Origin of the sequence: Streptosporangium sp. NPDC001681, from assembly GCF_040298085.1 — a bacterium.
In the GTDB taxonomy this organism is placed as follows: Bacteria; Actinomycetota; Actinomycetes; order Streptosporangiales; family Streptosporangiaceae; genus Streptosporangium.
In genome coordinates this window covers 1-56,771 of sequence record NZ_JBEOZN010000019.1, presented here as the reverse complement: position 1 = coordinate 56,771, position 56,771 = coordinate 1, and the positions used below count along the sequence as shown (strand labels likewise).

Sequence of the window (56,771 nt, the reverse complement as noted above, 5' to 3'; positions counted from 1 at the left end):
CGGTCGCGTCGATCACTTTGGCTGCCATGGCTGCTCCTCGAATGTCATGGAATTTTTCATACTATCCCTACCTCTTATATGGGTTTATGTCCAGTGCCCATCTCCAGGCGACCGACACGCACCCGCCACCGGATCACCACCGATCCACCCGACCCCTCGGCGCGCCGTGGCCCCCACCGGGCCGCATGCCCGAACGCCTTGGAGCGGATCGCATCTCAACGATATTTTCCTTCATTGTCATTGATTTGAAAGTAAGTTTCTGCCAATGTCACGCTCGGCGCCTTCTTCTTCAGCCCCCCGGAGGTCCGCATGAGCGCACCCACCCGACGTTCCGTCCTGCGCGGCCTGGCCCTGGCCGCGGGCGCGACGACTCTCCCCCTGTCGGCCCTCACCTCGACGCCCGCCTTCGCCGCCGGCAACGCCGACGGTCATGTCCCGCCGCTGCGGCAGATGCGCGGGATGTGGATCGCCTCGGTGCTCAACATCAACTGGCCGTCGAAGCCCGGCCTGACCGTCGAGGCGCAGCAGGCCGAGTACCTGGCCTGGCTGGACCTCGCGCGGACCCGTCGGCTCAACTCGGTCTTCGTCCAGATCCGGCCGACCGCCGACGCCTTCTGGCCCTCGCCGCACGAACCGTGGTCGGAGTACCTGACCGGCGTTCAGGGCCAGGACCCGGGCTACGACCCGCTGGCCTTCCTGGTCGAGGAGACGCACCGGCGCGGCCTGGCCTTCCATGCCTGGTTCAATCCGTACCGCGTGTCGATGCAGCCGGACCCGGCCAAACTGCACCCCGAGCACCCGGGCCGCAGGAATCCGGACTGGATCGTCTCCTACGGCGGCAAGCTGTACTACAACCCGGGCATCCCCGCGGTGCGGGCGTTCGTGCAGGACGCGATGATGGACGCGGTCACCAGGTACGACATCGACGGCCTGCACTTCGACGACTACTTCTACCCGGTCAACACCACGGCCTTCGACGACGCCGCGGCCTTCGCGCGCTACGGCGCGGGCTTCCCCGATCTCGCCTCCTGGCGGCGCGACAACGTGGACCTGCTCGTCCGGGAGATGCAGCAGCGGGTACGGCAGGCCAAGCCGGAGGTCGCCTGGGGCATCAGCCCCTCGGGCATCTGGCGGAACAGGTCCACCGACTCCCTCGGCTCGGACACCGCCGGCAGCCAGTCGTACGACAACCTGCACGCCGACACCCGGGGCTGGGTCAGGAAGGGCTGGCTGGACTACATCGCACCGCAGATCTACTGGTACATCGGCCAGTCGAACGCCGACTACGCCAAGCTGATCCCCTGGTGGTCCGGCGTGGCGGCGGGCACCGACGTCCAGCTCTGGATCGGCCAGGCCGCCTACAAGGCCGGTGCCGCCGGGCAGCCCGCCCAGTGGTTCCAGCCGGACGAGCTTTCCCGGCACCTCACTCTCAACCGGGACAACCCCCAGGTCGGCGGCGACATCTGGTACAACTCCGGCGATGTACGTGAGGACCGGCTGGGCAGCGTCAGCACCGCCGTGACCGACCACTACACCCGCCCGGCCCTCGCCCCGCTGCTGCCGCGCCTCGCGGGCGGCCGGCCGCCGCGCCGCCCGGTCCTGGCCACCGCGCACAAGGTGGCCGGTGGCGCCGAGTTGCACATCGTCGCCCCCGGAAGGGACGTCCCGTTCCAGTTCGCGGTCTTCAGGTTCGACCGGCAGGCCGGTCCCGGTGACTTCGCCGACGCCCGCAACCTGGTCGCGGTCATCCCCGCGGGCCGCGACGTGCGCTGGGTGGACCCCGAGGGAGCCGGCGGCGCGCACTACCACGTGACGGCCGTGGACCGGGCGAACCGCCAGAGCGAGCCCAGCCACGGCCGCCGGGTCCGCTGACCCGGCTCACCGAGGATTCAAAAGAAGAAAGCCCAGATCGGCGATGCCGATCTGGGCTTTCCCGCAAGTGCGCCGCCAGGGACTCGAACCCCGGACCCGCTGATTAAGAGTCAGCTGCTCTAACCAACTGAGCTAGCGGCGCTTGAAGCTCTTGAAGGATAGCGCACATCGGGCAGGGCTTCGAAATCCGCGACGATCAACGGCTAAGCTAGAACAACATTCGGTCCTGTACTGGGAGCACACATGTGGTTCGCCTCGCCCGCCGACGCCAGCGAGCGGCTCAGCGCCGTCGACTACCTCTCCGACGACTCCATCGCGACCTCGGTCTTCCTGGCGGGAGCGCTCGGCAAACCACTCCTCGCCGAGGGGCCGGCCGGTGTGGGCAAGACCCAGCTCGCCAAGGCCGTGGCGGCGGCGACCGGGGCGGAACTGGTCAGGTTGCAGTGCTACGAGGGGCTGGACGAGGCCAGGGCGCTGTACGAGTGGAACTACAAGAAGCAGCTCCTGCGCATCCAGGCCGGACAGGACGAGAGCTGGGACGCCACCCACGACGACATCTTCACCGAGGAGTTCCTGCTGGAGCGGCCACTGCTCGCGGCGATCCGCTCCCGGACGCCCACGGTCCTGCTGATCGACGAGACCGACAAGGCGGACGTCGAGGTGGAGGGGCTGCTGCTGGAGATCCTGTCCGACTACCAGGTCACCATCCCCGAGCTCGGCACGATCACCGCCGTACGCAGGCCCTACGTGGTGCTGACCTCCAACGCGACCCGCGAGCTCTCCGAGGCGCTGAAGCGGCGCTGCCTCTACCTGCACCTGGAGTACCCGACGCCGGAGCGCGAGCGCGACATCGTGCTGGCCCAGGTGCCCACGATCACGACCGCCCTGGCCGAGCAACTCGCCCGTACGGTGGCCACCATGCGCGCCCTGGAGCTGAAGAAGGCGCCCTCGATCGCCGAGACGATCGACTGGGCCAACACCCTGATCGCGCTGGGCAGGACCGAGCTGGACGAGGCGGCGATCGGGGCCACCCTCGGCGTCGTGCTCAAGCACGCCTCCGACCAGACCCGGGCACGCAAGGAACTGGCCCTGTGACCGGCGCGGAGCGCTCGGCCCACGGGGCGGGAGGCGGAAGGTGAGCCTGCTCGACCGGCACGTGGGGTTCGTGCACGCGCTACGCGAGGCGGGGCTGCCGGTGTCGCTGGCCGAGGGGCTGGACGCGGCCAGGGCACTGGAGGTGATCGACCTGACCGAGCGGGAGTCGCTGCGGGCCGCGTACGCCGCGACGCTGGTCAAGCGGCCCTCGCACCGGCCGGGCTTCGACACGCTGTTCGACCTGTGGTTCCCCGCCTCCACGACCGGCCTGCGGCCCTCGCACGAGGCCGAACCGGACCTGGAGACCGCCGAACTCCCCGAGCTGCGCGACAGGCTGGCCGAGCTGTTGCTGGGCGCCGAGGGGATGAACGAGTTCGCGCGGGCGATGGTGGAGCGCTTCGGCCGCCAGGTGGCGAGTCCCGGCAGGCAGAACTGGTTCTCCTACTCGGTGATGCGGGCGCTCTCCCCCGAGACGCTCATGGCGCGCCTGCTCGCCGAGGTCCTCGCCGGCCAGGAGCGCGGCGGGCTGGCCGAGAAGGTCGCCCGGCAGCGGATCGGCGAGAACACCAGGCGCTTCGAGGACGCCGTCTCCCGCGACGTGCGCCGCCGGATCGCCGAGGACTCCGGAATCGAGCGGATCGCCCGATCCTCGGTACGCCCGCCGCTGGAGCAGCTCGACTTCCTGCGGATCACCAAGGCCGACCTGGCCAGGCTCCGCAGGGAGGTGCACCCGCTCGCCCGGCGCCTCGCCGCCAGGCTGACCGTCAAGCACCGGCTCGGCCACCGCGGCCGCCTCGACTTCCGCAGGACCGTACGGGCCTCGTTGTCCAGCGGCGGGGTGCCACTGACCACCTTCAACAGGCCGCGCCGCCCGCACAAGCCCGAACTGGTCGTGCTCTGCGACACCAGCGACTCGGTCGCCGCCTTCGCCCACTTCACCCTGCTGCTGACCTACGCGCTGCGCGAGCAGTTCACCAAGGTCCGCGCGTTCGGGTTCGTGGACACGGTGGACGAGATCACCCGGTTCTTCGTGCCCGGCGCCGACGTGGCGGAGGCGATGACCCGGCTGGTGAGGGAGGCCGACATGGTGCGGTTCGGCCGGACCAACTACGGCCACGCGCTGGAGACGTTCGCCGAGCGGTACGGCGACGCCATCGGACCGAAGACGTCACTGCTGATCCTGGGCGACGCCCGGTCCAACTACCAGCCGCCCGCGCTGGAGACGCTGAGGCGGCTGACCAAGGACGCCCGGCACAGCTACTGGCTCAACCCGGAGCCGACCGCCCAGTGGGACACCGGCGACTCGGTGGCGACGGCGTACGGGGGGATCGTGCCCATGTACGAGTGCCGGAACGTCGCGCAGCTGGCGGCCTTCATCGAGGAACTCGCCTGAGCGGATTCCACCCGGCGACGGCGTTCGCGTTCACCGGTTCTCCGGGCGCGGTCGCTCGTACGGTCAGCTCATCCGGCGCAGCACCCGGGCTGCGGTCCTGGCGAGCACCTCCACCTGGGCGTCGTCGAAGTCCGCCCGCGGACCGTCCTTGATCCAGCGCGCGACCAGGCGGGGCTTGAGGAGGGTGAGCCCCTCCGCGGTGACCGACCGCCTGAGCTGCCCGCCGTGCACGGCGAGCAACGGCTCGATGGTGACCGGGATGCCCGTCTCGCGGGAGAGCACCTCGGCCAGTGACTCGGAGACCTCGACGAGCGCCTTCGCCGTTTTCGTGCCGTACTTCTCGCCGAGGAACAGCCGGTCGCCGTACCGGGCGATCTCGGTCTCCGGGTGCCAGGCCTCGTTGTCGACCACCCAGATGCCGCCGGGACCGATGACGAGGTGGTCGATCGAGGCCTTGCCCGGGATGGCCCGGCCGTCGAGGATGTGGTAGCCGGCCCTGCGCAGCCTGCGGCGGAGCAGCCTGCCGGTGATGGTCTCGCCCCTGCGCTTGCCTCGCCAGACGGCGGTGGCGTCGTACTCGCGCCAGGTCCAGAACGCGTCCGCGGCACCGATGAGCAGGCCGCACAGCAGCCCGAGGATCGGCGGGGACAGGTTGAACCGGTAGGCCAGCGCGACGCCCACCACCAGGCCGACCGCCGCCTTGACCCCGCGCATCTTCCTGCGATGGGCGACCTCCTTGAGCCAGAACTGCTCGTACATGACCTGGGGCGACAGGCCGTGAACCTGGTCGACGGGCGTCACGTAGATAGATCCGCCGGGCATGACGAACCCCCATGGCTCGATGCGGTCGTGAAAGAAAGTGGGGGGACCTGCCACACTGAAGATCCTTGGACTATGAAATACCCAATTTGGGGCTCCAGCTATCGTCCAATCGCGAAGGTGACGCAAGTAACACGTCTCCGTCAATCGGCCGCCTGCTTGACCAACCAGTCGGTACGCTTTCCCTCACCACACCATGGGGGACGCGCATGACTCAGGACCAGGAGCCGGTACGGCAGCGCCTGCTCAGCGAGGCCACCCGCCTCTTCGCCGAGCGGGGCTTCGAGGGCACGTCGGTGCAGGGAATCGTCTCGGCGGCCGGTGTCACCAAGGGCGCCATGTACCACTACTTCGATTCCAAGGACGACCTGCTCCGCGAGATCTACGGCCGGGTGCTGCGCATGCAGATGGAGCGGTTGACCCACTTCGCCGAGAGCTCGGGGCCGGTGGCCGAGCGCCTGCACACCGCCGCCGCGGACGTCGTGGCGACCACCGTGGAGAACCTGGACGACTCCAAGATCTTCTTCCGGTCGATGCACCTGCTCACGCCCGACATCCGCAAGGTCGTCCGCGCCGAGCGGCGCCGCTACCACGAGCGCTTCCGCGACCTGGTCATCGAGGGCCAGCAGGAGGGCACCTTCAGGAAGGACGTGCCCGCCGACATCGTCGTCGACTTCTTCTTCGGCTCCGTGCACCACCTGGGCACCTGGTACAACGCGGAGGGCCCGCTCTCGGGCGCGGAACTGGGGGCGCACTTCGCCGACCTGCTCCTCACCTCGCTTCGCCCGGAGCAGGCCCCCTTTACCAAGTAAGCCTTCCAGTTCACACCCGCTCGCGGGCCGGGCGGGGCAGGCCCGCGAGCGGGGAGAAGGTCAGATGGGGGCGGGCAGGTCCGCGAGAGCCGCCACGGCCTCCCGGTGGGCGCCGGGGGTGCCGAGTGCGATCTCGGTCGCCTTGGCGCGCTTGAGATACAGGTGCACCGGGTGCTCCCAGGTCATCCCGATCCCGCCGTGCAGCTGGACGCTCTCCTCGGCGACGTGCAGCGCCACCTCGGAACACCACGACTTGGCCACCGCCGCCGCCAGCTCGCGCTCACCGGCCGCCTCCACACCATCGGGAGGCGAGAGCGGGTGCGAGGCCGTGGCCAGCAGGTCCGCGGCGTTCCTCGCAGCGGCGCGGGCGCGCACCACGTCCAGCCAGAGATCGGCCATCCGGTGCTTGATCGCCTGGAAGGACCCCACCGGGCGGGCGAACTGGTGACGCTCCTTGATGTAGGCGAGCGTCGTGCCCAGGCACCACTCGGCGACACCCAGCTGCTCGGAGGCGAGCAGCCCCGCGCCGAAGTTCAGCACGCTCCGCACGTCGAGCCTGCCGAGTGCCAGCCCGGGGGTGTCCGAGAACGTGACGGTGGCGATCGGCCGGGTCAGGTCCAGCGAGGGCAGCACGTCGATCCGGACGTTCTCCGCCTCCACCTGGTAGAGCGCCGTTCCGACGGGCACCAGCAGCACGTCCGCCACGTCCGCGCCGGCCACCGCCCTGACCTCCCCGTTCAGGAGCCCCTCGTCCGTGACGGTGACGGTCTCCGGCAGCGGCCGGTACGGCGAGGCCGCCAGCGACACCGCCAGTGCCGCCGTCGTCTCACCCGAGGCGAGCTCCTGAATCAGGTCCTCCTCGCCGACGTTCAGCAGGGCCTTCGTGGCGAGCACCGAGCTGGTGAAGAACGGCAGCGGCGCCACCGCCCGTCCCAGCTCCTCCAGCACCACCGCGACCTCGCGCGCCGACGCCCCCGCCCCGCCGTAGTTCTCCGGCACGAGCAGGCCCGCCACCCCGATCTCCCGCGACAGCGTCTTCCACAGGTCCATGTCGTACGGCGCCTCGGACTCGGCCCGCTTCAGCACGGCGTCGGCCGGGCAGCGGTCCGCGAGGAGGCCCCGTACGGAGGCGCGGAGCTCCTCCTCGACCTCGGTGTAAAGCAGTGTCACCGGTCGCTCACCACTTTCGCGTCGTACGTCATCGGGGCAGGTCCTTCCAGGGCACGTCCTTGTCGACGCGGGGTTCCGAGGGCAGGCCGAGCACGCGCTCGGCGACGATGTTGCGCAGGATCTCCGAGGTGCCGCCCTCGATGGAGTTTCCCTTGGCGCGCAGGTAGCGGTATCCGGAACCCCGGCCGACGAAGTCGACGCCTTCGGAGCGGCGGAAGGTCCAGTCGTCGTAGGCCAGGCCCTCCTCGCCGCGCAGCTCGACCTCCAGCCCGGACAGGGCCTGGTTGAGCGAGGCGAAGGCGAGCTTCATACCGGAACCCTCGGGGCCCGGCTGCCCGGCGGACAGCTGCTCGCGCAGCCGCGTCCCGGCCAGGCGGGTCACCTCCGCCTCCACCCACAGGCGCAGCAGCCGCTGGTGCAGGTCGTGGGTGCGCAGCTCGGGCCGGGTGCGCCAGGTTTCGGCGACCAGGCCGACCATGCCGCCGCCCCGTTTGACCGGCGCGCCGCCGATGGCGACCCGCTCGTTCATGAGCGTGGTCTGCGCGACCCGCCAGCCGTCGCCGATCTCTCCCAGCCGCAGGTCGTCGCCGAGCCGTACCCCGGTGAGGAAGACCTCGTTGAACTCGGCCTCGCCGGTGATCTGCCGCAGCGGCCTGACCTCGACCCCGGGAGCGTGCATGTCGCACACGAAGTAGGTGAGCCCCCGGTGCTTGGGCAGGTCCACGTCGGTCCTGGCGACCAGGATCGCCCACCGGGAGTGGTGGGCACCGGAGGTCCACACCTTCTGCCCGTCGACGACCCACTCGTCCCCGTCCCTGACCGCGCGGGTGCCGAGCGTGGCCAGGTCGGAGCCGGCGCCGGGCTCGCTGAAGAGCTGGCACCAGATCTCCTCGCCCGTCCACAGCGGGCGCAGGAACCGGCTGCGCTGCTCGTCGGTGCCGAACGCCAGGATCGTGGGCGCGGCCATCCCCAGCCCGATCGTCTGCAGCCCGAGGTTGATCTGCGGCGTCCCCGCGAGCTCGTGCTCCACCACGTGCTGCAGCTCGCGGGCGGCCCCGAGCCCGCCGAGCCCCTCGGGGAAGTGCACCCAGGCCAGCCCGGCGTCGAACCTGGCCCGCAGGAACTCCAGCCGATCCCCCGCGGGGTCGTGCGCGGCCAGGAACGCGACAGCGCGCTCCCTGACCGCCTCTTCGTCCAGCGCCACGAACGCTCCCTTCGTCGATCTTCATCGATTCGGGTGCCCGGTGACCCCGGGCCCCCTGGCACCGCCCGCAGTCCCGGCACGCGGGAGGGAGAACGGCGAGGTCAGGTCATGTGCTTCTCAAAAGATCCTCAGCGCCCGGCGATCCGGGCCGCGAGCACCGGATGGGCGAACTCGTCCATGACGTCGAGCGGCCGCCCCCGCGACTGCTCGGTCCCGGCGTGGAACGCGAAATCCATGGGATCTCCTCACGGTCTCCCGAGAGTGTACCGACCAGACGGTACGCCTGTCGACACGCCCGGCAATGCCGAAATTCACGGGATCCTCGTTCCGCGACGGGACGCGGCGGGACGTGGCGGGACCCCCGAGTGGTCCCCGGGAAGAGCCGCCGAGTGGACCTTCGGACAGGTCCACCCGGAGCCCTAAAGTCCCTTCCATGACCGCGCAGATGCCCGCTCCCCTCACCCTCGAAGACGACACCGTACGGCTGGAACCGCTGACCGGCGACCACATCCCCGACCTGTTCCTGGCCGGTGGCGGCGACGACGAGGTGTGGCGCTGGATGCCCGCCCCCACCCCGCGCACCGAGGCCGAGCTGGCCCGGATCGCGGCGCGGCTGGTCGAAGCACCGAACTACGTGCCGTTCGCGGTGGTGCCGAGGGAGACCGGCCGGGCGGTCGGCTGGACCACCTACATCGACACGCCCGGGTACGCCGACAGCATCGAGATCGGCTGGACCTGGTACGGCAGAACCGTGTGGCGCTCCGCGGTGAACACCGCGTGCAAGATCCTGCTGATCGACCACGCCTTCGACAAGCTGGGCGTGAACCGAGTGCAGCTCAAGACCGACAACCTGAACATCCGCTCGCAGAACGCGATCAGGCGCATCGGCGGCGTTCCCGAGGGCACCCTGCGCCGCCAGCGCCGGCGCCCCGACGGCACCTGGCGCGACACCGTCTATTTCAGCATCCTGGACGACGAGTGGCCCGCCCACCGCGCCCGCCTCACCGGCCCGGCCCGCTGAACGCCTCTCGAACCGGCCCATCCGGCCTTCCGAATTTCCCCTGACCCTCGAACCTTTCGGGCCCCGGACCTCTCCGGTTTCCGCGACGCTTCGGCCGAGCCCTACGAGCCTTCCCGGCCGAGCATGCCGCGCAGCAGTTCCCCGATCCCCAGGCGGAGGTCGTCCAGGGTCGGTTCGGCTCCGGCGCCGACGATGGCGTCGAACATGACGCCCTCGCCGAAGGCGACGAGCTGGCGCCCATGCCGTACCGGGTCGGGCGACCCCGCGGCGGCGAGGATCGCGACGGCGGGGTCACGGAAGCGCTCGCCCGCCCTGTCATAGATGGTGCGCAGCTCGGGACGGCGGGTGGCCTCAAGGGCCAGCTCGTAGCGGGCGACCGTCCGGCGGCGGCCGACGGTCAACTGCGACCAGAGCAGCTGTGCCGTCATCTCGGTGAGCACGTCGACCGCGTCCAGCCCCGGTTCGCCGAGGATCGGCGCGAACATGGCGGACTCCAGCCGGGTGAGCCGGTCAAGGGCCAGCTCCAGCAGCGCGGACCGGGTGCGGGCCAGGTTGGAGGTGGACCCCGGCGGTAGCCCCGCCGCCTCGTCCACGGCCCGGTGGGTCAGGCCGCGCATCCCCCGCTCCACGAGCAGGTCGATGGCGGTGTCGGCGATGAGCTCGGCTCGCTGGGACTTCACCCTCGAATACTACATTTGTAGTTTAACTACGGGCGTAGTAACTTCCACTACATCCGTAGTAAAGGAGAGGGTCATGGCACACGCGGCGGTCATCGGAGCGGGCATCGGCGGGCTGACGGCGGCGGTGGCGTTACAGCGGCGGGGCTGGCAGGTCACGGTCTTCGAGCGGGCCGCGTCCCTGGAGCCGGTCGGCTCCGGCCTGGCCGTGGCCGCCAACGCGCTCAGGGCGCTCGACACGATCGGGGCCGGCGACGAGATTCGCCGGCTGTCGGCGATCCAGGGCACGGGCGGCCTCCGGCGCTCCGACGGCAGGTGGATGGTGAGGACCAGCGCGGAGGCCGCCTCCGCGCGCAACGGCGGCGACTCCGTGGTGCTGCTGCGCCGCGCGGATCTGGTCGACGCGCTCTCCTCGCGCCTCGAAACCGGTACGGTCCGGCTGAACACCGAGGTCACCCGGATCGACCCGGACAGCGGCCTGGTGACCTTCGCCGGCGGGCGGACGGAGGCGGACCTGGTGGTCGGAGCCGACGGCATCCACTCCCCCGTCAGGTCCACGCTGTTTCCGGCCCACCCCGCCCCGAGCTACTCGGGCGTCACCGCCTGGCGGCTGCTCGTCCCCGCCGCGGGCGTACCCGGCCAGGCCTACGAGAGCTGGGGGCGCGGAAAGGTCTTCGGGGTCATGCCGCTGGCCGGGGACACGGCCTACTGCTACGCCACCGACACCGTCCCCGCGGGCGGTGGCGGCGGGGACCAGCCAGCCGAGCTGCGCCGGTTGTTCGGAGACTGGCACTCCCCGATCCCGGAGCTGCTCGCCGCCGCCACGCCGGAGCGGGTGCTGCGGAACGACGTCCACCACCTCACCACCCCGCTGCCCGCCATGCACCGCGGCAGGGTCGCACTGCTGGGCGACGCCGCGCACGCCATGACCCCCAACCTGGGCCAGGGTGCCTGCCAGGCGATCGAGGACGCGGTGGTGCTGGCCCACGTGGTCGGCGACGGCACGGGCGCCGTGTCCTTTGACGGGGACGACGTGCTGGCCGGTTACACCGCCGCCCGGCTGGAGCGCACCTCCGGGATCGTGGCCCGGTCCGCCGCGATCTGCCGCGTCACCCGGATGCGCAACCCGCTGGCCGTGCGGCTGCGCGACACGATGACGGCGCTCAGCTGGCGGCTCGCCCCCTCGCGCGTGAACGGCGCGATGGACGAGGTGCTCGGCTGGACACCGCCCTCCGGGTGACCCGGCGCGGGACGGCTACGGCGAGACCGTCGCCTGCTCGCGCACCGAGGCCGGAACCCCTTGGTCCGGGGAGAGTTTCCCCAGGACGATCGTCCCCCAGACGACCAGCGCACCCGCGAAGAGCGCGGGGACCACGTTCAGCCAGCCGGTGGGCACCGCCTCGTCGAGCAGGAGCACACCGGCGAGGATCGAGGTGATCGGGTCGACCACCTGCACCGCCGCGTAGGAGATGCCGAAGTAACCCACCTCGTAGGTCTTCTGCAGCAACACGACCGCGCAGACGAGCAGCACCGGGATGGCGACCGTGAACCAGCTGAGCAGCGTGCCGAAGTCGCCGCCGAAGTTGCCGCCCACCACCCGGACGAAGGTGGAGACGCTGGCGGTCATCGCTCCGGCGGCGACCGACAGCATGAGCGCCTTGGCCGAGCCGCCCATCTTCCGCCCCAGCAGATGGGTCGCCAGGATGACCAGTCCGACGCAGCCGAGGAAGCCCAGCGCCTCCTGGTTCGTCATGTGCGGTTTCACCGGGTGCACGGGAACCAGCAGCAGCAGGCCGAGCAGCCCGACGGCCACCGCGATCGAACCACTGATCTCCGCCCGGTGCGGGCGTCTGCCGTGCAGTATCGCCGCCAGCGGCACCGCGAACACCAGTGTCGCCACGCTGATCGGCTGCACCGCTATCAGCGGCGCGAAGCTGAGGGCGACGGCGTGCAGGGACGCCCCGGTGAACCCGATGACACCGCCGATCCACCAGCGGGGCCGCCTCATCAGCTTCAGCGAGGCGCCCTCGGAGACCGCCTCGAACTGCTGGAGCGCGGCCCCCAGGGCGTAGCCCAGCGCGCCGACCAACGCGATCGATATCCCGACCCAGGTCATCGCCACCCCGCGGAGCGAACAGGGCATCTGGGAGGAAGCGCTTCTTGGGTCACCCCGCAAGCTTAGAGCGCGAGACGAACGGGTAGAGACTTGCGCCGCCTCTCATCCCACCCGGCGACGGGCCGCCCGGTGCGATGACCGTCCACGCTCGCCGGGTTCGACAGCGAAGGGCTTCAGGGACGACCTACTGGTCGCCCATCGGGCAGACACAGAACAGGTGGCCCTCGGGGTCGGCGAGCACCACCCACTTTCCCTCGCCCGGCTGGAAGGCGGGCCTGGTGGCCCCGAGCTCCAGGTAGTCCCGGACCGCCGTCTCCACGTCGGCGACGCGGACGTCCAGGTGGAACTGCTTGTCGGGGCCAGGCCAGGCGGCGGGCTTGCGGTCCAGGTTCTGCTGGAAGTAGATGGTCATCGTGCCGTCGCCGATACCGGCGTAGGTGTCCTCCGCGTACTGCACCTGGTAGCCGAAGACGGCCGCGTAGAACTCGGCCAGTCGCCTGGGCTCGGCGCAGTCTATGTTCACGGCGAGGAATTTCGCTGTCATGGTCATGGCACGATCGTCCCGCCCATACCTGTCAGCTGCTGTCACGTTTACCGACCGGTTCCCGGCGAAAACCCGTGGGCCCTCGTTCTCCGTGCCCCACGATGAGCGTTTCCGGCCCGGCTCACCGCGCGGCCCGCGAGGTCACACCGGGCGCCTCGTCCGGCGAGGGCACCGCGACGTCGAGCGCCCAGCAGCAGAAGCTCAGCTCGTCGACGTCCTGTTCGACGAGCGCCGTCAGCGTGGTGCCGCCGCCGTGTCCCGAGGCCCGGAGCGGCAGCAGGAGATAGGGGCCGCCTTCCTTGCCCTCGGACTGGAGCATGGCGACCATCTTGAGCGGATCGTGCGGCGGTGCGACCCGGTCGTTCAACGCCGGCACGAACGCCATCACGGGATAGCGGCGATCGGCTCGGACGTTGTGATACGGCGAGTACCCGGCGAGATAGGCGCCCTCGACGGGATCGTCGGGCGAGCCGTATTCGACGGTCGCCGAGCTCAGGTGGCCGAATCTCGGAAAGTTCAGCATGTCGAGGACGGGCGCGCGGCAGTAGACGGCTCCGAATGCCTCGGGTGCCTGCATGGCGGTGACGGCGACGAGCAGACCGCCGTTGCTGTTGCCGCGCGAGAGGAGCCTGGAGGGTGTCGTGTAGCCCGCCGACTCCAATCGGCGGGCCGCCGCGATGTAGTCGTCAAAGGCGTTCTGCCGCCGCGTCTTGACCGCCCCCTCGTGCCAGGCGCGGCCGTACTCGCCACCGCCTCGCACGTTGGCGAAGGCGAGCACGCCGCCCAGTTTCAGCCAGGCGGCGTTCAGCGCGGAGAAGCGCGGCTCCAGCGGGATGTTGAAGCCGCCGTAGCCGCTCAGCCGCACGGGCCGGCGACCGTCGCGAGGCAGATCCCGGTGATGAACGACGAACATCGACACCCGGGTACCGTCCGGCGACTCGTACCAGTCCTGGTCCGTCACGTACGCGGAGGCGTCCAACCCCACGTCGGGTACGTGGTACGGCGACAGGTGGTCGGCCGCGTAGTCGTACCGGTAGACCGACGGCGGCTGCACGTACGAGGTGAAGTTCACCCACACCTCGTCGCCGCTCCAGGAGCCGCTGACACCGCTGACGATGCCCTCGCCCTCGTTGCGATTCACCGAGCCGAGCCCCGGCAGTGCCAGGTCGCGCAGATAGGCGCCGTCTTCGGCGTGGATGCGCACGCGGTGCGACGCCGCGTGCGAGTAGACGGCGTAGAGCCGGCCACCGATGCCCGTGACCGTCTGCAGCGTGTCCGAGTTCTCCGGGATGAGCGTCCGCCACTCCGTCGGGGCGGTGAGCGGCGCGACACAGAGGCGGCCACGCGGCGCGTCGAGGTCGGTGTGGACGAGCAGGGAGTCGCCGACCACCTGCACCTGGTTGAGAGAGCGCATGACGGGAGCGACCGGCAGGAACGCGTCGTCGGCGAGGCGCAGCAGGTAGACGACGTTGGCGTGCACGTAGTCCCACTTGTACAGCACGGCGAAGCGTCCGCACTCACTGATCCTGACAGAGCACCAGTACTCCTTCTCCTGGTCGTCACCGAAGATCCGGCGGGCCGGCTCGTCCGACCCGAGCCGGTGCTCGTAGACGGCGTTCCAGTGCGCCTCGTCGCCCGCGGGCACCTCGCCCGGCTCGGGACAGGCCGCGTAGAAGAACCCCGACCCGTCGGGTCGCCAGGCCGGTGCCGTGTGGCCCGTGCCGCGAGGCCGGTCGGGAAGGAGCCGCCCCGTCTCGACGTCGAGCACCTGGATCACCGCGTCGTGGGTACCGCCGACGGCCTTCCCGAACGCGACCAGCGCGCCGTCGGGCGACGGCACGGCGAACACCAGCGCCTCGTCGCTCGGCCAGGTGTTGGGGTCGAGCACCGCCTCCAGCGGTGCGCCCCTGCGGCGCCGGAGCATGAGGGAGAGCTTCTCGTCGCCGGCGTCCGCCCGCCAGACGAACTCGCGTCCGAGCGGCCCGGCGGAAATCGGCGGCGACAGCCGCGCGTGACGCGCCGATCGGGACACCGCCGCCCGCAGCCAGTCGCGTCCGGGCTCCGCGCGCAGCACGGAGTGCGTGACGGCCTCCTGCGCCGCGATCCACGCCTGGGTCTCCGCGTCGTCGAGCCGCTCCAGCCAGGCGTAGGGGTCGGCGAACCACCTGCCGTGCAACGTGCGGCCACTGTCCGGATCACGTCGCGTCCCGGGAACCGCCAAGGCCCGGTCCGGCTTCCTTGTCATCTGATCCTCCGCTGGTGCGACCAGCCTGTCGTCGGGAGCTTCGGTGAGCCTGGTTTCCGGGGGCATGCGAATTGAGAATCTACAGAACACCTGGCTAGGGTGGGGCCGTGTTTCTGATCACTGCCCCGCCGACCGCCCGCTAGCGGGCGGCCTCTCTCCTGACGACCGGACCCGAGCGGTCCGGTGGGTGCTTGCCGTCCGCATACGTGCGACCTGACGACGATCACCTCATCTGGAGAGACCTTCATGACGCATGTCTCCGTGCGGCGGGGCCTGCTGTACGTGTCCATCGCGGCGACCGCCTGGGGCACCGGCGGTGCCGCGGGCGCGCTGCTCTACCAGGCGGGCGGGCTCGGCCCCGTCGCCGTCTCCTTCTGGCGGTTCGCCGCCGGAGCCGCCATGCTCCTGCTGGCCGGCCGTCTCCTCGGCCTCGGGGAAACCCGGCCCGCCGGAGACGACCCGGCCCTCGGCGGAACCCGGTCCGCCGGACCACTCACCATCCGAAGGCCCCGGCGCGGGGCCGCCCTCGGGCGGATCCTGGTCACGGGCGTGGCGATGGCCGTCTACCAGACCGCCTACTTCGCGGCGATCGCCGGATCGGGACTGGCCGTGGCGACGGTGGTCACCATAGGCGCCACTCCCGTCCTCGTCGCCGCGGGCGGGCGGCTGCTCCTGGGGGAGCGGCTGGGCGCGGCCGGGCTGGGCGCGGTCACGATCGCCCTGACCGGTCTGGCGATGCTGACCCTCGACGACGGCTCCGCGACCTTCTCCGCGGCCGGCATCGGGTGGGCGCTGCTGTCGGCGGCCGGGTACGCGGGCGTGACCCTGCTCAACCGGGCCTCCTCCGGCGAGCCGTACCGCACCGCCATGGGCGGCTTCGTCGTCGGCGGGCTCTGCCTGCTGCCCGTCGCGCTGGCCCAGGGCCTGCTGCCCTCCGGCGACCCGCTCGCCTCCTGGGCGATCATCGCCTTTCTCGGCACGGTTCCGACGGCGCTGGCCTACGGCCTCTTCTTCACCGGTCTCGCCGCGGTGCGTGCCACGACGGCCTCGGTGATCTCCCTGGTGGAGCCGGTCGGCGCGGCGCTCCTCGGCGTCCTGCTGCTCGGCGAGCGGCTCACCGTGCCGGCGGCGTGCGGCGGTGTCCTGCTGCTCGGCGCGGTCGCCCTGCTCGCCGCGGGCGAGAGGGGAGGCGAGAGGGACACGACCTGAGCCGTACGGGGTCCCCGCGAGCCGCACGACCGTCCCCACGAAGGAGGGCGTGCGGCTCGCGGGCCGTCAGTCGAACAGGTCGGGTTCGGCGGCGACGATCTGGTCGTGCAGCGGCTGGAAGTTGATCCAGCCGACCGTGTCGTTGCCGATCTGGCCGTGGGTGAGCTTGGCGTTCTCGTGGCTGATCTGGACGGTGGGCCCCGCGGCCTTGGCCAGCAGCTGCGCCTGGCACGAGCGCTCCATCGTGATGAACCACCAGGCGGCGGCGTCCACGCTGTCGCCGACCGTGAGCAGGCCGTGATTGCGCAGGATGACCGCCTTGTGCGAGCCGAGGGCCTGCGCGATGCGGCGGCCCTCCTCGGTCTCCACCACGACCCCGGTGTAGTCGTCGAACAGGCCGTGGTCCTCGTAGAACGCGCAGGCGTCCTGGGTGAGCGGCTCCAGCAGCGTGCCGAGCGAGGACAGCGCCTTGCCGTACACCGAGTGGCTGTGCGCGGCGGCGACCACGTCCGGGCGGGCCTGGTGGACCATCGAGTGGATCGCGAACGCGGCCTGGTTGACGTGGTAACGGCCCTCGACCACCTGACCCTCGTGGTTGACCAGGATCAGATCGCTGACCTTGATGTGCTTGAACGACATGCCGAACGGGTTCACCCAGAAGTGGTCCAGGTGCTCGGGGTCGCGGACCGTGATGTGTCCGGCCACGCCCTCCTCGAAGCCGAACCTGCCGAACAGCCGCAGCGCGGCGGTCAGGCGCTCCTGGCGGTGGCGGCGCTCCTCGGCGACGGTCTCGAACTTCTGCGGCAGCCGGAAGGCGAGCTGGTCTGTGGGAACGGGCTGCAGGTCGGACAGGCTCATCGTGCCTCCAGGGCGGTCGTCGTTTCCGCGGCGGTCATCGTATGTTCGGTGGTCGTCGTACGTTCGGCGGTCTCACAACCTTCGTGCCGATCATCGGGGATGTCCACGCCTCCCCGGCAGAGAATAAGTCCGATTTATTACGCTATGACATACAAACCGCCGATAAATCTGTATCTTGCGTCATCCGCTGGGCCGGTGACCTGGCGCCTCGGCGTCCCACCGGCCCGATGTCCGCGGCGAGCCGCCTGCCGCTTCCGAGGCCTCGCGAACCCGCTCCGATCCATGAACAATCGATCTTTGCACCACAATGTGCGAAGAGACGGAACGCGAGCCCGTAAACGGGCGTTGGAGGAGACGTGGCCTCGATAACTCAGCTCTTCAGGCGCTTCCTCGAACGCCCCGGCACCATCGACCTGTCGAAGTTCGAGCGGGTCGTGGCGGATGCCGGGACCCGCGAGGAGCGGATCCGCGCGCTCGACGAGGTGCCCACGCCCTCGGTCGACGACCTGGCGGAGTTCTGCGCGATCGTCAGGGAGGCCGCGCGCCGCACGCTCGACCTGCGGCCGTACGACGTGCAGCTGGTCGGCATGCTGGCGATGCTGTCGGGAAACGTCGCGGAGATGGCGACCGGCGAGGGCAAGACCCTGTCCGGTGCGATGGCCGCCGCCGGATACGCCCTGCAGGGCAAGCGGGTCCACGTCATCTCGGTCAACGACTACCTGGCCCGGCGTGACGCCGAGTGGATGGGCCCGCTGTACGAGGCGCTCGGCGTCTCCTGCGGCTGGATCGGGCAGAGCTCCACGCCCGAGGAGCGCAGGGCGGCGTACGCGGCGGACGTGACGTACGGCTCGGTCAGCGAGATCGGCTTCGACGTGCTGCGCGACCGGCTGAGCACCCGGGTGGAGGACCTGATCGTGCCCGCGCCGGCCGTGGCGGTGGTCGACGAGGCCGACTCCGTGCTGGTCGACGAGGCCAGGGTGCCGCTGGTGCTGGCCGGGGCCGCCGACCCCGGTGACGCGGTGCCGGAGATGGCGGCGCTGGTCAGGCAGCTGGTCAAGGGCTACCACTACGAGCTCGACGATCAGGCGCGCAACGTCCACCTGACGACCAAGGGCATCGACACCGTCGAGCAGGCGCTCGGCCTCGACCTCTACGACACCCCCGCCACGCTGACGGAGGTCAACCTCGCCCTGCACGCGCACGCCCTGCTGACCAAGGACGTCGACTACATCGTCCGGGACGGCAAGGTGCACCTGATCAACCCGTCGCGGGGCCGGGTGGCGCTGCTGCAGCGCTGGCCGGACGGCCTGCAGGCGGCGGTGGAGGCCAAGGAGGCGCTGTCGCCCTCGGAGACCGGCGAGATCCTCGACTCGATCACCGTCCAGGCGCTGATCACCCGCTACCCGGAGAAGTGCGGCATGACCGGCACCGCGGTCGCGGTCGGCGACCAGCTGCGGGAGTTCTACGACCTCAAGGTGGCCGTGGTCTCCTCCAACCGGCCGTGCGTGCGGACCGACGAGCCCGACCGGCTCTTCGAGTACCGGATGGAGAAGGACCTCGCGCTGGTCGAGGAGATCGCCGAGGTGCACGCCACCGGCCGGCCGATCCTGATCGGCACCATGGACGTGGCCGAGTCCGAGCGCCTGGCGCTGACCCTGAGCGGCCGAGGGCTGGAGTGCGTGGTCCTCAACGCCAAGAACGACGCCGAGGAGGCGGCCATCATCTCCCGGGCCGGGGAGCGCGGCGCGCTCACCGTCTCCACCCAGATGGCCGGGCGCGGCACCGACATCCGCCTCGGCGAGGGCGTCGACGAGCTCGGCGGCCTGTACGTCATCGGCTCGGGCCGGCACACCAGCAGCCGCCTGGACGACCAGCTCCGCGGGCGCGCCGGCCGTCAGGGCGACCCCGGCGGCTCGGTCTTCTACGTCAGCGGCGAGGACGAGCTGATCGCCCACTACGTCGCCGACGAGTACGCCAAGGGCGTGCCCGAGCACTCCCTGGTGGGCCACGCCCAGCGGGTCGCCGAGGGCGTCAACATGGAGATCCACCGCAACACCTGGCGCTACACCCGGCTGCTCGAACGCCAGCGCGGCCAGTTGCTGGAGCGCCGCGACCGGGTCCTGCGCGAGCGGGTGGCCGGCGAGGCCCTGGCCTCGGCCGCTCCCGAGCGATGGTCGGAGCTACAGGAGAGCGTCGGCGAGGAGGTGCTCCACGAGGCCGCCCGCCAGATCGTGCTGTTCCACCTCGACCGCGGCTGGGCCGACCACCTGGCCTACCTGGGGGAACTGCGCGAGGGCATCCACCTGCGGGTTCTCGGGCGGCTCAACCCGATCGACGAGTTCCACAAGGACGCGGTCCCGGCCTACCAGCGCCTGCTGGCCGAGATCGAGTCACGCTCGGTCGAGACCTTCGAGACCGCCACGGTGACCGCGGACGGCCTCGACCTCGACGGCGCGGGCCTCAAGCGCCCCACCGCCACCTGGACCTACCTCGTCCAGGACAACCCCTTCGGCACCGAGTGGGACCGCATCCTCAACCGCCTCACCACCAAGGTCCGCCACCGCTGACCACCCGGCCGAGCTCATCCATGTGACGCATCTCGGGCCGGCCGTTCCAGGAGGCCGGTCCGACGAAGCCCGGCCTCCACCTCCTCCTTGGAGAAGGTGCGTCCCGACGCCAGATCGGCGAGCCCTTCGCGGACGGCCGTCATCGTTTCGGCCGAGGCGCGTCCTGCCCTACGTCCCGCGCCACCTGCTCCACTGTTGAGGGAAACTCCTAGCCGGGCTTCTCCACCTGGTCGAGGAAGTCGAGAACGCGGGGCAAGACCACGTCCGGCGCTTCCAGGATGGGGCTGTGACCGATCTTCTCCAGGCGCCACAGGGTGGCGTTCGGCAGGTGCTCGACCATTTCGTCCTGCCACGGAACGGGACGCGGCTTGTCCTCCTCGCCGGAGACGATGAAGACGGGCACACTGATCTGCGGAAGCAGGTGCACGGCGGTGCCGCGTTCGATGACACCCGCCATCGCGGGGCGCAGGGTCTTGGGAACCTCGGCGATCCGTGACTTCCACAGCTCGACGACGTCCCGCTTGGCGGGGTCGTTGCGGGTGGTGACGCCGAACATGATCTCCATGGTCTCCTGGAGCACGTCACCGACGAAGCCCTGGCGGCCGACGTTGTCCACCCACTCGCGGAAGACCACCAGCTGATCGGCGGGCTCGGAGCAGGCGGACGAGCCGAGGGTGACCATCGACTTGACCAGCCCAGGCCGGGCCACCGCGAGCCGGAAGCCCACGTCACCGCCCATGGACTGCACGAGCAGGTGCACCTGCTCCAGGTTCAGGGCTTCGGCCAGTGCGATGACATCGGCGGTGACCGTGTCCAGATGAACGAAGTCGCCCTCCGCCGCCGCACTCTTGCCCTGACCGCGGAAGTCGGGGCGGATGACCCGGTACTTGCCGGCGGCCGCGTCCTTGAAGCCCTCGAACATGCGGCCGTCGAGGAACAACGAGTGGAGGGCCAGGACAACGGGAAGATTCTCCTCTCCGGTGTCGCGGACGAAGAGCTCCGTTCCGTTGACCTTGATCCTCTTCTCGGTTTCAGTGCTGCTCATGGTGGTGCCTCTCGCAACTTGGGAATGGAAACGGGTACTCATGCCCGGGGCAGGCAGGCGTCGAGGAAGGCGGCAGCGGACTCAAGGGCCGCACCAGGGGTTCGAGATCCGGGAGGCGGGTAAGCGCCGCGCGGATCGCGGCATGACATCGGCTTTCGCACAGACGAGCGGGGCGCGTCAGCGTCGTACCGAAGCGAGCAGGATGCGACGGCTGGTGCTGCTCAAGGCGGTGGCGGCCACCAGGATTCCGCCCTGGAAGAGGAACTGGACATAGGACTGGGCGCCCAGCAGGGACAGCCCGTTGAAGGTGACGGTGACGATGAGGACGCCCACGAGCGTGCCCAGGATGTGAAAGTCGCCGTCCCTGAGCACGGACGCGCCGAGGAAGACCGCGGCGAACGCGTTCAGCAGGTAGCCGTCACCGGCCGTGACCTGTCCGCTGCCGATGCGCGCCGACAGCACGATGCCTGCCAGGCCCGCGCACAGCCCGCAGATCACAAAGGCGATCACGGTGATGCGGGCAACCCGTACGCCGGCCATCCGGGCTGCCACCTGATTGGCGCCCACCGCCTGCATGTGATGCCCCAGCAGCGTGAAGTTCAGCGCGACCCACAGGCCGCCCAGTACCAAAGCCGTAAGGATGATGGGGGTGGGGATGCCCAGCACCGAGGCACGCGCGATGTCGGTGAAGGGGCCGGGCTCGAGCGTGATGGGTGTGCCGTTGGAGTAGGCGTAGTTGATGCCCAGCAGCATGGTGCTGGTGCCCAGGGTGGCGACGATCGGGTTGATGCGCAGGTGCGCGACGAGCAGCCCGTTGACCAGCCCGATGGTTCCGGCGGCCACCAGGGCGAGCAGCATGGCGGCGAACCACGGAAGACCGCTGCGCTCCAGGAAGCCGACCGCGAGGATGCCGGACAGGCTCACCACGGAGGCGAAGCTGAGGTCGAACTTGCCCGCCACCAACGGCAGGGTGAGGCCGCCGGCGACGATGGCCAATGTGGCGCTCTGGTTGAGGATGTTCAGCAGATTCTGGCCGGTCAAGAACGTCTGCGGGCTGGCCGCGGTGAAGCCGATCAGGAGCAGGACGAGGACGGCGGGGGTTCCATACCTGCCTGTCAGAACCAGCGCGCGCTGTGCTGTGCCCGGTGCGGCCCCCGGCTCAGCCGACGGCTTCGCGGCTTGTTCGATGGTGCCTTCCATGGCGGGTTCTCCAGTTTCTTGATCGCGCGACGTGGATTACGCGTAGCAGAGGTGCAGCATGTTGGGGACGGTGATCTCACCGGCTGTCAGCTCGCCGACGATGCGGCCTTCGGCCATGACGAGCACGCGGTTGCACTCAAGGAGTTCTTCGAACTCCGAGGAGATGACGAGAACGGCGGATCCGGACTCGTTGGCCTCGCGGATCCGGTGGTAGATGTCGGCGCGCGAGCCCACGTCCACGCCGCGGGTGGGTTCGTCCAGGATGAGGATCTTCGGGTCGGTGGCCAACCAGCGGCCCATGACGACCTTCTGCTGATTTCCACCGCTGAGGCCCACGACCGGCCGGCGGGCATCCGCCGTCTTGATCCCGAGGGTGCGGCAGGTGTGGTTCGCCGCGGCCCGGGACGAGCGGGGCCGGATGAGCGGCAGCCACTTGCCGATGCGCCACCGGTCCCACACCGTGATGTGGAGGTTGTCCTCCACCGAATGCGTGAGGAACAGCGCCTCGGAGCGCCGCTCCTCGGGGACATAGGCGACGCCCCGGGTGATGGCGTGGGGAATGGAGCGGGGCCGGTACGGCTTGCCGTCCAGGGTCATCGTGCCGCTGTCGGGGCGATCGGCACCGAAGATCAGCCGTGCCAGTTCCGTACGCCCGGAGCCGACCAGGCCGGCGATGCCGACCATCTCGCCCTCGTGAAGCGTGAGGGATACGTCGCGCACGCTCCGGCCGCGGCTCACGCCCTGGAGGTGCAGGGCGAGGCGAGAGTGCTCGGTCGCCTCGAAGGCCGTGGCCCCGGCGCCGGGCGTGATGTCGTGGCCGACGATGGCACGTACGACGGCTTCGCGGGTGATCTCCGCTCGGGGCAGCGCCAGGGATACCGATCCGTCCTTGAAGGCGGTGACCCGGTCACAGACGGCCGTCACCTCGTCGAGCCGGTGGCTGATGAACACCACGGCCACGCCGGAGGCGGCCAGCTCGCGCGCGACCTCCAACAGCTTGGCCGCCTCCTGGGCGTCCAGGGACGCGGTCGGCTCATCCATGGCGATGAGGGCACGGTCCTCCACCAGCGCCCGCGCGATGGTGACGAGCCATTGCTGGTGAACGGTCAGTTCGGAGACGGGGATGTCGAGCGGGAAGTCGATCCCGACTCGACGGGCAGCGCGAAGCACCGCGCCGGGCACGCCACTGAACCGGCGCAGTGCCACCATCGAGCCCTGGTGGCTGCCGAGCATGATGTTCTGCGCTCCGGTGAAGGAGTTCACCAGGTTCAGCTCCTGGTGGATGAAAGCGAGTCCGAGGCCGACCGCGTCGACGGGGCCGTGGACGTGGGTGATCTCACCGTCGACCAGGATGTCGCCCGCGTCGGGCTGCTCCAGACCGGCCAGACAGCGGATCAGCGTGGACTTGCCGGCGCCGTTCGCTCCGACGAGCCCGTGGATCTCACCGCGCCGGAAGGAGACGTCGACGCCGCGGAGCGCGCGGATGGCTCCGTATGCCTTCGCCAGTCCCCGCACCTGGACCAGGGGCGCCGCCTGGCCGAGCGGCGCCGGCTCCCCGGTGCCGGGCACCGTCGCTGCTGTCGTCATGACTACTTCCTCAGTTCGGGATGGTCTGCCAGGAAGCCCTCGACGTTGGACCTGTCAATGATCTTGTAATCGCCGTCGATCTCGACCGGCTCGAAGTCGTTGGGAGCCGCCCAGTACTTCTCCAGCAGCCGGGCGATCTCACGTCCCTGGGATGGTCCGTCGATCCACTGGGTCGCGGTCAGCTTCCCCGCCTTGACCAGGGACAGCGCCTCGGCGGTGCCGTTGAGACCGTAGCTGTTGACATCGGTGCGGCCGAGCTGCTGCAGGGCCGCGACGGCGCCGGTGGCCGGGTCGTCGAAACAGGCCCACACGGCGAGCCTGTCGCCCTTGGGGTGTGCCTGCGCCCAAGCCTGCGTCGCCTTGTCCGCCGATTCGACCTGCCCGGGGATGGTGATCTGCCGGGCGTCCACCTTGATGTCCGTCTTCGCCACGGCCTCATCGAGCGCCTTCTCACGGCGCTGGCAGGGCAGTCCCGGGCGATAACCGAGGGCCAGCAATGCCCCCTTGCCCTCCAGGTCGTTCACCACCCGCTCGGCCATCGGCTGACCGATCGACACGTCTGCGGCGATGGGCACGCCCGGCCCGAGGCCGCCTCCCCAGTTGGCCACGGGAATTCCTGCGGACTGCGCCGAGGCGACTCCCGAGGCGAGTGCGTCGGTGGGGAACACGGAGATGGCGATCGCGTCGACCCCCTTGGTGGCCAGGTTGGTCAACGCCGTGTTGGCGGAGTCGACGCTGCCGTTGGCGTCCACCTCGGTGATCTCCCAGCCCTTGCTCTTGCCATAGGCGGCAATGGCGTCGAGAGCGCTGTTGGCGTAGACATCCGATCCGGAGAAACGGATCAGTCCCACGGTTTTGGCATCCGCCCCACCGGCGTCGGCCGTTCCGGCGGCGCAGCCAGCAAGAACGGCGGTCAGGCCGACGGAGGCGGCGAGGGGACGTATGACGGTTGTGCGGCGTTTCACGGCGCGCTCCTTCGTGAAGGCGCGGAGTCGGTGTGCGCGACGGCGAGGGTGGGACTCTGCGGCCTGCTGGTGTGAGTTTTCTGAGGGGGGAGCCCGGGGGGCGCGTTCTCGTCCGTGGGCTGGGTGGGCCAGGAGCGACAACGCCGGCGGAGGAGATCCGCTGCTTATCGAGATCACCATGAATGGATCCATATACGAGGATCCTTTAATGGCTCTAAGATTCCCTCTGGAATCTGGCCACGTCAACCCATAGGCAGAGGTTGAGCATATTGCGATTAGATAACGTGATTCAGTTTATGGATCCACAGAATGGGACCGGCGAGGTGCATCCGGGCACCCCGAAGAAGGGGACCGCCCCTGGTGCGGCCCGCCCGGAAATGAACGGAAGATATGTCAGCCGATCGGCGTCTTCACCCGGCGAACAGTTCGGGGTGCAGCGACAGCGCCAGCCGTGTCCGGCGGATATGCCCTGCCAGGAAGCGTTCGGCGTCGATGGGATCGCCTCGCTTGATCGCCTCTATGATCAGCCGGTGCTCGAAGTTGATCAGTTCGTGCCCGGCCGGATCGATGAGATGGGCGTAGGCCCGCCGGTAATGCTGAGTCGTGTTCCAAAAGCGCCGGACCATCGTGAGCAGATGATCAATGCGGCAGCCCGAGTAGGTAATCAGATGGAATTCTCTGTCGAGGATGAGGAAATGGTCGACGTCATGGTTCGTCTCGATCTCATGCTGAATTTCATCCAGCCGTGCGAAGTCGTCTGAAGTGAGATTCGGCATTGACTCGCTGAGGGCGAGAGGTTCTACCCGCTCTCTCAGCTTGTAGGTCGCCTGGCACTCAGCCAGGTCCATCTTGGAGACCCAGGCCCCGCTGTTCGGTTTGAGGACGACCAGGCCTTCGGCCTCCAGAATCCGCAGGGCCTCGCGGACCGGCAGCCGGCTGGAGCCGAAAGACGCGGCGACCTCTTCTTGCATGATCCTCGCGCCCGGGGCGAGGTCCCCGGAGAGGATCTGCTTGCGCAGTGTGTCGGCGACCCTCTGGCTGGCGACAGAGGACGGTCCGTCGAGGCCTGGCGGCATTGTCTTCCTAACGTGACAGGTGATCCGGCATCTCAGGTTGCCACAACCTCACTCCCTGGCCCCCGCTCCGATCAAGCGCCTTCTCGTACGCCTTGCCGTGGGGGAAGGAGACAAGCTCCAGCTGCATGCCCCAGGGGGTGAGGAAGTACACCCAGCGCTGCCCCTCGCTCGGGCCGGTGCTGTCGGTCGGCTCCCCCAGGACGGTCACGTCGTACGCCTGCAGGTGCGCCACGGCCGCGTCCAGGTCCTGGACGTAGAAGGCCAGGTGATGGCCGCCTATATCGCTGTTGCGGGGCGGGGTCGGGTGCTGGTCCGGAGACTCGTACTGGAACACCTCGAAGTTGGGACCGTTGGCGCAGCGGAAGAAGCCCAGGCGGTGCATCACCGCTCGTGGATGGACGTTGAGATTGTCGGCCATCCACGTGCCGTCGGACCGGAAAGGGCCCAGGGTGTAGACCAGTTCGCATCCGATGACCTCGGTGAAGAACCGGGTGGCCGCGTCCAGGTCGGGCACTGTGAAACCGACGTGCTCGACCCCTGCCAATCCCGGCAGGCCGCGGCTGCCGACCGGACTCACCGCCGCCCCCGGGGCAGCGGCTCGGACGGCCTGCGGCGCTTGGGGACCTCGATGGCCTCGACGATCAGGCCAACGCTGTCCTGGGTGTCGAAGTAGGCGAACCCCCCGTCGCCGCCCTGCCCGTACCCGCTGCCGGACTGCAGCAGAGCGACACCACTCGCCGTCACCTCGCGGATGGTCTTCTCCGCGGACGGAACCCGGAAGCCCAGGTGGTGAAGGCCGTAGCCGTGCTCACTGATCCACTCCGTGTAGATGCTCGGCCCTTCGAGCGACTCGATCAGTTCGACCTGCGGGGCGCTTCCGGTGAGAGCGACCCGCATCCGGAACCTGCCCGGCTCGCCACGGTAGGCCAGGTGGGGAACGGTGTCGGGCCCGTAGGTGTAGATGAGCCAGTCGTCCTTTCCCAGCAGCGCCGACCAGGTGGCGACGCCTGCCGCCAGGTCGGGTACGAGGATGCCGACCTGGGCCACCGGCAGACCCGCCAGGGGCGCCGGCAGCACAGCGGGATCCGGGAGGCCGGCCGAGGGACCGCTCATCGCAGGGTCTCCCGCACGAAGTCGCGCACCGTCTGGTTGAACTCGACGGGGTTCTCGATCATCGGGTAGTGGCCGGTCCCCTCAAGGACCGCGATCTGACTGCCGGGGATACGGCCGGCGACCTGCTCGACCATTTCCTGCGGGACCAGCCAGTCCGCGTCGCCGCGCAACAGCAGCACCGGGCTCTCGATCCGACCGACCTGATCGCGGCGGTCGAAGCCGGCGTAGCCGGTGAGATCTGCGGCGATCACCTCCGGGCAGACCCTGCGCAGTTGCCACACGACCTCGCGGGCACGGTCGGGCGGGGTGCGGTGGCCGGTCATGGAGCGGGACCAGCCTTCCAGGATCTGCGGACCGTTCAGCAGCAGCATCTCCAGCAGCGTGTCGCTGACGGTCGGGGTGTAGTCGGAGCCCTCGGCCGAGATGACGGCGCGGTAGAAGTCCGGCCGCCGGGAGGCCAGTTCGAGGACCATGTTGCCGCCCATCGAGCACCCTACGATGACCGGGTTCCGTAGGCCGAGAGCTTCGATGAACGCCTCGTTGAAGTCGGCGTGGTCGCTGATGTCACGGAAGGCGCCGCCGGCCGGTTCGAGGGTCTTGCCGTGGCCGGGAGCGTCGATGGAGATGACGCGGAACTCGTCGGACAGTCCCTCCACGACGTGGCGGTACATCAGGGTGTCCTGGCCCGCCGCATGGATACAGACGATCGGGATGCCCTCACCGGCCTCCTCGTAGTACGTCCGCAGACCGTTGACCTCGATATAGCGCCCGGTGAGGACGGTGTGGCGGCCCGTCTCGGGGTCGGGAGAGTAAGGCCCGGGCTCGGCTGCGGGCCTGCCGGCTTTGGACAGCGCGCCGAGCAGACGCCACATGGCCTTGACGTTGCGCATGGCGGCGATCCCGTCGCCCTCCACGGTGATGCGGCCCAGCCCCGGCGAGGTGCCCTCGAACCAGTCGGTCCGCCCGTCGATCACGCGGCGCCACTCCGCGTCCGGGGCGACGATGGTGATGTCGGCTCCCTGCGGGTGAGGTCCCTGCCGCACAGAGACGACCCGCCCGTCGCGGGTGTCCACCGTCCAGGAGCTGTGGTCACTGCGGAACTCGATGCGGGCGGGGAAGTACCTGGCCGCCTCCGCCCACTGGGAGTCCGCGTTGAGTTCGGTTCGAACCGCCTCCCACCAGGACTCCTGCTCAAACTCCTTGAGGTCACCGGGGCCGCTCGGTGTCTTCGCCATGACCATCCTCCATTGGATCCATGTTTCTTAAACGTAGACCTTCACGCTCCAAACGAGGCCAGTCAATGCCCATGCCTGTAATGCTTATGTAACACATTGATAACGTGACCTTGCATGTGGATCCATTCGACGGGACTGTGGGACAACCGCAAGAGCTGGGTGTTCGAGCCCGGCCGAGCCATGTGCTCATGTCTTGGAGGCGTCCGTGCCCACACACAAGAAGCTCAGCCCAGCTGCCCCCTGGGTCGAGGTCGTCGCGACGAAGAAGGACTGGGACGCTGCCGATCCAGCGCTGCTCATCTCGATGTTCACCCAAACGCTCCTCATCAGGACCTTCGAGGAATACGTCCTCTCCCTCGCGTCCCAGGGCCTGGTACACGGGCCCGCCCACTCCAGCATCGGCCAGGAGGGCGGCGCTGTCGGCTCGGTGCTCACGCTCACCGGCAGCGACTACGTCAACGGCTCACACCGTGGGCACCACCAGTTCCTCGCCAAGGCACTCGGCTACGTGGCCGCCGACGGCATCGACCTCAGGGCCCCTCTGCCGGACGCGGTCCGCACGGTGCTCTCCCGCAGCCTGTCGGAGATCTGCGGCCTCGCTGACGGGTTCTGCCGCGGGCGCGGCGGATCCATGCACCTGCAGTGGCGCGAGGCCGGCGCCATGGGCACCAACGCCATCGTGGGCGGCGGTGTTCCCCAGGCCGCCGGATTCGCCTGGTCGGCCCGGCATGCCGCCACGGACGCGGTCTCCGTCTCCTACTTCGGTGACGGTGCGGTCAACATCGGCTCCGTCCTGGAGACCCTCAACCTCGCCGGGGCCTGGCATCTCCCGGTGTGCTTCTTCATCGAGAACAACCAGTACGCCGTCTCCACACACGTCAACGAGGTCACCGCCGAACCGCGGCTGTCCGCACGCGGGCCGGCCTTCAACATCCCCAGTTGGCGCGTCGACGGCATGGATCCCCTCGCCGTGTACCTGGCGACCGGCGAAGCGGTCGCCCACATGCGGGCGGGCGGGGGCCCCACGGTCGTGGAGGCCGACGTCTACCGCTACTTCCACCAGAACGGCCCCTTCCCGGGCAGCGCCTTCGGCTACCGCAGCAAGGAAGAAGAGCAGGAGTGGCGGGAGCGGGACCCGCTGGCGCTCATCACGTCCCATCTGCTGCGCCGCGGCATCCTCACCGAGACGGAGACGGCCCGGTGCACGGAACGTGCCAAGGCCGAGATGGAGGCTGTCGCAGGTGAACTCCTCGAGCCGGTGCCCGGGGGAAAGCCCGGCCGGCGGCAGATCAAGCCGCACCTGTGGCCGGACCCCGATTTCCGGGATGTGGGTGTTCGCGGAGACCTCAGCGAGTTCGAGGGGGTACGGACCGCCGATCTCACCTCCTTCCGGGGAAAGCTGAAGGAGCGCAAGTTCATCGACGCGGTGGCCGAGGTCATGGGCCGGCGCATGGCCGAGGACGAACGGATCGTCGTGCTCGGGGAGGACGTCCACCGTCTCAAGGGCGGTACGAACGGCGCCACCCGCGGCCTCGCCGAGGCGTTCCCCGAACGCGTTCTCGGCACGCCCATCAGTGAGAACGCCTTCGCCGGTCTGGCCGGCGGCATCGCGCTCGAGGGGCGCTACCGGCCGGTCGTGGAGTTCATGTACGCGGACTTCATGTGGGTCGCCGCCGACCAGCTGTTCAACCAGATCGGCAAGGCCCGGCACATGTTCGGAGGCAGCAGCGACGTTCCCCTCGTCCTGCGCAGCAAGGTCGCCATGGGCACCGGATACGGCTCCCAGCACTCCATGGATCCGGCCGGGATCTTCGCCACCGCTCCGGGCTGGCGCATCGTCGCGCCTTCCACGCCTTTCGACTACATAGGCCTGATGAACAGTGCGCTGCGCTGCAACGACCCCGTCGTCGTCCTGGAGCATGTGGACCTCTACCCGACCACGGGACAGACCCCGGCGGAGGACTTGGACTTCTGCCTGCCGGTGGGGAAGGCCGCCGTCAGGCGGACAGGTTCGGACCTCACCGTGCTGACCTACCTCGCCATGACGAACTACGTCCTGGAGGCCGTGGAGAGCAGCGACATCGACGTTGAGGTGATCGATCTGCGCTGGCTGGACCGGGCGAGCATCGACTGGGACACCATCGGCATGAGTATCCGCAAGACCAACAACGTCCTGATCGCCGAGCAGGGAGCCGTCGGCACCTCCTACGGCGGCTGGCTGGCGGACGAGATCCAGCGTCGCTTCTTCGACTGGCTGGACCAGCCCGTCCAGCGGGTCACCGGAGGTGAAGCGTCCCCGAGCATCAGCAAGGTGCTGGAGCGGGCCGCCATCGCCCAGGCCGACGAGGTCACCGCACAGCTCAAGAAGATCACCGGTCGCTGAACCGCCGACATCTACGCACCACGGAGGAAACCATGGCTGAGCTACTCCGCATGCCGGAGGTCGCGGCCGGTTCGACAACAGCGGTCCTGTCCGGCTGGCCCGTCCCCGAGAGCACCTCGTTCCGCGCGGGCGACGCGGTCGCGACCGTCGAGACCGACAAGGCCGAGGTGGACGTTCCGGCCCACGCGGACGGAACCCTGATCAAGGCGCTCGTTCCCAGCGGTACCGAGGTCGAGGTAGGCAGCCCGATCGCGGTCATCGCCGCGCCGGGCGAAGATGTGGGTGACCTCGACCGCCTTCTCGCCAAGCTCGGTGTCACGGAACCGGTTCAGGCCAAGCCGGTCGTCCGGCGGGAGGTTCCCGGGACGGAGCAGACCGCGTCACCGAACCTCACCGCCCGGCCTGAGGACAGGCGGACCTTCTCCAGCCCGTTGGCCCGCCGGCTGGCCCGCGACGCGGGTATCGCCATCGGCACCATCACCGGAACAGGGCCGGGAGGGCGAGTCACGCGGGACGATGTCAACGCCGCGATCGCCGCCCGGACACCGCGGCCCGCCGGCCCCGCTCCGGCTCCGGCCTCCGAGTCCCCCGGCGCGCCCCGAGCCGCCGCGTCCGGCGCCGACGCGGCGTACGACGTGATTCCGCACTCACGGATCCGGCAGGCCATCGCCGGCAGGCTGACGCAGAGCAAGCAGAGCGCCCCCCACTTCTACGTCAAGGGACAGGTCCGCGTCGGTGAGCTCCTCGCCCTACGGCAGCGGATCAACACGGACGGCGGGGTGAAGATCTCCGTCAACGACCTGCTCATCAAGGCCATTGCCGCGGCTCACGTCCAGGTGCCCGAGATGAACGCCGTCTGGACGACTGACGCGGTGCGCCGTTTCCACACCGTTGACGTAGCGGTCGCCGTCGCCACGGACGGCGGGCTGGTTACCCCCGTGCTGCGGGGTGTCGAGTCACTGTCCCTGTCGGCTGTCTCCGCCCAGGTCCGCGCCTTCAGTGAGCAGGCCCGCAACGGCACGTTGCGCCAGAGCGACCTGGAGGGAGGTTCGATCACCATCAGCAACCTCGGCATGTACGGGGTCGAGGAGTTCAGCGCGATCATCAATCCGCCACAGGCTGCCATCCTGGCCGTCGGCACGACGACCCGGACACCGGTTGTCGCCGAGGACGGCGGCCTGGAGGCAGCGGAGGTGATGACGCTGACTCTCTCCGCAGACCACCGGCCCGTGGACGGCGTGTTGGCGGCACGGTGGTTCGCCGCTCTGCGGGAGAGCATCGAGAAACCGGTCCGGCTGATGCTCTGAAAGATGCCCGCTCCGCCCCGGCCGAGGCCCCCGGGGCGGAGCCCCAGGTGTGAACGTCGATCGCCGGACCGGAAACCGGCGCGGCTCATGTGGTGTGTCGGTCAGTCACCGTGGCCGATGACGGCGGTGACGCGGATCTCGACGCGCATCCTCGGGTCGCCGAGGGCCGGAACACCGAGCGACGAGGAACGCGGCTTCCGCCTCCGCATCATGAAAAGCGTTACGTACACAGTAATGCTTTTGCTGATCATCACCGGTTATCGTGAGCTGCATGACCACCACCAGCACGTCCCGGCCGGTAGGTGAGCTTCTGCGCCAGTGGCGGGAGCGCCGGCGAATGAGCCAGATGGACCTGGCGATCCAGGCGGACATCTCCACCCGGCATCTGAGCTTCGTGGAGACCGGAAGGTCCAAACCGAGCAGGCAGATGATCCTGCACCTCGCCGAAGAGCTGGAACTCCCCCTCCGCGAGCGCAACCACCTGCTGCTCTCCGGCGGTTTCGCACCGCTCTACTCGGAGACACCGCTCAACTCCCCGCACATGGCGTCCGTACGCGAGGCGCTGGGGCAGGTGCTCAGCGGGCACGAGCCGTACCCGGCGGTGGTCGTCGACCAGCGCTGGAACCTCATCGACCGCAACCCCGCCACCGGGCTGCTGCTGCGCGGGGTCGCGCCCGAGCTGCTGGTCCCCCCGGTCAACGTGCTCCGGCTGAGCCTGCACCCCAAGGGCATGGCGCAGCGGATCATCAACCTGGGCGAGTGGCGGGCCCACCTCCTGCACCGGCTCCGCCGCCAGATGAGCCTCACCGCCGACCCCGACCTGGCCGCGCTCTGGCGGGAACTCGACGACTACCCCTGCGACCAGCCGGAACCCGAGATAGACCGGCCCGGCCCCGGTCACATCGTGATCCCCCTCAGGCTCCGCCGAGGCTACCGGGAGCTGGCCTTCTTCAGCACCATGGCCACCTTCGGCACCCCGCTGGACATCACCGTCGCCGAGCTGGCCATCGAGGCGTACTTCCCCGCCAACCCCGAGACCGCCGCCTACCTGCAACACCAGCACCACCCGGACTGACCCGGGTGGTGGAAGGCGTACGCGGGGGTGCGGCACGCGCCCGCACCGCACCCCCGCGACCTCAGCCGGAGACCCCGGCTCCGGACCTGTCGGCACCGGACTCGTCGGTGCCGGACTCGTCGGTGCCGGGCTCGTCGGCGCCCGACCTCCCCGCGCGCGACGCCGCGATCCTGGCGAGGACGACGTCGATCACGAGGAAGGCCAGCAGCGAGATGCCCAGCAACGGGAGGAACACGCCCACGGCGATCACCACGGCCGCCAGGGGAAGGATCACGACCAGGGGCAGCCTCCGCAGGCCGCCGCGCCGGTAGGGGGCGCCGAAACCCCGGGTCGGGCGGCGCAGCCACCACATGCGGTAGCCCCACACGATGACCGAGATCAGTGCCACTGCCAGCACGGCCAGCAGGATCTGGTTGACCAGGCCGAACAGCACGCCCATGTGCCCGTCGATGCCCCACCGGATCAGCTTGGCCACCACGGGGAAGTCGTCGAAGCGCAGCTCGGCGGTCACCTGGCCGGTGGTGGGATCGACCGCCACCTGGTCGTTGCGCTGCGGCCAGAGGCGGTCCATCTCCTTGACCACGTACGAGCTCCCCGGCTCGGACGACGGCCAGACGACCTCCAGGGGCCCGGACAGGCCGCTGCCCGCCGCCGCCCGGACCACCTGGTCGGCGTCGACGCCCTGGGTGCCGCCTCCCCCGTGACCCCCGGCGGCGTGGTCACCGTGGCCGCCGGAGGAGGGCATCGACGGGGTGGACCAGCCGAACGAGGTCTGCAGCACGTCGACGTTGGCTCCGGCGTACTTCGACCAGGTCAGGCCGGTGGCCGACAGGGCGAGCAGGCCGATCAGCGCCCACAGGCCGACCGAGCCGTGCCAGGAGAGGGTCCTGCGCAGGCCGCGGGCGCCGCGCTCGGGCGCGACGACGCGGCGCAGCCGCTGCCCTGCCCGGCGGCGACGGGTCAGCCAGAGCACCAGCCCGCCGAGTCCGACCAGCCAGAGCCAGCTGGCGGCCATCTCGCTGTAGACGCGTCCCGGCTCGCCCAGGTGCAGGTGACGGTGGAGCTGGGAGATCCAGGTCCGCACGGGCAGGGCGCCCGAGCTGCCGTAGCTCTCCAGGGCGCCCCGGACCTGACCGGTGTACGGGTCGACGAAGACCGCCAGGCGGGTGCTCTCCGCGAGGCCTGGCACGTCGAGCAGTACCCGGGTCGTCTGACCCGGCTCGTCGAAGGTCCGCACGGCTCCGAGGGTTCCCTCGGGGTGCGCGGCGGTGGCGGCGGTGATCTGTTGTGCCAGCGGCACCTTCTGCTGCCCCTCCGGGACGGGGACGGTCAGCTCGTGGGCGTGGACCACCTGCTCCAGCTGGAAGGAGGCCGCGTACAGCAGGCCGGTCACCGCCGCCACCAGCAGGAAGGGCGCGACGAGGAGGCCGGCGTAGAAGTGCAGGCGAAGCAGGAGCGAGCGCAGCGTCGCCCAGGTGGAGGGCGTGCGGGGGGTGGACGGTGTGGACGGTGTGGACGGCCCAGCCTCGGGCTGGAGCTCGACGTTCGACGTCATGGAGGTTCTCCGTTCGCAGGGAACGCGCGCACCGACAGGTACGCGTCACCGCGGTGTGGGGTTCGGTTCGACGGTGCGGGTCCGGTTCGCCGGGACGGCCGCCGCGAGAGCGTGACGGCATCGGGGCAGCAGACCGGGAGGGCACTGCGAGAGCCGGGCTCGCCACCCCGGGCGGGGTGGCGGGACGCCGGCTCACCGCCCGGGAAGGGCGCGAGGGAGTTCGGGCCGATCGGCCATGGTGGGACCCGGGTTCACCGTCCGGGAAAGGCGCGACGGCTCACAGTCCGGGAACACGCGGTGTCCGGAGTCGCGTGCCCGGCGGGCACGACGGCGTCCGGGCGCGCGGGCCCGATGTCAGATGGCGAGCGGAAGCGCGGGCGGCCCGCGACGTGACACCGCGGCGGCGAGCAGCCGGGTGCGGAGCGGCACCCGGTCGTCGGGCGCGGCGGGCGGGGCGACGCGGCAGGCGACGGGCGCGCGCCACACCAGCAGGGTGAGGACCGAGGCGAAGAGCAGGAACACGAGCATGGCCAGGCCGCACTCCCCCCGCTCCAGCCAGTGGGCGGACAGCAGCGCCATCACGGCGTGCACCAGCAGCATGAACACACCCGCGTACAGGCCACCGGTACCGTGCTCGTGCCCGGTCACCGGTGTGACCTCACCGGAGGTGAACCACAGGTGCATGCCGTACTGCGCGGCGAAGCTCGCCCCGAGCAGCATGCCGAAGCCACGCTGCCGCCGGGCGAGGAGGAAGGCGCCCGCCGCGGTCGGCGGCACCGCCCAGACCAGCACGCCCGGCCCGACCGGGCTGCCTCCGGCCAGCACGTGCATGGCCAGCGACGCCGTCACGCACACGACCGCGAACACCGCGGCGCGCAGGAGGCGGAAGGCGTGCATGGGGTAATGGTGACAGAAACCAGTGCCTTCGCCATACCCCCGATTCGTAGTAAAAGTGTGGATTTGTACCACTCGGTGGGCGCGTCACGATCGTGTGGTCCGGTGCCGCTCACCTGCGGGGCCCCGGATGCCCTCGGTGCTCGCGTATGGGACACCCGCGGGAGCGCGAGTGCCTGTGCCTGTGCCTGTGCCTGTGCCTGTGCCTGCCGTCATGGTCTCCGGAGCCCCGCACTCTCGGCTGCCGGAAGCGCGGGGCCGCCGGAGAGGGCGGCACGGCCCCGGCTATCGGGCGACCTTGGGCGCGTGGTCGGCCACCTCGACCTTCAGCAGCGCCGTCGAGGTCAGCACGCTGCCCACCGGGGCCCCGGCCCTGGCCGCGTCCACCACGACGACGCGCTCGCCCAGGTACAGGTAGGTGACGGGGTCGAAGATGTACTCGTGCCGCACCCCGCCCTCCCGGTTGGCCATGGCCGCCGCGACCCCCGTGCGTCCCGCCGCGTCCTTGACCCCGTCGACGGTCTCGACCCCGGGGATCGTGCCGGTCGCCGCGAAGAGCGCGGCCCGCTGGGCGGCCGGCAGGTACGCCTGCGTGATCATCGAACCGACCCGCCCCCAGGCCTCGTAGTGATCGAGGGGTCCCCCGGACAGACCGGTGTAGAGGTGCTCGCGCATCCCCGCGGGGTCGGTGGGCAACCGGCTCAGGTGGGCGTAGTCGGTGCGCAGGTGGTCGGGACGGATGTCGATGCCGTCAAGTCTCGACGGCTCGCCCCCGCCCCCCGCCCGTCGCCTGGCCTCGGCGGGCAGCGGCTCTCCCGGGTAGGGCTCCGGTTCCAGGTGCCTGACCGACATGACCCCCTCGACCAGGGGAGAACCCTCGACCGGCAGCCAGAGCTTGATCATGCTGCGGTCGAGGTAGCGGCCCTCCTCCAGCTTGACCGGAAACATGGCCTGCGACTCGTAGACGAGGAACTGGCCGGGCCTCGGGTGCAGCTCGTCCTGCCGGCTCGCGGTGTCGGCGGCGCGCCGGAGGACCTCCACCACCGCCACGGGCGCCACCCGGACCGCCGATTCCGACGAGGGGAGCGAACGGGCGCCGACAAACGCGACCCCGGTGACCGCCATGGCCGCGGCTCCCAGTGCGAGGCTGGTACGGAGGTTCGCCCGAAGGCTCACCGGACGGCCCGGCAGGCGGCCCGTCCGGCGACCGGAACGGGCGGGCGGCGCCGTGCCGGGAGCGGCGATCTCCGACAGCAGCCGCCGCTCCTCGGCGCGCAGCTCCGGCGCTCCCGGCCGGGGCACTTCCGAGCGCAGCCGGTTCAACTGGGTCATCTCATTCATGGACGGATTCCTCGCTGACAGACGTGGGATCGACTCCGCCGAGTTGCCTGCGTACCTTGCTCCGGGCGCGGTTGACGCGCGAGCGGACCGTGCCCACCGGGATGCCCAGCGACTGGGCGGCCTCCGAGTAGGTCAGGCCACCCCACGTCACCAGCAGCAACACGTCCCGGTGGCCCGAGGGCAACCTCGCCAGGGCGGCCGCCAGGCTCCGCCGTACCGCACCGGCGCTCAGCCGCTCGTCGCTGCGCTCGGTGAACGGGACGGTCACCGGATCGACGCCGGTCCGTTCGAGAACGCGCAACTGCCGCACCTCGACGCGCCGGTGCCGCCTGATCAGGTTGGTCGCGATGCCGTACAACCACGGGCGCGCGCTGGGCTGGGACGGGTCGTAGCCCTCCCGCCCGCGGAACGCCACCAGAAAGGTGTCCGCCACCACGTCCTCCGCCGCGTCGACCCCCAGCCGCCGGGTGACGTAGCGCTTGATCTCCGGCGCGTGCCGGTGGAAGACCTCGGCGAACGCCTCGGGCTCCCGCCGGGACCGCTCGATGAGGGAGGCGTCGTCGATCCCCGCCCCCTCGTCGGGGAAAAGGACCGCGCCGACCTCCGTCCCGGTCCGGCTCGTCTCGCTCATATCCGGCCTCTCGGCTCTCGGTCAGGACACCCGTTGTTGCCTCCCCGGGCGCTCGCGGTTCCCGAAAGCGGCACGGCGATCCCGCCGGGAGTGAGATGACCGGGCCCCGCCCCGGCACACGCCCCTCGGAACGCGCGGAACCTCACCGGCGGCCGGATGTACTCGCGCCCCCGTCACGCCGGGGTGAACTCCAGGTAGGAGACGGCGGGCATGGGCAGCGTGAACTCCAGCCGCAAGGTCCCATCCTCCGCGTGGACGGTACGGGCGGGTTCCAGCTCGTCCAGGCTGTTCGCGGTGTGGAGCCGTTCCCACTGCTCGCCCTCGGGCCAGTCCGCGCCCCCGCCGATCTCCGCCCAGACCGCCCGTATGTTGGAGTGCCTCTCGTCGATCCGGTGGTGGCTGACCGCGTACTTCCCCGTGGCCAGTCCCTCGACGGTGAGGGTGACCTCGCGCGACAGGATCTCCTCGCCGTCGGCTCTGTCCTGGTCGAGGGTGCCGTTCCACACCAGCACCCCGACGACGCCGGTGGCCGAGCGCGCCGCCCACGCCTCGACTCCCGCGACGTCGCCGGTGGCCGAGCAGGCGAGCTCGTCCGCGCCCAGCCGGTCGGCCAGGGTGAGCGCGAGATAACGGGGCTTGCGCAGGTTGCCGACCGTGAGCAGGCCGAACCCGCCGTGGAAGAGTGCCGGTGGGCGGCCCAGCTCCTCGAAGTGGTCCGAGGCCACCCAGTGGGCCAGCGCGTCCACCCGTCCGGCCGCCGACCTCATCCCGTGCAGCAGGAACGCCGCCCCGAACGGCCCGTCGCCGATGCCGTGGAAGTGGGTGGGGGTCGGACCCCACTCCGTCCACCAGATCGGCGTGCCCTCGCGGCCGTGCCGTTCCAGGACGGGCCGCCAGTCGAGCGGGGCGTTGCCGTAGGTGTGGGTGGAGACGAAGTCGAGCGCCGCGCCCGAGGCGTCCACGTGGTCGATCAGCTCCTGGACCCAGCCGTTGGCCGCCGACGACGGGCCGCCGACGCGGATGTCCGGGTGGACGTCCTTGACCGCCGCCGCCGACACGTCGTACAGCCGGAAGAACTCCTGTGGCGTACCGCTCCAGAAGACCTCCAGGTTGGCCTCGTTCCACACCTCGAAGGCCCAGTTGTCGACCACCTCCCGCAGGCCGTACCGGTCGACGAGGTGCCGGGTGAGGTCGCGGACCAGGTCGCCCCACCGGTCGTAGTCCCTGGGCGGTGAGATGATCGCCCCGTAGCCGAAGACCGTCTTCGACGGGTCGGCGGCCAGGTCGCGCGGCATGAACGACAGCTCCACGATCGGCCGCATGCCGAATGCGGTGATCGTGTCGTAGACCTCGTCCACCCGGGTGAAGTCGTGCACGGGCTTCCCGCCGTCCTCCCGGTAGACGCCGAGGTCGTCGCAGAGGATCGCGTGGGCGCGCACGGTCTCGACGCCGAGCTCCTCCCGCATCGTCCGCAGGGCCTCGGTCAGCTCGGGGCCGATCGGGCGCCCGCCCACGGTGTCGGCGGACAGCATGTACGACAGGTGCTCGGAGCCGATCATGTACTTCCACGGCCTGGGCAGGGGCCGCGTGCTCGCTGAGGCGTCGACCCGCAGGGCCGCCGCGCCCGGCTCGGCGAGCGGCGCGGCGAACACCGGTCCGGCGAAGGGGCCGGTCCGCTCCACGGTGGTGATGGCGGCGACCCGGTACCAGGCGGGTTCCCCGAGCGTGTCGACGTAGCGCGGATCCGGCACGGCCGGTACGTCGACGTCGCGCTGCTTGGTCGAGGTGTACGGCCCCTCCTCGGCGGGCGCGCGGTGGACGATGTAGCCGATGGCCCCGGCCACCGGTTCCCAGGTCAGCGTGACGTGCCCGCCTCCGCTGTCGGCGCGCAGGTCGCGGGGGGCGGCGACCTCGACCCGTCCGGCCGCGGTCACCTCCCCCGACGCCTTGTGGATGCGGGCCTGCCAGTCTCGGCGTGCGGCATCGGCCGTGCTCATGGATACGTCTCCCCGATGGTCGGTTGGTGGATGTGCACGTTGGAGTACGGCTCACCTGGGGGGCACGACGGCCCATTCCTCCTGGCGCAGCACGGGGGCGAGTTTGGCCGTGACGTCGCGGGTCGCGAAGTGGCGGCGCAGGCTGTCGCCCGCGAGCGCGTTGCCGAGTGCGATCATGATCATTCCCTGGTCGAGGGCGAGATACTGCTTGGCGACCTTGCCGCTGCGCACGGCCACCGCGTCGTAGAAACCGCCGGGTCCGTAGGAGTCGAAGTTCGCCCTGAGCCTGGCGAGGTTGCCGAGGGCCGCGTCCGGCGCGTGGCGCAGCGCGAGGAACGACGCGTGCGGGGTGACCACGCCGTCCCCGTAGGACTCGGGTTCCGGCCGGCCCTCGCGGCATCCCTCGAACCCGTAGTCGACGGAGGTGCGCTCCTGGTCGGAGGTGTAGCCGGGGGTGTCCATGCCGATCGCGTCCACGCCGTACTCGCGGTAGCCCCCGGCGGGGTCGTTGGACGGGGAGAAGCCCCAGTATCCGTACTTCGCGTCGTTCATGCCGTGCTCGATCTGGGCGGCCACGTAGACCGGCTGGTTGCGGCCCCAGCTCCTGGCGCCCCAGACGTCCTCCGGCACGAGCTGGGTCACCATCAGCTCCTCGAACATGCTGCCGCCCCAGGTGGGCACCAGGCGCATGCCGCGGTAGCCGTACGTACCCTCGAAGACGTTGACGCCCATGTACGTGCGCCAGGCGCCGACCGGCTTCTGCTCGGCCCACGACCAGTCGCAGGTGTCGGGGAAGGTCCGCCACATGCCGTAATAGTGCTCGGGCGGGAGCTGGCCGAGGACGATGCCGACGTAGCTGGCGATCCTGGCCTCGGTGAGCGCGCCGTAGTGGTGGCAGGTGGAGTAAACCGTGGTTCCCGAGCCGTTGTAGTCGCTCTCGACCGAGCAGCCGGTGGGCTTCTCCGGCCAGAACCCGCCGCGCAGCAGGCCGGTGCCCGCGTCGGGCCGCGCCTGCGGGTCGTAGTAGGACTCGAAGTCCATGCCGCTCAGCAGCGCCTCGGCCTGCTTGGAGACCTCGGGCACGGCACTGCGGATCATCATGAGGGCGGCCGCGAGCCAGCCGTTGTCGACGCTGGACAGGAACGGCTGGACGGCGGAGCCGTTCTCCGGCCAGGTGCGCACGATCCGCAGCGTGTGCGGGTCGTACCAGTTGTAGAACTGGCCGGTCGGGGCGTGACGCTCCAGCTTGGCCGTCGAGCCGAGCGTTCTGGCGACGCGCCGCTGGGCCTCACCCCGGGAGATGAGGTGGGTGTCGCGGGCGGCCACCGTACTCCACAGGTAGGTGGCGATGTTGGTCGGCGAGGTCACCTTGGCGCGGGTGCCGGGGTCGAGCGAGCCGTCGATCTTGTCGGAGGGCAGCCCGGTCGCCGGGTCGGCCATCGCGTCCATGGATTTCCAGGTGTCCGCGGCGTAGCGGCGCAGCAGTTCCCGCTGCCGCGCCGCTGTCAGGGGGGTCGCTGTCAAGGGGGTCGCTGTCAAGGGGACAGAGGGGGAGACGAGGGGAGAGGCGGAAGGAGAGAGCGAGGGGGCGGGGGAAGGGGCGGCCGAGGCGGGAGAGGGGGCGGCCGTGATCAGGGCGAGACAGGCCGCCAGGGCGGCCGCGTGACGACGACGCACGGGGGCTCCTTACGTGGGTTACTTGAGTCCGGTGGAGGCGATGCCCTGGGTGAAGAAACGCTGCAGGAAGACGAAGAGGACCAGGACCGGCAGCACGACGACCACCGCCCCGGCGATGAGCAGGCCGTACTGGGTTCCCTGGTAGCCGTTGAAGATCGCCAACGCGACGGGCAGCGTGTACCTGTCCTCGCTCTGGGCCACCACCGCGGGCCAGAGGAAGTTGTTCCACGAGCCGAGGAACGTGATCAGGCCGAGCGTGGCCAGGGCGGGCTTGCAGAGCGGCATGACGATCTGGAAGAAGATCCGGAACTCCCTGGCGCCGTCGACCCGTGCGGCGTGGATCAGCTCGTCGGGGATGTCCGCGATGAACTGGCGCATCAGGAAGATGCCCAGCGGGGTGACCAGGCCGGGCAGGATGATCCCGAGGAAGGTGTTGACCAGGCCGAGCTTCGCGATGAGCACGAACTGCGGGATCATCACCACGATGGCGGGCAGCGCCATCTGTGTCAGGACCAGCGCGAAGAGCACGTTCTTGCCGCGGAAGGCCAGCTTGGCGAAGGCGTACCCGACCATCGAGCAGAACAGCAGGTTGCCCGCGACGGTGGCGAGGGCCACCACAGCGCTGTTGACGAACACCTGCGTGATGTTCATCTTCTCCAGCAACTCGCCGTAGTTGCCGAGCGTCCACCGCACCGGCAGCAGGTCCGGCGGGTCCCGCCTGATCTCGGTCTCCGGCTTGAACGAGGTGAGCAGCGTCCAGACGAACGGGAGCACGACGAGCGCGAGTCCGGCGCTGAGCAGCGCGTACGTGGAGAAGCGGCGTTTCACCTGGACCTCCCGACCCGGAACTGCAGGACCGCCAGGGCCACGATCACGGTGAACAGGACGCTCGCGGCGGCTGCGGCGTAGCCGTAGTTGCCGGAGCCGAACTGGTTGTAGATGGCGAGCGACGCCGAGGTGGTCGCTCCCGCCGGACCTCCCCGGGTCATCACCAGCGGCTCCTCCATGAACTGGGCGAACCCGATGGAGCTGTAGACGGTGCAGAACAGCAGCGCCGGGCGGAGCATCGGCAGCGTGACGGAGCGGAAACGCTCCCAGCGTCCGGCGCCGTCGACCTCCGCCGCCTCGTACAGCTCCCTGGGGATGCCCTGCAGGGCGGCCAGCAGGACGACCATGTCGAAGCCGAAGCTCCGCCAGGCGGTCATGACGATGATCACGGGAAGCGCCAGGTTCTCGTCGGCGAGCCAGCGGGGGCCGTCCACGCCCACCGCCGCGAGCACCTGGTTGACCAGTCCCGCGTCGGGTTCGAGCAGGAACCTCCAGGCCACCGCGACGCCGATGATGCTGGTGACGTACGGCAGGTAGTAACCGAGCCTGAAGAACGCGGCGGGCAGCCGGGCGATCCCCGAGTTCAGCGCCACGGCCGCGCCCAGGCCGAGGGCGATGGTGAGCGGGAGCGCGGTCACCACGAAGATCAGCGTGTTGACCGCCGCCTTGCGCATGAGCTCGTCGTCGAACAGCCGCAGGTAGTTGTCGAGCCCGACGAGGTTCACCCCGAGGGGATCGCGCACGTCGGTACTGCGCATGTCGGTGAAGCTCATGCCGAGTTCGACGAGGAGCGGTCCCGCCCAGAACACCGCGAACATCACGACGAAGGGCGTCACGAAGACCCAGGCCAGACCGGTACGGCGGAATCCTCCCCCGGATCGCCGCTCCTTGACGGGGGCGGGTCCGGTGGACTCGCGCGAGCCCACCCGCTCGCTGACCACCATGGTCAGACCCCGGTCCCGATGGTCTCGGCCTGCTCCTGGACGGTCTTGGCCGTTTCCTCGGCCGTCTGCTTGCCCAGAGCCATCTTCTCGATCTCGGTCTCCATCACCTTGGCCACCTGCTCCCATGTCGGGACGGCGGGGACGGCCTTGGCGTCCTTGAGCTGCTCGCCGAAGACGGTGACGCGCTCGTCGGCGGTCAGCGCCGGGTCCTGCCAGGCGGCCTCGACGCTGGGCAGCGCGTTGACCTTGGTGTACCAGGCGGCCTGGACCTTGGGGTCGACGAGCCAGCGCAGGAACTTCCAGGCGGCGTCGCGGTTCTTCGCGTCCTTGAAGACCACCATGTCGCTACCGCCGACCAGGCTGGTGCCTCCCGCGCTCCCCTTCGGGTAGGGCGCGACGGCGAACTTCTCACCGAAGCCGTCGCCGCCCTCCTTCTCCAGGCCCGCGATCATCCACGGCCCCGAGTAGAAGGCGCCGACCTTCCCCTTGACGAACGTCTGCGGGAAGGCGCCGGTGGGCTGGTCGGTGCTGGAGAGCCCGCCCTCGAAGAACGAGCCGTACTGCTTGAGCGCCTGGACCATCTGGGGCGTGTCCAGCGTCCACTTCCCGCCCGAGACGATCTCACCCCCCGCCTGCCACACCAGCGGCAGCACCTCCTGCCAGGAGCCCTGCCGGAAGTTCTGCTCGACGCCGAGCGAGGCGCCCCCCTTCTCCTTGAGCGCCCTGACGAAGGCGGTGGTCTCCTCCCAGGTGACGGGCGGCTTCACCGCCGCCCTCGAAGCGAGGTCCTTGCGGTAGTACAGGGCGCGGGTCTCGACGTACCAGGGCACTCCGTACGCGGTCCCGTCCACCTCGACCGTGCCCCACGCGCCGGGGAAGAACGTCGACTTGTCGATCAGGCCGGCCGGGGTGGGGTCGAGGGCGCCGGTCTTGGCCATCTCGCCCATCCAGGTACTGCCCAGCATGGTGATGTCGGGGGTGGCGTTCCCCGCGATGGCCGCGGTGATCTTGTCGTGGGCCACGTCCCAGCCGAGTGGGGTCACCTTGATCGTGATGCCGGGGTTGGCCGTCTCGAAGTCCTTGGCGAAGGCGCCCAGCGCCTCCCCCTCGGCCCCGATCGCCCAGACCGTGACCTCGCCGGTGGCCTTGCCGGTGTCGACGTCCCTCGCCTGCTCCGCGGCCCCTCCACCACTCCGGCCGCACCCGGCGAGCACCAGTCCCAACGCGAGGATCCCGACGGCGTACTTCTTCACTTTTCCTCCAGGGGGTGAGGACCGCAGCTGGATCGAACGATCAGCTGGGTGGGGAGAATCTCGGAGTTCGGGACGGTACGAGCACCCTTGATGAGCTCGTCCAGCGCGCGAGCGGCGCGGGCGCCGAGCAGGCGCATGGGCTGGCGCACCGTGGTGAGGGCGGGCCTGGCGTGGCGGGCGGCCATGATGTCGTCCCAGCCGGTGACCGCCACGTCGCCCGGCACGTCGAGGCCGAGTTCCTCGGCCGCCAGGATGACGCCGAGAGCCACCTGGTCGTCGGCGCAGATCACCGCCTCCGGCCGGCGCGCTCCACCGGGTTTCCCCCCGAGTAGCGTCCGCCCCGCCGCGTACCCGCCCTCCACGGTGAGCTCGCAGGGCAGCGGCTCCGGGGGCCGGATCCCGTGGTCGGACAGGACCCGCCTGACACCCGTCCAGCGCTGGGTGACGTCGCCCCGGTCGTCGTCCCCGGCCAGGGCGAAGGTGGAGTAACCGTGTCCGAGCAGGTGGGTGGTGAGCGCCTCGGCCGACGCGGTGTTCTCGCTGCAGACCGCGTCCGCCCGCTCGACGGGATCGCGCGCGAGCAGGACCAGCGGCGTCCTGCTCCTGATGATCTCGTCCACCACGGCGTCCTCGACGGTCCTGCCGAAGATCACCATGCCGTCCACCCGGCCGACAAGATCCCTGACCAGGTCCTGCACGGCGGCCCGCCCGCGCGTGGACAGAATGAGCACGGAGCGGCCGAGCTCGGAGGCCACCTCCTCGTACCCGAGGAGGACCTCGGCGAAATAGGGGCCCGACAGGTCGGGGAAGACGATCCCGTTGGCCGCATGGCGGCCCTGGGCAAGAGAGACGCCGAGGCGGCTCGGGGTGAAGCCGAGTTCCTCGACCGCCCTCAGCACCTTCTCGCGCGTTCCGGCCGCGACGGGGCCGGTGTTGCGCAGAGCCCGGGAGACGGTGGCGATGGAGACGCCCGCCCGCTGCGCGACCTCGTAGATGGTCGCCCCCTGACCTTCGTAACTGTTTGACACCTGTCGTCCGATCTCCCAGCGAGTGGAAGCGCTTACACTCGACGGCGGCAGAAGGTGGAAGCGCTTACAGTGAATGATCGGAGTCAACCACCGGGCGGAATCATCAGTAAAGACCTGTTACGTCACCGTTACCAAACGAGCACAGCGCCACCCCGGGCTCCGTGATAATCCACCGGGAAGAAGGAGCCCCTCCGGAGATCGGCTCCGGCGCCCGGTCCACCACCGGTACCTCTGGTCCCCCGAACCCGGTTACCTGGACAATGCGCATATCGATCGCTCTCCCTCGATGCCTTCGCGCACAGTCTCAAATCTCAAGTTTTGTTGACGTCAAACGACAACGAAAGGATCATGCCCGTGCACCCTCCCGACCATGACCCGCAGGGCTACCGCGACCGGGTGAGAGGTTGCCTGCTGGGCGGTGCGCTCGGCGACGCGCTGGGGGCGCCCATCGAGTTCGAGTCGATCGGGAGGATCCGCAGGCAGCACGGGCCCGCGGGAGTGACCGGGCTGGTCCCCGACTGGCGCGGCGCGGTGGGCCTGATCACCGATGACACGCAGATGACGCTGTTCACCGTGGAGGGGTTGATCCGCGGCGGCGACGTCGGCGCGGTCCACCACGCCTACCTGCGCTGGCTGGACACCCAGCGGCATCCCTCCCCGCCGCCCGGCTCTCCGGGGAACGACCCGATCCGCACCGGCCTGCTCCGCGAGCAGAGGTGGCTCTACTCCCGGCGGGCCCCCGGGAACGCCTGCCTGTCGGGCCTGCGACACCGGGGCGCGGTCGCCCCCGCGCCGTTCGGCGAGCCGGGGCCGGTCAACCCCGATTCCAAGGGCTGCGGAACGGTGATGCGTTCGGCCCCGTTCGGCCTGCGCGCACGGAGCCCCCGGAGTCCACGGCACGCCTTCGACCTGGCCGCCGAGTGCGCCCAGCTCACCCATGGCCACCCCACCGGATACCTCGCCGCCGGCGCCTTCGCGGCCATCGTGCACTTCCTGGTTACTCCCGCCGAGCAGACCTCGCCGGACACGGCGGAGGACGAGCCGCTCGCGCGGGCCGTACGGCAGGCGACGGAGCTGCTGGAGACGTACCCCTCGCACGAGGAGACCAGCCGGGCGCTGCGCACCGCCGTGTCCCTGGCGGCGAAGGGGGATCCGAGCCCGGAGCGGGTCGAGTCACTCGGCGGGGCGTGGGTCGCCGAGGAGGCGCTGGCCATCGCGGTCTACTGCGCCCTGGCGCACCCCGCGCCCGGCGACGTCGGGCGGGCGCTGCTGCTCGCGGTCAACCACTCCGGCGACAGCGACTCCACCGGGGCCGTCTGCGGCAACCTGCTGGGAGCCCGGCACGGCGAGGCCGCGCTTCCCGCCGGCTGGCTCGCCCACCTGGAGGGCCGCGACGCCATCACCGAGCTGGCGGACGACTTCGCGGCCTGGTCCACCGGAGATCACGAGATCACCGGCGCCTGGCTCAGGAAGTATCCCGGTGCCTGACCGGACGACTCCCTGGTCGCGCCCCCTCGCCGGCTCCGCCGTCAGGCGCGGGGCCCGCCGGCGACATAGATCACCTGACCGGACACGAACGAGGCCTCCTCCCGTACGAAGAACGACACGGTCGCGGCGATGTCCTCGGGCCGGCCGACCCGGCCGACCGGGATCTCCTTGGCCGCCGCCGCCTTGAAGTGCTCGAACGGCACCCCGACCCGCTCGGCGGTGGCGGCGGTCATCTCGGTCTCGATGAACCCCGGCGCGATCGCGTTCACGGTGACCCCGAACCTGCCCAGCTCGATCGCCAGCGTCTTGGTGAAACCCTGCAGGCCGGCCTTGGCCGCGGCGTAGTTGGCCTGCCCCCGGTTTCCGAGCGCGGAGGTGCTGGACAGGTTCACGACGCGCCCCCATCCCGCCTCGGTCATGTGCCTCTGTGCGGCCCTGCTCATCAGGAACGCCCCGCGTAGGTGCACGCCCATCACCGCGTCCCAGTCGGTCGCGGTCATCTTGAACAGCAGGTTGTCGCGGATGATGCCGGCGTTGTTCACCAGCACCGTCGGAGCGCCGAGCTCCCCGGCGACCCTGGCCACCGCGGCCTCCACCGCCTGCTCGTCGGCCACGTCCACACCGACCGCCAGCGCCCTGCCACCGGCGGCCTCGATCTCGTCCACCACCGGCTTGCACGCCGCCTCGTCCAGGTCCAGGACCGCCACGGCGAATCCGTCCTCGCCGAGCCGTTTCGCGACCGCGGCGCCGATGCCACGTGCGGCCCCGGTGACCATCGCGACACGACCCGGCCGCCGGTTCTGCTGCTCGTTCACTTGGTCTCCTCTGATTGGTATGTCCGAGTCTTGACGCACTGAGAGTGGATCGCCCGGCGATCCCGCGACGGCCGTGGGGACCGACGGCTGCCTGCATGGTCGGCCGGACCGCCCTCCGGCCTCCGGCGGCCGCGGCGCCGGAGGCCGTGTCACACGCCTCCGGTGAGGGTCAACCCTCCGTCGACCGCGATGAGCTGCCCGGTGAGCCATCCCGCGTCCTCCGAGAGCAGGAAGGCCACCACGCCGCCGATGTCCTCCGGCACGCCGAGCCGCTTGAGCGGGTAGGCCGACGCGACCTGCTCCTCCCTGCCCTCGTACAGCGCGGTCGCGAACCTCGTCTTCACCACCGCCGGGGCGACCGCGTTGACGCGGACACCCGGACCGAGCTCGACCGCGAGCTCCTGGGTGATGTAGGTCAGCATCGCCTTGCTCGCGCCGTAGAAGCCGATGCCCGGCGCCGGCCTGACACCGGCCACCGAGGACACGTTGACCACCGAGCCGCCGTGCTCGCCCATCCAGGCGCGGTGCGCCTGCTGAACCCAGGACAGCGCGGCGAGGCAGTTGACCTCGAAGATCTTGCGTGCCACGTCGACGTCGAGGTCGAGCATGGGCCCGTAGGCCGGGTTGATGCCGGTGTTGTTCACCAGCATGTCGACGCTGCCGAACGCCTCCAGGGTGCGCCGGACCGTGTCCGACTGGTGCTCGACGTCGTCGCTCCCGCCGGCGGACGCGATCGCGTGGCCGGGGCCGCCGAGAGCCCGCACCGCCTCCTCGAGCGCCTCCCGCTTGCGGGCGGTGACGCAGACCCGCGCGCCCTCGGCCACCAGCCGTTCCGCGATGGCGAAACCGATGCCGCGGCTGGCACCGGTCACGATCGCCGTCTTTCCCTCGAACCTCTTCGTCATCTCCGCGCTTCCCCGACCGCTTCGGGCATCGGTCTTCCTCTGTTTTCCACGTTCTGCCGCCGGTCAGAGACCGAGGTCCCGGCCGATGAGCTCCTTCATGATCTCGTTGGAGCCGGCCCAGATCCTGGTCACGCGGGCATCGCACCAGGCACGGGCCACGCGGTACTCGTTCATGTAGCCGTAGCCACCGGGCAAGCGGAACGCCTCGTGGTCGGAGTTGTGGATACCGCGTCTCAAGAGAACCTCGCACGAGCAGACTGACTAAGCGCTTGCTTATCGCTAAGCGCTTGCTTAGCGTTCCTCAATTGCGACATCCTTGTCAACGCCCCGACCGCGAGGGGAGCCGGTGAGCCAGATCACAGAAAGTGGTGACGTGCCGGACGACCACCCGACGACGGGGGAAACCCGCCCTACGAGCGCCCGCGACCGGCTGATCGCCGCCGCTGTGGAGTCCTTCGCCGCCAAGGGATTCCACGGCACGACCACCCGCGACATCGCGTCGGCGGCCGGGATGAGCCCCGCGGCCCTCTACGTGCACTACAAGTCCAAGGAGGAACTGCTCTACCTGATCTCACGGTCGGGACACGACGTCACGCTGCGGCTCGTGCGAGAGGGCGCGGCGAGCTCGGACGACCCGGTGGAGCAACTCCTGGCGGTCGTCCGCGAGTTCACCATGCACCACGCCCGCAGCCACACGAGCGCACGCGTCGTCAACTACGAGCTCGCCGAGCTCAACCCGGAGCACTACCGGGAGATCAGCGCCATCCGGCGCGCCATCGGGCAGGAGATACGTCAGATCGTGGAGGCCGGCGTCACCCGCGGCGTGTTCCACACCTCCAACCCGCGGATGAGCGCGCTCGCACTGCTGTCGCTCGGCGTCGACGTCTCCCGGTGGTACCGCGAGGAGGGCGAGTGGAGCGACAAGGACATCGCCGACCACTACTGCGAGCTCGCCCTGCGCATCGTCGGGGCACACGGGTAGGCGACGTCATGAGGTCACCCCTGCGTTCCTAGTCGGCGAGTCCCAGGTAGGCGAACAGGTTCTCCCCGATCGGCAAGACGCCCTGAGCCGGCGGTAGTCACCAAACCCCTCCTTGAGGAAGGGCTGTGCACAGACCGTTCTTGTCCAGCATTTGCTCGGCAGGTTGCCGACTCCCTGAGCGAGCTTGACACAGTATTAGGTCTTGAGCGTGGTGGCGGTCGACGTCGGGACGACGTAGACCAGGGGCCAGGCGGCCGGCCCGAGAGCGCGGTATACGGGTCACCAATCCTCGGAACCGAAAGTCTCCGGGTCATGGCAGGTGTTCCAGATGGCCTCGGTGCTCTGGCCCTCTATGCGGTCCCGGTGTACGGTGCCGTCCACGTAGGCGCGCTCGCTCTGCAACCTGGCGAGATCGGCCCGCACCTTCCGCTCGGCCTCGGTGACCGAAACCTTCCTGCGCTTGTCCGCCTGCTTGGCCGCAGAGCGGGCCCGGTCGTACTCGGCCTGCTTGGGCCGGAGCTTGACCTCGCGATCGGTGATCTGCTTGAGGAGAGCGGCCCGCTCTGCCTCCAGCGCACGCAACTCGGCCCGTACCGCTTTCTCTTTCTTGCTTACCTTGGACTCCTTGCCGCTGACTTTTTGGCCGGTCTCCTGGAAAATACGGGTGCGCTCACGATCGAACTTCTTCCACTGGTCGCGCAGCTCGTCCTCGCGTTCGGCGATCTCCAACCCGCGCCTCTGCCTGGGGGTAAGTACTTTCGGCGGAACGGGAGGTGAAGTGGGGAAGATGCCCATCTGCGCATGGTGACATCAGGAGAACAGACTGTCAGCCCGGCATGGAGGGCACATTGCCGATACCCGGCAGACATGTCTCACAAATATCACATTTGATTAATACAACAAATTTTGCCGCTTATAACCATCTATTCCCTTTGGGCGCCACACGAAAACCGCGACGTTCGCCTTGCGTGACGATATCTTTACCGAGTGCTTACGGCCTACATCGACGAGAGTCTCCGTCGCCGCCCTGGCGACTGCAGCGTCTACGCGATGGCGGCAGTCATCATGGATTCCGCCGACCACGACGACATCCGCGCGACACTGGAATCTCTTCGACTGGGCAAGAGTCCTCGTCTGCACTGGCGAGAGGAGTCTGCCGCACGACAACTCGCCATCGCCGGCTCAATCGCCACCATGCCGATGAAGAACATCGTCACCATCCACATCTTCAACAGAGGCCTTCCCTACGAAAGAGCACGGCGCATCTGTCTTGAAAGACTGCTCTACGAGCTTGATCAAGAAGGGGTGATCACAGCGACCATCGAGAGTCGCTCACCCAAGTTGGACCACCTTGACCTCTTACTGGTCATGGGGATCCGCAGGGGCCGCACCCTCTCGGGAAATATCAAGATCACATGGGAGCAACCAGGACAGGAGCCGCTCCTCTGGGGCGCCGATGCCGTTGCCGGAGCGACAACATGGTGGCTGGACGGGCAGACCGGCGGCTTCAAACTACTGGCTGACCGAATCCGCCTGATCTGTCTTGACTGAGGGAGGAAAACGCGAAGGCCGGGCACCCGATTCCATCGGTAGTCCCGGCCTCACTTCCAACACCCACCGGGGGCGCGGCACCCCCAGTCTGCCTCACCAAAAGTGATCGGGCAAGTGCAATAAGCCATAGCGGGGAGTTGGAAGCCTGCTTCCTCGCACCCGAGAGCACGGTGTGATCCAGTACGCGCCACACCAGGCGACCAGGCGATCGGCGCCCCTGGCGAGTCCGCCGACCCCGGCCACACCGTTCAGAGCCCGCTCTCTCGCCACCGCTGAGGCGATTCGCAGCCCCTCGCTCACCCTGGCGGGTGCCGACGACGGCGGTGAGAGGTCAGGCGGCGAGGGCGTGGTTGAGGTGGTCGTGGAACTCACGGACCATGATGCTGTTGTCGTACGGCTCCAGAGCCGACGCCGGGCCCGGCCGGCGTGTGGGATGCGCGTACCCGTACCGCGAGCACCGCGGCCCATCCCCAGCCCAGGAGCGCGATGGCGCGGAGGAGCAGGCTCAGGGGCCGGGAGTTCTCGCCGTCGTCCGACAGCAGCCCCGCCAGCAGGTAGAGGGCGGGAAGCGCCACGCCCGTGGCCGCGCAGTAGAGCGCCCATCCGCGCTCTCCCCGTACGGCGAAATGACGGGTGAAGACGAAGCATGCCGCGACCAGCGAGACGAACACCGCGCCGAAGGCGGCGCCGTGCAGGATGTAACTCAAACCGGGGGCGTCGGGAGGACCCTGCGGCGCACCGGGCGGGTAGCCCCACGCCGGTTCGAAGCGGAAGACACCGGCGCCGACCAGGCCGGTCCCGTACGCGCCGATGAGTAGCGGCCCCCAGGTCCCGCCATGGCCTGGACGCAACGCCCGCCACAGCCCGACCGCGAACGCGATGTTCAGCAGCCCGGTGATGACGAAGTTGGCGATCTGGATCCATCCCAGGTCGCCCAGGCTCAGCATGCTGAGCGGCTGCCGCCTGGGGTCGAAACCCGCGCGCGTGTAGTCCTGGATCACGACCGCGAGGATGAACAGCGGTCCGGCTACCGCACCACAGGTCAGCAGCGCCCTGGTCAGCCGCTGTTTTCGCACGTTGGACATGGCTCTCCCCTCTGTGACCGGCCTTCGCGGTCCGGCCCCGACTCCGTGCGGTGTCCGGCGCGCGAGCGTTCCTTAGCAGTGCTAAGTCACGTCGCCGTCATGCTCCCTTAGCGCTGCTAAGGTGTCAACCGATGGGCGAGAACAAGCGGGGAGCCGGCCTGACCCGGCAGACGATGATCGATACAGCACTGCGGCTGCTCGACGAGGTCGGCCTGGACGGGCTGACGGTGCGCCGGCTCGCCTCGGAGCTGGGCGTCCAGTCGCCCGCGCTCTACTGGCACCTGCGCAACAAGCAGGAGTTGCTCGACGGGATGGCCGACGCGATCGTCCTGGCCGCCGGGATGGGCCCGCCCCGCGACGGCGAGTCCTGGCAGGACTGGCTCACCCGCCGTGCCCGCGCGTACCGCGACTCCCTGCTCGCCCACCGCGACGGCGCCCGCATCGTCTCCGGCGCCGCCGCCCTGAGCCCGGCGACGATCAGGATGTTCGACGAGGAGATGACCGCCATGGTCGGCCGCGGCTTCACCCCGGTCCTGGCACTGCGCACGATCACGGCCCTCACCCGTTACGTCAACGGATGCGTCCTTCAGGAGCAGACCGAACGCCAGGAGCACGCGGGCACGCCCGCGGACCGGCTCGCGGCGCTGGCCGGACTGCTCGACGGGGGTACGGAGGCCACCCTGCTCGTGGCGCTCCGCGAGAGCGGTGGTTCGCCCGGCGAGGACGCCTTCGAACACGGCCTCCGAGCCCTGATCGACGGCACGGCCGCCGCCCTGGCCCGCCGGCCTCCGCCCCACCCGGCCTGAGCCACTCACCCGACGGGATCCAGGCCACGCGCGGCCCTGACACGGCTGTTCCGTGACCGGGATTTGTCAGAGCCGGTTGGTAGTCATGGCGGTGCCCCCTATCGCTGGAGACGACCGTTGACTTCTGACCTGGACCTGCTCACCGAGCTCTCCGCCGAGCAGCTCGGCTGGCTCGGCGACCTCGACCGGACTCGCGCTGACATGTTCGCCCGGCTCGACGAGCTCTACGTGCCGGAGCAGCGCTGGCCCGCGCCGACGTTCACCGAGAAGGTCACCGCCGCGCTCGGGCCCGATCTCAGCGACGCGCAGTGGCGCGCGGTGGGAGTGTGGGCGCAGTTGCGGATGAGCATGCCCCGCGACCGCGAAAACGACCATCGCCCCGACCTCGCGCTGCTGGCCCTGCGGGTCGCCGAGCGGAAACTCGACTGGAGCGGCGACGAGATCGAGCTGCTCTGGCGGGCGGCGACCGAGCCCGTCCTGCACAGTTACAGCTACCAGGCCCCACTGGCCATCCCGTGGGCGGTCACCGGAAAGCTCACCCACGAGGAACAACGCCGTTATCTTCTCCCGATGCGCCGGATCCAGGAGGTCATGACCGGCCTCCCATGGCACTCCTCCTCACGGCTCAAGCGCGACCTGGACATTCTCCTGGCCGGGCACGCCGAGAACGACCCCGTAACGGCCACCGCCTGCCTGGCCGGCCGCGGTGACGACTTCGCCGTCCTGATGGCCACCGAGTACGGCTCGCGCCTCGGCGACCCGCGGACGTTCCCCCTGCTGCGCCACTGGATGACCGCCACCTCGGCGCGTCCCAACCCCGCCTGGCTCGGGCAGGCCGCCGACCTGCTCACGCCGGACGCCGTCGTGCTCATCCGGGAGATCCTGGATCGGGTGCCCGCCCACCGGGAGTCGACCGTCCGGCACCAGAACGGCGATCACACGTGGACCACGACCACGTACCTCCACGGGCGCACCGCCACGCTGCTGCGCGGCATGGTGTGGACCTGCGAGCTGATCGACGAGCCGTGGACGGTCCCGCTGCTCGGAGAGGTGGCGCTGACGGCGGGCACCGGAATCGGCGGGTCCGGGCCCAACTCACGCTGCGAGATGCTGGTCAACGCCGCCCTGCTCGTACTGGGCCGGCACGGCGGTCTGGAGGTGGTGGCTCCGCTGGCCCGGATACAGGCCAAGGTCAGGAAGAAGTCGATTCTGGCGAAGGTCGCGCAGGTGCTGGACACGGTGGCCGCCCACGCCGGGCTCAGCCGCGAGCAGTTACTCGACCGGACCGCGCCGACGTTCGGGCTCGGCCCCGACGGCGTACGGGAGGAGATGGCGGGCGAGCACGTCATCCGGCTGGCGCTGGACGAGGCGGGCACACCACTGCTGACCTTCCTCAACCCGGCGGGCAAACCAGTTAAATCAGCGCCGAAAGCGGTCAGGGAGAGCCACGGCGGGCTGCTCTCCGAGTTCAGGAACACGCTCAAGGAGATCCGCGGGACCCTGCCCGCCGAGCGGTTCCGCGTCGAGCGAGCGCTGGCCGAAGACCGGGTCTGGCGCTGGGGTCAGGTCGAGGAGTTCTTCCTCGACCACCCCGTCACCGGCGTCCACGGCAGGCGGCTGATCTGGCAGATCCTGCAGGGCCCCGCCGGGACACCGGTCAGGGCCGGCGACGGCTGGGAGCTCACCGACCCGCTCGGTCGCCGGATCCAGCCCCGCGCCGACACCCCGATGCAGCTCTGGCATCCCATCAGGGAGACCGTCGAGGAGGTCCGTGCCTGGCGCGACCACCTGTTGGAGATCGGGTCACGGCAGCCGTTCAAACAGGCCTTTCGCGAGGTCTACCTGCTCACCCCGGCCGAGGAGCGGTCCGGGACGCTCTCCAACCGCTTCGCCGGACATCGACTGCGATACGGCCAGGCCAAGGCGTTGCTGTCCGAACGTGGCTGGACCGGTCTCTCGCTCGGTCACTGGGACGCGGCGGGCGGCTCGGAGCAGGGCGAGGCCGTCAAGGACGTCCTCGGCTGGCAGGCTCGCTGGGACATGCACCTGCCCTGGGAGTCCTGGGAGACCGACGGCGGCGGCACCGCCGCGTTCTGCCTCAGCGGCCCGATCCGGTTCCACCGCACCGACGAGGAGTCGTCGCAGGAGGAGTTCCACGGACCGGCACCGCTGACCGAGGTGCCGTCGCTGGTGCTGTCGGAGGTCATGCGTGACGCCGACCTCGCCGTCGGCGTCTCCTCCGTCGGTCTTGACCCCGAAGGGCAGGGCGACTACTGGCACTCCTACAACTTCGGCGACCTCACCGAGACCGCCGAGATCCGCCGCGACGCCCTGACCCGGCTGCTCCCCCGCCTGCGCATCGCCGACCGGGCCGAACTCACCGACCGCTTCCTGCGGGTCCGCGGTGACCTGCGCACCTACCGGATCCACCTGGGATCGGGCAACATCCTGATGGAGCCCAACGACGCCTATCTCTGCATCGTTCCCCGCGTCGGGTCCGACCAGGTCTTCCTGCCGTTCGAGGAGGAGGGCGGCATGCTCTCGGTCATCATCTCCAAGGCGTTCCTGCTGGCCGACGACACCGCGATCACCGACCCGTCCATCACTCGCCAGATCAAGGTCTGACCCGATGTCCGCGCCGCCCTCGCGGGGCGAGTGGACCAGGTAATGTCCGTTTTTCCGACCCGTGGAATCTCCGCCGTTGACCCTGCACCCGCGCATGGTGAGGATCGGGGGAGACTGATTACGGAGGTGTTACGCGATGGCCAAGGTGCTGATCGTCACAGGTGACGCGGCGGAGGACCTGGAGGTGATGTATCCCTACCAGCGGCTGCTCGAGGAGGGGTACGAGGTGGACATCGCCGCGCCGAGCGCCAAGAAGCTCCAGTTCGTGGTGCACGACTTCGTCGACGGCTTCGACACCTACACCGAGAAGCCCGGGCACACCTGGCCCTCCGACCTCGCGTTCGCCGACGTCGACCCGGAGCGGTACGCGGCGCTGGTCATTCCCGGCGGCCGGGCGCCGGAGTACATCCGCAACGACCGCGACTGCCTGGAGATCGTCAGGCACTTCGCCGGGGCCGGCAAGCCGATCGCGGCGCTGTGCCACGGGCCGATCCTGCTGGCGGCGGCGGGCGTGCTGAAGGGCCGGGAGAGCAGCGCCTACCCGGCCTGCGCCCCGGACGTCGAGGTGGCGGGCGCGACCTGGGTCGACAGCGAGGCCCATGTGGACGGAAACCTGGTGACCGGGCGGGCCTGGCCCGACCACCCGGCGTGGATGCGCGAGTTCATGAAGGTCCTCCGTGTCGCAACCGGCTGAGAGCCAGGGACTTCTCTCGTCCGTCCAGCGCGCGCTGCACGTGCTGGAGGTGGTGGCGTCGGCCGGTGACGGCGTCACCGGCAAGGCCGTGGCGCGACGCTGCGGTTTCAAGCTGTCCACGACGTACCACCTGCTGAACACGCTCATTCACGAGGGCTACCTGGTCCGGCTGCCCAACTCCCGGGGCTACGGCCTGGGCTACCGGAATCGTCCGTAGTGCGCCGGGGGTGAAGCGGACTCTCCCGCGTAGCGGGGCAGGAAAAGCCGCTTCGCCGCCAAGGCGGAACAGTGTGTAGTACTGTGATCGCCGTCAGGTACCGCCGGGCGGGCGGGAACGCGGGCCGGAAGGCTCGAAAGCCTGTGGAGACTCGGTAAGACCACTTCGGTGGCACAGGTCGGTGAAGCAGGAAGCCGCAGAAGTGCCGCATCAGCGGCACAGGCTAAATCTTCGGCATTCATGCCGAAGAGCGCGTCAAAAGCTCACGTCGCTGAACCAGCGCCTCCGTGACCAGCTCGGCAGCACGCCGCTGGTGTCGGAGGCGCTCCAGCACGCCCACCGGATCAGCGGCACCGCCGTCTACTACAGCGTGCTGCGGGACGCCCACCTCGTGGTCGCGGAGGTGGTCGACTCGCCCGAGACGCCGCGCGTGCAGCCGCTGGATGTGGGCTTCCACGAGGCGGCGCACGCTACGGCGTTCGGGAAGGTGCTCCTCGCGCACCTGCCCACCCGCCGGACCTACCTCGCCGAGTTCGGACTGCGCCGCCTCACCAGCAACACGATCACCCGGCTGGAGGATTTCGAGGAGAAACTGGACCGAGTCAGGGCGACGGGCATGGCCCAGGAGGTCGACCGGTCCGCCGTGGCGTGACGGTCAGCGGACGACCTCCGCGTCTCACCCGGTCCCCTCGCGAGCGCCGAGGCCCGGCCATGGGTGGTGGTGACACCCGAGCAGCCTGGCCGGCAGGTCCCATCGAACAGAACGGGCCGTGGGGCCCCCGCGGGGGGGGGGGCCCCGCCCCCGGCGCCGGCCCACCCGCCCCGGGGGCCGGCCGGCCCCCCCCCCCCCCCCCCCCCCGACGCCGC

The 56,771-nt window shown here is 69.9% G+C and carries 50 protein-coding genes, 1 tRNA gene and 1 pseudogene (1 of these 52 running past the window's edge); 19 read left to right on the top strand and 33 right to left on the bottom strand.

The genetic code is table 11. The annotated features are described in order from the left end of the window. A protein-coding gene (locus tag ABT130_RS11910; protein ID WP_350955018.1) for a DUF1684 domain-containing protein crosses the window boundary here: on the bottom strand, positions 1-28 show its start. 785 nt of this gene lie to the left of the window's left edge; the window shows 28 of its 813 coding nt (coding positions 1-28); its start codon is at positions 26-28; its stop codon lies off the left edge, out of view. Positions 29-309: 281 nt separating this feature from the next. Here ABT130_RS11910 and ABT130_RS11905 point away from each other — a divergent pair, with 281 nt between their 5' ends. Further along, on the top strand, positions 310-1,872 hold the full coding sequence (locus tag ABT130_RS11905) for a glycoside hydrolase family 10-like protein (RefSeq protein ID WP_350955015.1): 1,563 nt from the start codon (positions 310-312) through the stop codon (positions 1,870-1,872). Between the two features lie 68 nt (positions 1,873-1,940). On the opposite strand, the gene ABT130_RS11900 is transcribed toward ABT130_RS11905, so the two are convergent. Next, positions 1,941-2,014, bottom strand: a tRNA-Lys gene (locus ABT130_RS11900). 101 nt (positions 2,015-2,115) lie between these two features. Here ABT130_RS11900 and ABT130_RS11895 point away from each other — a divergent pair. Continuing rightward, complete coding sequence (locus tag ABT130_RS11895; RefSeq protein ID WP_350912622.1) at positions 2,116-2,967, top strand: AAA family ATPase; 852 nt, start codon at positions 2,116-2,118, stop codon at positions 2,965-2,967. A gap of 40 nt (positions 2,968-3,007) precedes the next feature. Then, the gene (locus ABT130_RS11890; protein WP_350955013.1) at positions 3,008-4,360 is read left to right on the top strand and encodes a vWA domain-containing protein; all 1,353 of its coding nucleotides are present in this window, start codon (positions 3,008-3,010) and stop codon (positions 4,358-4,360) included. A gap of 63 nt (positions 4,361-4,423) precedes the next feature. Here ABT130_RS11890 and ABT130_RS11885 read toward each other — a convergent pair whose 3' ends face one another. Continuing rightward, positions 4,424-5,182 carry a nuclease-related domain-containing protein gene (locus ABT130_RS11885; protein ID WP_350955010.1) on the bottom strand — a complete coding sequence of 253 codons (759 nt, stop codon included), beginning with the start codon at positions 5,180-5,182 and terminating at the stop codon, positions 4,424-4,426. Between the two features lie 206 nt (positions 5,183-5,388). Between ABT130_RS11885 and ABT130_RS11880 the strand changes: the two genes are divergently transcribed. Then, complete coding sequence (locus ABT130_RS11880) at positions 5,389-5,991, top strand: TetR/AcrR family transcriptional regulator (protein ID WP_350912616.1); 603 nt, start codon at positions 5,389-5,391, stop codon at positions 5,989-5,991. A 60-nt stretch (positions 5,992-6,051) separates the two neighbouring features. On the opposite strand, the gene ABT130_RS11875 is transcribed toward ABT130_RS11880, so the two are convergent. Both ABT130_RS11875 and ABT130_RS11870 read right to left on the bottom strand, forming a co-directional pair. Further along, the gene (locus ABT130_RS11875) at positions 6,052-7,161 is read right to left on the bottom strand and encodes an acyl-CoA dehydrogenase family protein (protein ID WP_350955007.1); all 1,110 of its coding nucleotides are present in this window, start codon (positions 7,159-7,161) and stop codon (positions 6,052-6,054) included. A gap of 28 nt (positions 7,162-7,189) precedes the next feature. Further along, complete coding sequence (locus ABT130_RS11870; RefSeq protein WP_451935047.1) at positions 7,190-8,365, bottom strand: acyl-CoA dehydrogenase family protein; 1,176 nt, start codon at positions 8,363-8,365, stop codon at positions 7,190-7,192. 433 nt (positions 8,366-8,798) lie between these two features. Here ABT130_RS11870 and ABT130_RS11865 point away from each other — a divergent pair, with 433 nt between their 5' ends. After that, positions 8,799-9,386, top strand: a complete 588-nt coding sequence (locus ABT130_RS11865; protein ID WP_350955004.1) for a GNAT family N-acetyltransferase — start codon at positions 8,799-8,801, stop codon at positions 9,384-9,386. A 101-nt stretch (positions 9,387-9,487) separates the two neighbouring features. Here ABT130_RS11865 and ABT130_RS11860 read toward each other — a convergent pair whose 3' ends face one another. Next, positions 9,488-10,066, bottom strand: coding sequence for a TetR/AcrR family transcriptional regulator (locus tag ABT130_RS11860; RefSeq protein ID WP_350955001.1), 579 nt, complete (start codon positions 10,064-10,066; stop codon positions 9,488-9,490). 73 nt (positions 10,067-10,139) lie between these two features. Between ABT130_RS11860 and ABT130_RS11855 the strand changes: the two genes are divergently transcribed. After that, complete coding sequence (locus ABT130_RS11855) at positions 10,140-11,303, top strand: FAD-dependent monooxygenase (RefSeq protein WP_350954998.1); 1,164 nt, start codon at positions 10,140-10,142, stop codon at positions 11,301-11,303. Between the two features lie 15 nt (positions 11,304-11,318). Here ABT130_RS11855 and ABT130_RS11850 read toward each other — a convergent pair whose 3' ends face one another. The 3 genes from ABT130_RS11850 to ABT130_RS11840 form a co-directional block, all read right to left on the bottom strand. Further along, on the bottom strand, positions 11,319-12,206 hold the full coding sequence (locus ABT130_RS11850; protein ID WP_350912605.1) for a DMT family transporter: 888 nt from the start codon (positions 12,204-12,206) through the stop codon (positions 11,319-11,321). Between the two features lie 157 nt (positions 12,207-12,363). Beyond that, positions 12,364-12,729, bottom strand: a complete 366-nt coding sequence (locus tag ABT130_RS11845) for a VOC family protein (protein ID WP_350954995.1) — start codon at positions 12,727-12,729, stop codon at positions 12,364-12,366. A 115-nt stretch (positions 12,730-12,844) separates the two neighbouring features. Continuing rightward, positions 12,845-14,968, bottom strand: coding sequence for a prolyl oligopeptidase family serine peptidase (locus tag ABT130_RS11840; protein ID WP_350954992.1), 2,124 nt, complete (start codon positions 14,966-14,968; stop codon positions 12,845-12,847). Between the two features lie 246 nt (positions 14,969-15,214). On the opposite strand from ABT130_RS11840, the gene ABT130_RS11835 reads away from it, so the two are divergent. Beyond that, positions 15,215-16,177, top strand: a complete 963-nt coding sequence (locus ABT130_RS11835) for a DMT family transporter (RefSeq protein ID WP_350954989.1) — start codon at positions 15,215-15,217, stop codon at positions 16,175-16,177. Between the two features lie 66 nt (positions 16,178-16,243). On the opposite strand, the gene ABT130_RS11830 is transcribed toward ABT130_RS11835, so the two are convergent. Then, on the bottom strand, positions 16,244-17,035 hold the full coding sequence (locus ABT130_RS11830; protein WP_350954986.1) for a class II aldolase/adducin family protein: 792 nt from the start codon (positions 17,033-17,035) through the stop codon (positions 16,244-16,246). A gap of 365 nt (positions 17,036-17,400) precedes the next feature. Here ABT130_RS11830 and secA2 point away from each other — a divergent pair, with 365 nt between their 5' ends. Next, a complete protein-coding gene (secA2, locus tag ABT130_RS11825) occupies positions 17,401-19,602 on the top strand; it encodes an accessory Sec system translocase SecA2 (protein ID WP_350955084.1) in 2,202 nt (733 codons plus the stop codon). A 208-nt stretch (positions 19,603-19,810) separates the two neighbouring features. Here the strand turns inward: secA2 and ABT130_RS11820 are convergent, their stop codons facing one another. From ABT130_RS11820 to ABT130_RS11785, 8 genes are all read right to left on the bottom strand, one after another. Continuing rightward, on the bottom strand, positions 19,811-20,647 hold the full coding sequence (locus ABT130_RS11820) for an alpha/beta fold hydrolase (RefSeq protein ID WP_350954983.1): 837 nt from the start codon (positions 20,645-20,647) through the stop codon (positions 19,811-19,813). 177 nt (positions 20,648-20,824) lie between these two features. Then, positions 20,825-21,847 (bottom strand): ABC transporter permease, encoded by a 1,023-nt coding sequence (locus ABT130_RS11815; protein WP_350954980.1) that lies wholly within the window; start codon positions 21,845-21,847, stop codon positions 20,825-20,827. 36 nt (positions 21,848-21,883) lie between these two features. Then, the gene (locus ABT130_RS11810) at positions 21,884-23,434 is read right to left on the bottom strand and encodes a sugar ABC transporter ATP-binding protein (protein ID WP_350954977.1); all 1,551 of its coding nucleotides are present in this window, start codon (positions 23,432-23,434) and stop codon (positions 21,884-21,886) included. A 2-nt stretch (positions 23,435-23,436) separates the two neighbouring features. Then, positions 23,437-24,399, bottom strand: coding sequence for a sugar ABC transporter substrate-binding protein (locus tag ABT130_RS11805; RefSeq protein WP_350912589.1), 963 nt, complete (start codon positions 24,397-24,399; stop codon positions 23,437-23,439). A gap of 410 nt (positions 24,400-24,809) precedes the next feature. Then, on the bottom strand, positions 24,810-25,475 hold the full coding sequence (locus ABT130_RS11800) for a GntR family transcriptional regulator (RefSeq protein ID WP_350954974.1): 666 nt from the start codon (positions 25,473-25,475) through the stop codon (positions 24,810-24,812). A 7-nt stretch (positions 25,476-25,482) separates the two neighbouring features. Continuing rightward, entirely contained in the window at positions 25,483-26,052 is a 570-nt protein-coding gene (locus ABT130_RS11795; RefSeq protein WP_350954971.1) for a VOC family protein, read from the bottom strand. Next, a complete protein-coding gene (locus ABT130_RS11790) occupies positions 26,049-26,588 on the bottom strand; it encodes a VOC family protein (protein ID WP_350954968.1) in 540 nt (179 codons plus the stop codon). Before ABT130_RS11790 ends, ABT130_RS11795 begins: the two co-directional genes overlap by 4 nt. Further along, positions 26,585-27,823, bottom strand: a complete 1,239-nt coding sequence (locus tag ABT130_RS11785) for an alpha/beta fold hydrolase (RefSeq protein ID WP_350954965.1) — start codon at positions 27,821-27,823, stop codon at positions 26,585-26,587. Before ABT130_RS11785 ends, ABT130_RS11790 begins: the two co-directional genes overlap by 4 nt. Before the next feature lie 205 nt (positions 27,824-28,028). Between ABT130_RS11785 and ABT130_RS11780 the strand changes: the two genes are divergently transcribed. The 3 genes from ABT130_RS11780 to ABT130_RS11770 all read left to right on the top strand — a co-directional run bounded on the left by ABT130_RS11780 (position 28,029) and on the right by ABT130_RS11770 (position 32,588). Then, positions 28,029-30,206 carry an alpha-ketoacid dehydrogenase subunit alpha/beta gene (locus tag ABT130_RS11780; protein WP_350954963.1) on the top strand — a complete coding sequence of 726 codons (2,178 nt, stop codon included), beginning with the start codon at positions 28,029-28,031 and terminating at the stop codon, positions 30,204-30,206. 32 nt (positions 30,207-30,238) lie between these two features. Next, positions 30,239-31,513, top strand: a complete 1,275-nt coding sequence (locus tag ABT130_RS11775) for a 2-oxo acid dehydrogenase subunit E2 (RefSeq protein ID WP_350954960.1) — start codon at positions 30,239-30,241, stop codon at positions 31,511-31,513. 271 nt (positions 31,514-31,784) lie between these two features. Then, positions 31,785-32,588, top strand: coding sequence for a helix-turn-helix domain-containing protein (locus ABT130_RS11770; protein WP_350912574.1), 804 nt, complete (start codon positions 31,785-31,787; stop codon positions 32,586-32,588). A 61-nt stretch (positions 32,589-32,649) separates the two neighbouring features. Here the strand turns inward: ABT130_RS11770 and ABT130_RS11765 are convergent, their stop codons facing one another. From ABT130_RS11765 to ABT130_RS11720, 10 genes are all read right to left on the bottom strand, one after another. Beyond that, a complete protein-coding gene (locus ABT130_RS11765; protein ID WP_350954957.1) occupies positions 32,650-34,143 on the bottom strand; it encodes a PepSY-associated TM helix domain-containing protein in 1,494 nt (497 codons plus the stop codon). 354 nt (positions 34,144-34,497) lie between these two features. After that, entirely contained in the window at positions 34,498-35,040 is a 543-nt protein-coding gene (locus ABT130_RS11760; protein ID WP_350954954.1) for a hypothetical protein, read from the bottom strand. Between the two features lie 282 nt (positions 35,041-35,322). Next, a complete protein-coding gene (locus ABT130_RS11755; RefSeq protein ID WP_350954952.1) occupies positions 35,323-36,378 on the bottom strand; it encodes a CU044_5270 family protein in 1,056 nt (351 codons plus the stop codon). Next, a complete protein-coding gene (locus tag ABT130_RS11750; protein ID WP_350954949.1) occupies positions 36,371-37,009 on the bottom strand; it encodes an RNA polymerase sigma factor in 639 nt (212 codons plus the stop codon). The genes ABT130_RS11755 and ABT130_RS11750 overlap by 8 nt, the downstream gene beginning before the upstream one ends. A gap of 173 nt (positions 37,010-37,182) precedes the next feature. Further along, entirely contained in the window at positions 37,183-39,006 is a 1,824-nt protein-coding gene (locus tag ABT130_RS11745) for a GH39 family glycosyl hydrolase (RefSeq protein ID WP_350954947.1), read from the bottom strand. A gap of 51 nt (positions 39,007-39,057) precedes the next feature. Next, positions 39,058-40,683 (bottom strand): glucoamylase family protein, encoded by a 1,626-nt coding sequence (locus tag ABT130_RS11740; protein WP_350954944.1) that lies wholly within the window; start codon positions 40,681-40,683, stop codon positions 39,058-39,060. 18 nt (positions 40,684-40,701) lie between these two features. Then, a complete protein-coding gene (locus ABT130_RS11735) occupies positions 40,702-41,511 on the bottom strand; it encodes a carbohydrate ABC transporter permease (protein WP_350954941.1) in 810 nt (269 codons plus the stop codon). Then, complete coding sequence (locus ABT130_RS11730) at positions 41,508-42,455, bottom strand: carbohydrate ABC transporter permease (RefSeq protein ID WP_350912556.1); 948 nt, start codon at positions 42,453-42,455, stop codon at positions 41,508-41,510. Before ABT130_RS11730 ends, ABT130_RS11735 begins: the two co-directional genes overlap by 4 nt. A 2-nt stretch (positions 42,456-42,457) precedes the next feature. Beyond that, complete coding sequence (locus ABT130_RS11725; protein ID WP_350954939.1) at positions 42,458-43,708, bottom strand: sugar ABC transporter substrate-binding protein; 1,251 nt, start codon at positions 43,706-43,708, stop codon at positions 42,458-42,460. Beyond that, positions 43,705-44,736: a LacI family DNA-binding transcriptional regulator gene (locus ABT130_RS11720; RefSeq protein ID WP_350954936.1), complete on the bottom strand. Its 1,032-nt coding sequence runs from the start codon at positions 44,734-44,736 to the stop codon at positions 43,705-43,707. Before ABT130_RS11720 ends, ABT130_RS11725 begins: the two co-directional genes overlap by 4 nt. Before the next feature lie 348 nt (positions 44,737-45,084). Here ABT130_RS11720 and ABT130_RS11715 point away from each other — a divergent pair, with 348 nt between their 5' ends. Beyond that, positions 45,085-46,224: an ADP-ribosylglycohydrolase family protein gene (locus ABT130_RS11715; protein WP_350954933.1), complete on the top strand. Its 1,140-nt coding sequence runs from the start codon at positions 45,085-45,087 to the stop codon at positions 46,222-46,224. Between the two features lie 41 nt (positions 46,225-46,265). On the opposite strand, the gene fabG is transcribed toward ABT130_RS11715, so the two are convergent. From fabG to ABT130_RS11700, 3 genes and pseudogenes are all read right to left on the bottom strand, one after another. Next, on the bottom strand, positions 46,266-47,000 hold the full coding sequence (fabG, locus tag ABT130_RS11710; protein WP_350912726.1) for a 3-oxoacyl-ACP reductase FabG: 735 nt from the start codon (positions 46,998-47,000) through the stop codon (positions 46,266-46,268). Positions 47,001-47,188: 188 nt separating this feature from the next. After that, complete coding sequence (locus ABT130_RS11705) at positions 47,189-47,944, bottom strand: SDR family oxidoreductase (RefSeq protein ID WP_350912542.1); 756 nt, start codon at positions 47,942-47,944, stop codon at positions 47,189-47,191. 63 nt (positions 47,945-48,007) lie between these two features. Then, positions 48,008-48,142, bottom strand: a pseudogene (locus ABT130_RS11700) (acyl-CoA dehydrogenase family protein); the annotation flags it as partial. Positions 48,143-48,290: 148 nt separating this feature from the next. Between ABT130_RS11700 and ABT130_RS11695 the strand changes: the two are divergent. Next, complete coding sequence (locus ABT130_RS11695) at positions 48,291-48,926, top strand: TetR/AcrR family transcriptional regulator (RefSeq protein WP_350954931.1); 636 nt, start codon at positions 48,291-48,293, stop codon at positions 48,924-48,926. Positions 48,927-49,205: 279 nt separating this feature from the next. Here the strand turns inward: ABT130_RS11695 and ABT130_RS11690 are convergent, their stop codons facing one another. After that, positions 49,206-49,655 (bottom strand): hypothetical protein, encoded by a 450-nt coding sequence (locus tag ABT130_RS11690; protein ID WP_350954928.1) that lies wholly within the window; start codon positions 49,653-49,655, stop codon positions 49,206-49,208. Between the two features lie 321 nt (positions 49,656-49,976). Between ABT130_RS11690 and ABT130_RS11685 the strand changes: the two genes are divergently transcribed. Further along, positions 49,977-50,477 carry a hypothetical protein gene (locus ABT130_RS11685; protein ID WP_350954926.1) on the top strand — a complete coding sequence of 167 codons (501 nt, stop codon included), beginning with the start codon at positions 49,977-49,979 and terminating at the stop codon, positions 50,475-50,477. Positions 50,478-50,845: 368 nt separating this feature from the next. On the opposite strand, the gene ABT130_RS11680 is transcribed toward ABT130_RS11685, so the two are convergent. After that, on the bottom strand, positions 50,846-51,562 hold the full coding sequence (locus ABT130_RS11680) for a DUF998 domain-containing protein (protein ID WP_350954923.1): 717 nt from the start codon (positions 51,560-51,562) through the stop codon (positions 50,846-50,848). 131 nt (positions 51,563-51,693) lie between these two features. On the opposite strand from ABT130_RS11680, the gene ABT130_RS11675 reads away from it, so the two are divergent. From ABT130_RS11675 to ABT130_RS11655, 5 genes are all read left to right on the top strand, one after another. Beyond that, positions 51,694-52,368, top strand: coding sequence for a TetR/AcrR family transcriptional regulator C-terminal domain-containing protein (locus tag ABT130_RS11675; RefSeq protein ID WP_350954920.1), 675 nt, complete (start codon positions 51,694-51,696; stop codon positions 52,366-52,368). 117 nt (positions 52,369-52,485) lie between these two features. Further along, the gene (locus ABT130_RS11670) at positions 52,486-54,993 is read left to right on the top strand and encodes a DUF4132 domain-containing protein (RefSeq protein WP_350954917.1); all 2,508 of its coding nucleotides are present in this window, start codon (positions 52,486-52,488) and stop codon (positions 54,991-54,993) included. Positions 54,994-55,129: 136 nt separating this feature from the next. Further along, positions 55,130-55,687: a DJ-1/PfpI family protein gene (locus ABT130_RS11665; RefSeq protein WP_350954914.1), complete on the top strand. Its 558-nt coding sequence runs from the start codon at positions 55,130-55,132 to the stop codon at positions 55,685-55,687. Then, positions 55,671-55,904, top strand: coding sequence for a helix-turn-helix domain-containing protein (locus tag ABT130_RS11660; RefSeq protein WP_350954912.1), 234 nt, complete (start codon positions 55,671-55,673; stop codon positions 55,902-55,904). The genes ABT130_RS11665 and ABT130_RS11660 overlap by 17 nt, the downstream gene beginning before the upstream one ends. Before the next feature lie 313 nt (positions 55,905-56,217). Next, entirely contained in the window at positions 56,218-56,556 is a 339-nt protein-coding gene (locus ABT130_RS11655; RefSeq protein ID WP_350954909.1) for an IclR family transcriptional regulator domain-containing protein, read from the top strand. The last annotated feature ends 215 nt before the right edge of the window (positions 56,557-56,771 follow it).

Excerpts from the sequence above, each read along its gene's own strand:
- ABT130_RS11905 (WP_350955015.1), top strand. The coding sequence starts at position 310 with ATGAGCGCACCCACCCGACGTTCCGTCCTGCGCGGCCTGGCCCTGGCC.
- ABT130_RS11895 (WP_350912622.1), top strand. The coding sequence starts at position 2,116 with ATGTGGTTCGCCTCGCCCGCCGACGCCAGCGAGCGGCTCAGCGCCGTC.
- ABT130_RS11885 (WP_350955010.1), bottom strand. The coding sequence starts at position 5,182 with ATGCCCGGCGGATCTATCTACGTGACGCCCGTCGACCAGGTTCACGGC.
- ABT130_RS11880 (WP_350912616.1), top strand. The coding sequence starts at position 5,389 with ATGACTCAGGACCAGGAGCCGGTACGGCAGCGCCTGCTCAGCGAGGCC.
- ABT130_RS11865 (WP_350955004.1), top strand. The coding sequence starts at position 8,799 with ATGACCGCGCAGATGCCCGCTCCCCTCACCCTCGAAGACGACACCGTA.
- ABT130_RS11855 (WP_350954998.1), top strand. The coding sequence starts at position 10,140 with ATGGCACACGCGGCGGTCATCGGAGCGGGCATCGGCGGGCTGACGGCG.
- ABT130_RS11850 (WP_350912605.1), bottom strand. The coding sequence starts at position 12,206 with ATGCCCTGTTCGCTCCGCGGGGTGGCGATGACCTGGGTCGGGATATCG.
- ABT130_RS11845 (WP_350954995.1), bottom strand. The coding sequence starts at position 12,729 with ATGACCATGACAGCGAAATTCCTCGCCGTGAACATAGACTGCGCCGAG.
- ABT130_RS11840 (WP_350954992.1), bottom strand. The coding sequence starts at position 14,968 with ATGACAAGGAAGCCGGACCGGGCCTTGGCGGTTCCCGGGACGCGACGT.
- ABT130_RS11835 (WP_350954989.1), top strand. The coding sequence starts at position 15,215 with ATGACGCATGTCTCCGTGCGGCGGGGCCTGCTGTACGTGTCCATCGCG.
- ABT130_RS11830 (WP_350954986.1), bottom strand. The coding sequence starts at position 17,035 with ATGAGCCTGTCCGACCTGCAGCCCGTTCCCACAGACCAGCTCGCCTTC.
- ABT130_RS11820 (WP_350954983.1), bottom strand. The coding sequence starts at position 20,647 with ATGAGCAGCACTGAAACCGAGAAGAGGATCAAGGTCAACGGAACGGAG.
- ABT130_RS11815 (WP_350954980.1), bottom strand. The coding sequence starts at position 21,847 with ATGGAAGGCACCATCGAACAAGCCGCGAAGCCGTCGGCTGAGCCGGGG.
- ABT130_RS11810 (WP_350954977.1), bottom strand. The coding sequence starts at position 23,434 with ATGACGACAGCAGCGACGGTGCCCGGCACCGGGGAGCCGGCGCCGCTC.
- ABT130_RS11800 (WP_350954974.1), bottom strand. The coding sequence starts at position 25,475 with ATGCCGCCAGGCCTCGACGGACCGTCCTCTGTCGCCAGCCAGAGGGTC.
- ABT130_RS11790 (WP_350954968.1), bottom strand. The coding sequence starts at position 26,588 with ATGAGCGGTCCCTCGGCCGGCCTCCCGGATCCCGCTGTGCTGCCGGCG.
- ABT130_RS11785 (WP_350954965.1), bottom strand. The coding sequence starts at position 27,823 with ATGGCGAAGACACCGAGCGGCCCCGGTGACCTCAAGGAGTTTGAGCAG.
- ABT130_RS11775 (WP_350954960.1), top strand. The coding sequence starts at position 30,239 with ATGGCTGAGCTACTCCGCATGCCGGAGGTCGCGGCCGGTTCGACAACA.
- ABT130_RS11770 (WP_350912574.1), top strand. The coding sequence starts at position 31,785 with ATGACCACCACCAGCACGTCCCGGCCGGTAGGTGAGCTTCTGCGCCAG.
- ABT130_RS11765 (WP_350954957.1), bottom strand. The coding sequence starts at position 34,143 with ATGACGTCGAACGTCGAGCTCCAGCCCGAGGCTGGGCCGTCCACACCG.
- ABT130_RS11760 (WP_350954954.1), bottom strand. The coding sequence starts at position 35,040 with ATGCACGCCTTCCGCCTCCTGCGCGCCGCGGTGTTCGCGGTCGTGTGC.
- ABT130_RS11755 (WP_350954952.1), bottom strand. The coding sequence starts at position 36,378 with ATGAATGAGATGACCCAGTTGAACCGGCTGCGCTCGGAAGTGCCCCGG.
- ABT130_RS11750 (WP_350954949.1), bottom strand. The coding sequence starts at position 37,009 with ATGAGCGAGACGAGCCGGACCGGGACGGAGGTCGGCGCGGTCCTTTTC.
- ABT130_RS11745 (WP_350954947.1), bottom strand. The coding sequence starts at position 39,006 with ATGAGCACGGCCGATGCCGCACGCCGAGACTGGCAGGCCCGCATCCAC.
- ABT130_RS11730 (WP_350912556.1), bottom strand. The coding sequence starts at position 42,455 with ATGGTGGTCAGCGAGCGGGTGGGCTCGCGCGAGTCCACCGGACCCGCC.
- ABT130_RS11715 (WP_350954933.1), top strand. The coding sequence starts at position 45,085 with ATGCCCGTGCACCCTCCCGACCATGACCCGCAGGGCTACCGCGACCGG.
- fabG (WP_350912726.1), bottom strand. The coding sequence starts at position 47,000 with ATGGTCACCGGGGCCGCACGTGGCATCGGCGCCGCGGTCGCGAAACGG.
- ABT130_RS11705 (WP_350912542.1), bottom strand. The coding sequence starts at position 47,944 with ATGACGAAGAGGTTCGAGGGAAAGACGGCGATCGTGACCGGTGCCAGC.
- ABT130_RS11685 (WP_350954926.1), top strand. The coding sequence starts at position 49,977 with ATGGCGGCAGTCATCATGGATTCCGCCGACCACGACGACATCCGCGCG.
- ABT130_RS11680 (WP_350954923.1), bottom strand. The coding sequence starts at position 51,562 with ATGTCCAACGTGCGAAAACAGCGGCTGACCAGGGCGCTGCTGACCTGT.
- ABT130_RS11675 (WP_350954920.1), top strand. The coding sequence starts at position 51,694 with ATGGGCGAGAACAAGCGGGGAGCCGGCCTGACCCGGCAGACGATGATC.
- ABT130_RS11665 (WP_350954914.1), top strand. The coding sequence starts at position 55,130 with ATGGCCAAGGTGCTGATCGTCACAGGTGACGCGGCGGAGGACCTGGAG.